The following is a 57,671-nucleotide window of genomic DNA, read 5'->3' as shown; positions in this document are numbered from 1 at the left end:
GGGGTCCCACTGGACCCGCGCGGGCGAACACTTCAGCTCCCGCCGCCAGGCGGCCCGGTCGGCGTGCACTCCGGGGGCGTACCCCGACAGACAGGCGCGCCGCAGCGCCCACTCGAAGCCGGCACGGGTGATCTCGACGGCCAGCACGGTTTCCTGGCCGTCCTTGGTGCCCCAGCCGCAGCGGTACATCATCCACAGGAACGACGGCTTGATCCACGTCATCCTGTCCCGCTTCCACTCCGCGGGGAAGCGTCCCTCGCGGGCGGCCGGAACGCCGAGGGCCGGGGAGTACGCCTGGTAGACGGTGACCGTGGACTCCGTGTATGCCGCGCGGATCCCGTGTCGCGGTTCTTCCATGGCGTACAGCGTGGGGTGGGCGGGCTCGGGGAGCCACTGAATTTCGCACCGCCCCAGGTCGGTTGAGAGCCCTACGCCGCGTACTGGGCGCGTACGTCTCCGTTCGTCATCGGTGGCCGTGCACGATGCCCGGCCGCCGCGCGGTGGCGTCGGGGGCGGCCGGCCCGGTTCTCCGGGGTGCGTCGGACGCCGTCATCTCGGTGTCCGTGGGAGTGGTCAGGGGCGCTCGGCGCGCAGGCCCGTGATCAGGGTGTCCATCAGGTAGGCGTAGCTGCGTGTGATGTCGCGGGGGAGGCCGAAGCCGCCCGCGCTCTCCAGCGTCACAAAGCCGTGCAGCGCCGAACGCACCGTACGCGCAGCGTCGATCGCCTCCGCGTCGTGCAGCCCGAAACCGGCGAGGACGTCCAGCAGGATCTGGAGGGACTCGTCGCTGGCCCGGCGGTCCTCCTCGTCGCCGTCGGCGGGGGCGCGGATCGTGGCGGCGTACTGCCCGGGATGCTCCAGCGCCCAGCGGCGATACGTGTCCGCGAAGGCCCGTACCGCCTCCGGCCCTGACTGGCCGACCGCAGCGCGGGCCAGCGTGTTGCCGAACTCCCGCTTGGCCCGGACGGCGATGCCGTGCCGCAGCGCTTCCAGGGACTCGACGTGCTTGTACAACGACGGCGTCCGTACGCCGACCCGCTCGGCCAGCAGGCCCATGGTCAGGCCCGTGAGGCCGACCTCGTCGGCGAGCGCCGCGCCGGCCGTGACGACCGCGGCGGGATCCAGTCCGGCCCTAGGCACGGACGGACTCCAGGAACGACTGCGTCAACGCGACCACCTGCTGAGGGAACTGGACGTGCGGGTAGTGTCCCGCGCCCTCGATCATCTCAAGGCGCCCGAGCCCGGCCGGCAGCGCGGCCACGATCGCCTCGCCCTCCGCCCGCGGCGAGGCCCAGTCCGGGTCCAGCGTGCCCTCGACGACCAGCACCGGGCACCGGACGTTGCCGAGCTGTGCGCCGGCGTCCGTGGGCGCGGACCGGCCCATCATCTGGAGGGCCTTCATCCGGCCCGGCTCACGCATCATCGCCTCGGTCCGGGCGAGACTCTCGTCCCAGTCGTCCGGCCGCTGCCCGGGATACGCGAGCTCCAGGTACTTCCTCCACTGCGCGACACTGCCGAACAGGGCGGTGCCGAGCAGCGCGAACGCCCCGCGGCGGTAGTTCGTCACCTTCAGGTCGCCCAGCGAGACCTGCTGCTTGCGGGTGAAGGGCGCCAGCTCGACCACCGCGGTGATCAGCTCCGGCGCCTTCGCCGCGGCGATCGTGGCGGCGCCGCCCGAGATGGAGTGGCCGACCAGCACGGCCGGGCCGCCGAGGTGGTTCACCAGCGCGATCAGATCGCCCGCGATGTCGGTACGCGAGTACGAGGGCCAGCCCACGCTGGACTCCCCGCAGCCCCGCAGATCCATCGAGGCGACCCGGTATCCGGCCGCCGCGAGCGCGGGGGCGACGAAGCGGTAGGCCTCGCGGCTGTTGCCGATGCCGTGCGCGAGGACGATGAGCGGGCGGTCGGACTCGGACTCGCCAGTCACTTCGCCGGTCACTTTGCCGGTCCCCTCGCCGGTCACTTCGTAGGCGAGGGTGCCGCCTTCGACGGTCAGGTACTGGGTCAGGGGCTCGGTCATGGCGTCTCCCGGTTTCCGGCATCGGCTAATGCTGTTAGCTAAAAGCTAATGCAGTTAGCCGATACCGTCAAGGCCGAATCGACGCTCACCCGGCGCGGTGCCGCCGCCCGGACCGCGATACGCCGGCCGCCCGCCCCGCCACCGTGAGACCGATCCGCGCCGCCGGCCGGAGGAGCCGCGCCCCGCCACCCTGGTCGAACGCACCCGCGTACTCCGCGGCGAACCCCTCGATGCTCCGCGGTGCCAGCCCGGTCAGCTCCCGTACGGTCCCGCTGACCGTCGCGCCCGCCCCCGCCCGGAACAGCTCCGCCATCTCGACGAGATGCTCGATCTGCCAGTCGGGCCTGCCCTGCCGCCGGAGCACGGTCGCGGCGAGCGCGGGAGGCGTGTGGACGTACCGGACCCGTTGCCCGGTCGCGCGCGTGAGGATCGCGGCGAGTTCCGCGTACGGGAACGCGCGCGGCCCGGTGACGTCGTACACCCGCTCGTAGTGGTTCTCGCTGGTCAGGACCTCGGTGGCGACGGCGGCGATGTCCCGGGCGTCGACCATCGCGATCGGCGCGCGGGCCATCGGCGCGGCGAGCAGGCCGAGCCGGGAGACCATCGGGGCCGCCGTTTCGAGGAGGTTCTGCATAAAGAAACCGGGACGCAGGAAGGTGAACGGCACACCGCTCTCCTCGATCCGGTGTTCGGTACGCCAGTGCTGGCGGCCGATCTCCGCCGGGCCGCCGGGCGAGACCGAGGGCGCGATGCCGGACACCTTGACGATGTGGCCGACCTCGGCGCGGACGGCGGCGTCGACGGCGTTGCCCTGGAGTTCGGCCTGCCGGAGGTCCTGGCCCGATACGAGGAACACGCGTTCGGCGCCGCGCATCGCCGCGTCGAGGGAGGCGGTGTCCGTCAGGTCGCCGGTCGCCAGTCCGACTCCCCGGGCGGCGAGTGCGGTGGCCTTCGACGGGTCGCGGACGAGGGCTCGTACCGGCGAACCCGCCGCGACGAGCAGGCGGGCGACCTCGCCGCCGATCTTTCCGGTGGCCCCAATGACGAGAATCATGCGCGGCCGACCTCCTTCGGGGGGTGGGGGGTGAGGGTGGGGGACCGGACCTCGTTCTGGATCTCGCTCCGGACCTCGTTCTGGATCTCGCTCCGGGCCTCGTTACGGACCCCGTTCGGGGACCAGGCCGGGTTCGACGGGGTGAAGCGGAGGCGGGGCGCCGGACGGGGCACGTTGCGGCACACCAGCGACCGGTACAGCTCCGCCACCCCGTCCAGGTCACGGACGTCGGGCATCGCGAACACGATGCGGTCCGGCCGTACGACCGCGAAGTCACCGCCGTACCGGTCGAAGAAGTCGAGTGCGTAGCCGTCGAGGTCCTCGACCACGACGGTGCCGGCCTCACCGGGCATACGGCGGCGGCGCCGGCCGGCACGGCCAAGCCCACCGGAACCACCGGGACGACCGACGGAGAGGTACGTGGCGCCCAGCGACACCCACAGCGCCCGGCTCTCCGCGCCCAGATGGACCTGCGGATCGAGATCGCGGCCGACGATCGCCCAGCCGCTGCCCAGCAGATCGTCGAGGGGCGTCAGTCGCCCCCGCGCCGTACGGACCGTCGGCTGCGGGAACGCGTGCCCGGCACCCGCGCGCCGGCGCGAGCCGTCGAACGCCCCGGACGCGTACCGAAGCCCCGGCTTGAACCGTCCTTCCGTGAAGTACGGCACGTACGCGGCCTTCTTCAGTACGGCGTCCCGCGCCGCGGCGAGGCGCCGGCGCCGCGTCTGGACCAGGGCGCCGGAGAAGCGCGTCAGCCGGGTCATCCGCGTGACGTGCGGACGCCGCTCGGTCTCGTAGCTGTCGAGCAGCGCGGGGTCGGCGCCGTCCGCGACGACGGTCGCGAGCTTCCAGGCGAGATTGTGGGCGTCCCGCAGACCCGAACTCAGCCCCTGCCCCGCGAACGGCGGCATGAGGTGGGCCGCGTCCCCGGCGAGCAGTACCCGGCCCGAGCGCCACCGGGCCGCGGCGCGCGCGTGAAACGTGTACACGACGTGCCGGAGAATCGTGATCCGGTCCGGGTCGACCCACGGGGAGACGAGCCGGCGGGCGTTCTCCAGGCTCGCGAACTCGGTGTGGTCCTCGCCCGGCAGCACCATGAACTCCCACCGGTGGTGCGTGCCCGGCAACGGCAGGGTCACCCCGGGACGGTCCGGGTCCCCGATGAACTGGAACGACGTGACACCGGCCAGCGGTGCCTCCAGCTCGGCGTCGACGACGAGCCACGGCTGCGCGAACGTGGAGCCGGTGAACTCGATGGACCGGAGATTGCGTACGGTGCTGCGTCCGCCGTCGCAGGCGACGACGTACCGCGCGCGGATGGCGGTCTGCCGCCCGTGGTCCCCGGCACGGGCCCACACGGTCACACCGCCGCCGCCACCGCCTCCCTCACCTTCAATGCCCTTTTCGCCCTCCTCGCCCTCGTCGGTGTCGTCCTGAAGGCCCTCCACGCGGACCCCCATCCGTACGCTGACGTGCGGGTATCGCGCGACCCCCTCGCGCAGGACCCGCTCCAGCTCGGGCTGGTAGAAGAACGCGAGCTGCGGAAACCCGTTCCGCCGTCCGCCGGGCCGCATCGTCACCAGCGGGTCGCCCTGCGCCGACAGGAACTCCGTGCTCTGCCCCAGGTCGATCAGCGGGAGCAGCCGGTCCACCAGGCCCGCCGCCTGAAAGACCCGCAGCACCTCGTCGTCGGTGGCGCCCGCGCGCGGCACGGTGAACGGTTCGGCGTCCCGCTCCAGGACGATCGTTCTGATCCCGGCCTGTCCGAGCAGGTTCGCCACCATCGCGCCGACGGGTCCGTACCCGACGATCACCACGTCGGTGGCCTCGGAATCGGCTTCTCTCACCAGCATGGACGGCTCTCCTTCGAGCGTGCTTGCAGGGGTTCGGGGGGAGGGAGGGGGAGGGGACGCGGCCTTTGATTGATGATTTCCTCAACACTGAGGATATCTTCAGTTCACAAAGCGTCAAGATGGTGTGCGGGGGAGAGGGCCCGGAATCGCGCGGGATCCCCGTGCGTTGAGTCCAGTGGGTAAGGGATACGGCGATACGGCCGCGCGGCGATCCGCGATGTCCGAGCCGACCGGCCCGAACGATCGAGCTGACTCACGATGGAGGGTTGTCATGGCTGTGCAGACGCAGAGGGCCGTGCTCGCGGGCGGATGCTTCTGGGGGATGCAGGACCTGATCCGCAAGCTCCCGGGCGTGACGGCGACCCGCGTCGGATACACCGGGGGTGACGTGCCGAACGCGACGTACCGCAACCACGGCACACACGCGGAGGCCATCGAGATCCTCTACGACCCCGAGCAGACCGACTACCGCGCGCTGCTGGAGTTCTTCTTCCAGATCCACGACCCGAGCACCAAGGACCGCCAGGGCAACGACATCGGCCTCAGCTACCGCTCGGCGATCTACTACGTCGACGACGAGCAGAAGCGCGTCGCCGAGGACACGATCGCGGACGTCGACGCGTCCGGCCTGTGGCCCGGCAAGGTCGTCACCGAGGTCGAGCCGGTCGGCCCCTTCTGGGAGGCCGAGCCGGAGCACCAGGACTACCTGGAGCGCTACCCCAACGGCTACACCTGCCACTTCCCCCGCCCGGGCTGGCGCCTCCCGGCCCGCACCCAGAGCTGACGACCAAGGGCGGCCCCACCCGAGCCCGAGAACCGGACCCCGCGGACGACGCCGTCGGCGCGCGGGGCCGGTGAGATCTGCTGTGCTCCGGCCGGTTCAGGCCGGCAGGTCGACGACCTCGCGGTAGTCGTCGTAGGCCTCGCCGTACTGTTTGGCCGCAATGAGGAACATGGAGCGGTCGGTCAGGGCCTGGGCCAGGGCCGCTCGGCCCTCCTGTGCGGTGGTCGCGTCGGTCAGCCGGCGGGCGAGTGACACGCCTTCGTCGAACAGCGGGCGGAGGGGTTTCAGGATGCGGTGGCTGCGGTTCTCGTGGTGAAGCGCCGCACGGATGGTGATTCTTCGGTGCAGCGTCAGCAGGGCGGGCAGGTGCTCTCGGGGTTCGGCCCCGGCGCGCTCCCGTAGAGCGGCGGCCTGTTCTTCGAGGACGGGGCGGGCCTCGAAGTACGTGTGCCTGACGGCGGGTGACCAGTCGAAAAGCGGCATGCCGAAGGCCGGTCCGGGTGAACCAGGACGCGGCGCCGGTTCCGCCGACCGGCCGGAGAGCGCGTACAGAGTGACCCACCACGACAGGATGTTGCTCCAGCTCTTGCGTTCGCCCGTCATGTCCAGCTCCGACAGCCAGGTCAGGGCCTCCTGGCGGGTCCTGCGGGCATCGACGTGACGGCCGGCGGAGTCCAGTATCCCGGCCCGGTGGACCAGTTGCCACGTGAGGATGGCCAACGAGCTCGTTCCCTCCTCGACTTCGGCCCGCTCCGCGGCCACTGCGTCCCCGAGGACATCCAGGGCCGCCTCGTGACGTCCCGCCGCGTCGAGCTCGGCCACCAGTGCGACCACGTCCCAGAAGGACGCGTTCTCCGTACTGTCGGCGCGGGCGGCCTCGACGAACTGCCCGCGGATTTCCGCGGCTTCCCGATGACGGCCGTCCTCCGCGAGCGCGACGGCCAGCGGCCCGTGACCGTATACGGGACTTGGTACGTGCCCCCGCGCGAAGGCCCGCCGTCCGGCGGCCGCCATCTCCTCGCACACGGCGAAGCCCTCGGCCCGGCGGCCGTGGTTGTACAGCTCGCGCTGGTACGCCGACAGCGTGCGGACCAGCAGTTCGGCCGTGTGGGGATCGTCGACGTCCAGACGTCGTGCCGTGGCAGCCGCTTCGGCGTAGCGCGCCAGCCGTGCCTCCGGCAGGCCCCGCAGCTCCGGCGCGTATGCCGACGAGAGCAGCGCCTTGGTCAGCTTCGGCAGATAGACGAGCGGATTCACCTGCGAAAGCACCCGGTATGCCTCGACCTGCCGTCCGACGCTCGGCCGGCCCGATCCGAGCAGCATCGTCCGTGCCCGCAGTACCGCGTCCTGATCGACCTCGTGGGTGTGATCCATGACGGTGATTCTGCGAGCCGGAGAAGGGGCCGGACAAGGCGCCGGAGCTGTGCCGTCCGTCCTACGAAAACGGGCCCTGACCTGTCATGATGAAGATGGTTTCGCCGTACGGCCGCTCGGCCTTCCCACCGCCGCGGACGCCTAGGACGTGGTGGTGGCGGTGGCGCCGGTGTCCGGGGTGTTGGGCTCCGGGTCCTCGGACGGTTCCCGGAGTTGCTCACGTACGTAGCCCCAGACCACCGCGATCAGTGCGGCGACCGGGACCGCGAGCAGGCTTCCGACGATGCCGGCCAGGCTGCCGCCCAGGGTCACCGCCAGCAGGATCACGGCCGCGTGGAGGCCGAGTCCGCGGCTCTGGATCATGGGCTGGAACACGTTGCCCTCGAGCTGCTGCACCACCACGATGATGGCCAGCACGATCAGCGCGTCCGTCAGGCCGTTGGAGACCAGCGCGATGAGGACCGCGACAAGACCCGCGAACAGGGCGCCGATGATCGGCACGAACGCGGTGACGAAGGTCAGTACCGCCAGCGGAAGCACCAGGGGCACGTCCAGGATCCACAGGCCCAGGCCGATCAGGACGGCGTCGAGCAGACCGACGGCCGCCTGGGAACGGACGAACGAACCCAGGGTGTTCCAGCCGCGCGCCGCGACGGTCGGGACGTCCTTGGCGAGTCGGCCGGGCAGCTGACGCTCCAGCCACGGCAGGAACCGCGGGCCGTCCTTGAGGAAGAAGAACATCAGGAACAGGCCCAGTACGGCGGTGACCAGACCGTTCACCACGGTGCTCACGCCCGTGAGCAGCGCGCCCGCCAGATTGCCCAGACCGTCCTGCGCGCGGGAGACCGCGGCGTCGAAAGCCTTGTTGATCTGCGCGTCGTCGATGTTCAGTGGCGGCCCGGCGGCCCACTCGCGCAACTCCTGAACGCCCTTGAACACACCGTCGCTCAGCTCCCCGGACTGCGATGCCACCGGCACCGCGATCAGCGCGACCACGCCCATCGCGACCAGGAGGAACAGCACCGTCACGGCCGACGCGGCAAGGGCGGGCCGCCACCCGCGATTCCGCAGGAAACGCGTCGGCGGCCAGGTCAACGTGGTCAGCAACAGGCCGATCACCAGCGGCCAGACGATCGACCACATCCGCCCCAGCAACCACAGAGTCACCGCGAGCATGACGAATACGAGCAGCAACTCCCCGGAGACCCGCGCCGAAGTGCGCAGCGCGGTCCGGGTTCTCGTGGAACTCAACGTGGCAGTCACGCAGGCACCCTATGGGGCTCCCGTCACAGGGGCACCACTGCCGTCAGCTTGTATGCCCGGCTTGTATGCCCGGCTTGTATGCCCGGCTTGTATGTCCTGCTTGTATGTCCGGCTTGTATGTCTGGCCGTGCGGGCTCCGCGGTGATTCCGGCGCGGCCCGCCTCAACGCCGTCCGCACCGGCGGAACTCCGGGCCACCCGGCGGGTCAGTGCGGCAGCGTCGCCGGACTGCCGCCGTTCGCCTCGTAGCCCGCGACCGCCAGTGCACGGTAGACCGCGAACTCCGCGGCCGGGTCCGGGGAAAGCGTCCACGGCAGGGCGCCCACATGACCGTCGATGTGTATGAGTTCGCCCATGGCCTCCGCCCAGCGCTCCGAGCGGACCAGGAAGAAGACCAGCAGATGGCGCACGTGCGCCAGCATCGGGTCGTCGGCGCGCGCCGAGTGCTCCGCGTGCAGCGCGCCGTGGATCGCCCTGGTCACGACCTCGCTCTGGTAGAAGCTGGCGACCAGGTTCACCTCGGGCAGGTGCTCGAAGACCGCGAACAGCGGCATCGCCGCCAGCAGCGAACCCCGCGGCGCCCGCGCCGCGGCCGCCTCCGCGAACGAGTACGCCAGCTCCCGCGACCCGTGCCACTTCTCGCACCAGTAGTGCAGCGCCGCCAGATGCGCGCCCATGTGCGCCGGAGCCCGGTCCAGGATCTTCAGCCAGAGCTGCTCGAACTCCTCCCGCGGATACCCGAGCCCGCGCGCCACCGACAGCTCCACGATGTACGGGATCGGGTCACCGGGAGCGAGCAGCGCCGCCTCGCCGCACGCCGTCTTCGCCTCCTCGATGATGATCCGGAAGTCGTCCGTGCCGGGCGCGGCCGTCCGCCACGCCTGCTGCACCAGGAACTCGGCGTGCACCGCAGCCCCGCCCGCGTCCTTCGGGTGCTCCGCGCGCCACACCCGCAGCCACTGCCCGCCCGGCGTGTCACTGACCCCGCTCGGCCGCTGCTGCAACTCCAGCGACGCCGCGCCCGCGAAGGCCTGCACACGCTGCCACCGCAGCTCACCCTCCGCGGCGGTGCCCGCGAGCAACTGTGCCGCCGCGCGGTAGTCCTGCGTGCGCTGCACCAGGTCCAGCACGTCCAGCAGGTCCTTGTCGGGGCCCGGCATCCGGATGTCCAGCTCCTCCTGGAGCACAAAGCCGTAGTTCGCGGGATCGGCCGCGTCCGGGTGCCCGGGCGGGACCAGCTCGATGCCGCGCCGCCGGCGCAGGGCGAGCGGACCCACGACGAAGCCCAGCATGAGCAGGGCCAACAGGACCCAGAGAATCTCCATGACTCAAGCGAACCAGACCACGCCGACAATTGGCCAACCCGGACCCCGGCCTGTGGAAAACTCCCCGGCCCGGACCCCGGCCCCAGCCCCGACCCCGTCCGCCGACCGCCCGCCGCAAGTCCGTCACTCGTCCCGCGCTCGTCCCGCGCCCGACCCGCCGTCCGACGTCCGCGCCGCGGGCCGACTACCCTCGGGACCCATGAGCGACAGGCACATCAGTCAGCACTTCGAGACCCTCGCGATCCACGCGGGCAACACCGCCGATCCCCTGACCGGCGCGGTCGTCCCGCCGATCTACCAGGTGTCCACCTACAAGCAGGACGGCGTCGGCGGCCTGCGCGGCGGTTACGAGTACAGCCGCAGCGCCAACCCGACCCGGACCGCCCTGGAGGAGAACCTCGCGGCGCTCGAGGGCGGTCGCCGGGGTCTGGCCTTCGCGTCCGGACTGGCGGCCGAGGACTGCCTGTTGCGTACGCTGCTCAGCCCCGGTGACCACGTGGTCATCCCGAACGACGCCTACGGCGGCACGTTCCGGCTGTTCGCCAAGGTCGTCGCCCGCTGGGGTGTGGAGTGGTCCGTCGCCGACACCAGCGACCCCGCGGCCGTCCGCGCCGCGATCACGCCCAAGACCAAGGCCGTCTGGGTGGAGACCCCCTCCAACCCGCTGCTCGGCATCACCGACATCGCCGCCGTCGCCCAGATCGCCCGGGACGCCGGCGCCCGGCTCGTCGTCGACAACACCTTCGCCACGCCCTACCTCCAGCAGCCGCTGGCCCTCGGCGCCGACGTCGTGGTGCACTCCCTGACCAAGTACATGGGCGGCCACTCCGACGTTGTCGGCGGTGCCCTGGTCGTCGGCGACGAGACGCTCGGCGAGGAACTGGCCTACCACCAGAACGCCATGGGTGCCGTTGCCGGCCCCTTCGACTCCTGGCTGGTGCTGCGCGGCGCCAAGACGCTGTCCGTCCGTATGGACCGGCACAGCGAGAACGCCACGAAGATCGCCGACATGCTGACCCGGCACCCGCGCGTGACGCGCGTGCTGTACCCGGGGCTGCCCGACCACCCCGGCCACGAGGTCGCCGCCAAGCAGATGCGGGCCTTCGGCGGCATGGTCTCCTTCCAGGTGGAGGGCGGCGAGGAGGCGGCGGTCGAGGTCTGCAACCGCGCCAAGATCTTCACGCTGGGCGAGTCCCTCGGCGGTGTCGAGTCGCTGATCGAGCACCCGGGCCGGATGACCCACGCGTCCGTGGCCGGCTCCGCCCTTGAGGTCCCCGGCGACCTGGTGCGTCTGTCCGTGGGCATCGAGAACGTCGACGACCTCCTGGAAGACCTCCAGCAGGCGATCGGCTAGTACGGCTGGTACGGCTGGTACGGCTGGTACGGCTGGTACGGCGCCGCGCGGGTAGGTCCGTCTCCCGCGCGGGCCCGGGTCACCATCCCGTGAGCGGTGGAGTCGTCACCGACGGCGGCTCCACCCACGGGCGCGCGGTCAGCGCCCAGACGGCGAACGCGACCGTCGCGGCCAGCATCAGCAGCCACAGCAGACGCAGCGCGATCCTGCGGCGCCGCAGCAGACGGCTGCCCCGGCGCACGGCCTCCGCGCACAGCTCCGGCGGCACGGACGGCGGCGTCCGCTCCATGATCCGCCGAGCCGCGGCCTCCCGCTCCCCCCGGCTCATCGCCCACCCCTGCCGTCACACGGGCGATGCCCCGACACGCGCGCGATGCCGTCGAGAAGACGTCGGCTCACCCCGCACCCCCGAAACCCGCCCGGCCCCACCCCACCCGACCTCATGATGTCGCCGCCTTCGCCGCGGTCACCGCGGGGGCGGGGCCCCTCGGTGGGTGGACCAGCGTTGCCGTCGCGCGGTCGCAGATGGCGCGTACCCGTTCCGGAGGCAGGCCGAGCAGCGCGGCGGCCTGTTCCTCGGCGACCCCCTCGTAGAGCCGCAGTACGAGGATCAGGCGTTCCTGCGGATTGAGGCCGGCCAGGGGGCTGCCCGGGTGCGGGCGGGCCCGGCCGAGCGCGCCGTACTGATGCCACGCCGCGCGGGCGAAGCGGTTGGCGAGGTGCTGGCGGGCACAGTTGTACGGGTCCTCGCCGCGCAGCCGGTCCCAGCACGCGTACGTGTGGGCCAGGGCGAGCGTGAGGAGGTGCCGCGCGCGCGGGTTGTCGCCCGGCCGCTCCGCCGTGAGCAGCGTGGCGGTGTGCAGCAGCCGGCCGGCCGCGCCCGCGACGAACGCCGCGAACTCCCGGTCCCGGCGCGTGCCTTGGGACGTACGCCGTTCTCGCACCGTGCCTCCCGCCTGAGGCCGATCTGACGGACGGATCCCGACCCTGTCGTACGCGGCCCTGTCGTACACGGCGACCGTGTCGTACGACGACCGCAGACCGTCTACGCCACAACCCGCCCCCGGGAGCCTGCTTCTGGACGGCCCCGTCTCACCGACCGGCCGCCGCGCCGCGATTCCGTACGAGAGGCCGGCCACGCCCCTCGGGTCTCATATGAGGCCAGCCACGCCCCACCGGTCAAGAGCCGCGCAGCGCCCGCTGGAGGCAGCCGTCGTCAGGAGCCGTTCGACGGCTCCGCCACCGGTACGCCCTGGGCCGCCATCCGCGTGGACAGCGCGCTGTTGAAGCGGGTGAGGAGCGTGCAGAACTGCTCGCGCTCCTCCGGCGCCCAGTCGTGTGTCAGCTCGGCCATCAGCTGACGCCTCGACGAGCGGACCTCCTCCAGGCGGGACAGTCCGCGCGGGGACAGCTGGAGCACCACCGCGCGGCCGTCCTCGGGGTGCGAGGTGCGCTTGACCAGGCCGGTGTCGACGAGCGGGGCCACCTGCCGGGTGACCGTCGAGGAGTCGATGCCCATGCTCGACGCGAGCGCCTTGACGCCCATCGGGCCTTCCTTGTCGAGCCGGTTGAGCAGCAGGTACGCGGCGCGGTCCATGGAGTTGCGCACCTGTCCCACGCCGCCGAGCCGCGTCTGTTCGGCGCGGCGCGCGAACACCGCCACCTCGTGCTGCAACGTGTCGAGAAGACCGGTGTCACCGACGGTCGTCATGTCCATCGACATTTCAGGTGTTGTGGGCATGGCCGGGGGCTCACTTCATGCTGGGTGCCAGGTTGGGGGACAGGGTACGCGGATGAAAGGCAGGTCGTACCGGCGCTGCGTAAACCTGTCTCGGTGCTTGGTCACAACCGCGCGCGACGCCTGTGAACTGCGAGACTTGAACGATGAACCACCGCAGGAGCACCCCTCCGCCGCCGGTCACGCTCGACGACGTGTGCGGTGCGCAGAAGATGCTGACGGGGGTCGCGCGGGTGACCGCCATGGAGGGCAGCCGCTATCTGACCCAGCTGGTCGGCGCGCCGGTGCAGCTCAAGTGCGAGAACCTCCAGCGGACGGGTTCGTTCAAGCTGCGCGGGGCGTATGTACGGATCGCCGGGCTGCTGCCCGAGGAGCGGGCGGCCGGTGTGGTGGCGGCGAGCGCCGGCAACCACGCGCAGGGTGTGGCCCTCGCGTCCGCGCTGCTCGGGGTGCGCGCCACGGTGTTCATGCCCAAGGGCGCCCCGCTGCCGAAGATCAGCGCGACCCGGGACTACGGCGCCGAGGTGCGCCTGCACGGTCATGTGGTCGACGAGACGCTGGCCGCCGCGCAGGAGTACGCGGACACGACGGGCGCGGTGTTCATCCACCCCTTCGACCACCCCGACATCATCGCGGGGCAGGGCACGGTCGGCCTGGAGATCCTGGAGCAGTGCCCCGAGGTGCGCACGATCGTCGTCGGGATCGGCGGCGGCGGACTCGCGGCCGGTGTCGCCGTCGCCGTGAAGGCGCTGCGCCCGGACGTGCGGATCATCGGTGTGCAGGCGGAGGGCGCGGCGTCGTATCCGCCCTCGCTGGCGGCGGGGCGCCCGGTGGCGATCGACAACCCGGCGACGATGGCCGACGGCATCAAGGTCGGGCGGCCCGGGGACGTGCCGTTCGGGATCGTCGGCGAGCTGGTGGACGAGGTCCGTACGGTCACCGAGGACGAGCTGTCGGCCGCGCTGCTGCTCTGCCTGGAGCGGGCGAAGCTGGTGGTGGAGCCGGCCGGGGCGAGCCCGGTTGCCGCGCTGCTGAGCGGTGCGCGGGGTGTCGAGGGGCCGGTCGTCGCGGTGCTGTCGGGCGGGAACGTCGATCCGGTGCTGATGCAGCGCGTCCTGCGCCACGGTATGACCGCGCAGGGCCGCTACCTGGCCGTACGGCTCCGGCTCACGGATCGTCCCGGTGCCCTCGCGACGCTTCTGGGGGTGTTGTCAGTGGCGGACGCTAACGTCCTCGACGTGAGTCACGTACGGACCGATCCCCGGCTCGGGCTCACGGAGGTGGAGGTCGAGCTGCACCTGGAGACGAAGGGTCCGGCGCACTGCGCCGAGGTCGGCCACGCCCTGCGCGACGCGGGGTACACGGTCGTCGACTGAGACCTTCTGGGAGAGGAAATCCCAGGTCAGGGCCGGTTTGTCACCCACTCCAGCGAATCCGGATTAAATCCGTTGTGAGACGCGATACATCGCGTTATGGTGTGCCGCGTGGCACCGATCTCGCCGTACCCCAGGCGGACCAGAACAGCAAAACCTACGCTTCTCGAATCATTCCTGACCCAGTGGAGACTGATATGCCAGGCGCCATCTACGCCGAAGGCCTGGTCAAGACCTTCGGCGACGTAAGGGCACTGGACGGCGTCGACCTCGATGTCCCGGAGGGCACCGTACTGGGCCTGCTCGGGCCGAACGGAGCGGGCAAGACAACCGCCGTCCGCTGTCTCACCACCCTGCTGCGCCCCGACAGCGGCCGCGCCGTCGTCGCCGGCCTCGACGTGCTCAAGCAGCCCAACGAAGTACGGCGTTCCATCGGCCTGTCCGGCCAGTTCGCCGCGGTCGACGAATACCTGACCGGCCGCGAGAACCTTCAGATGGTCGGCCAGCTTTACCAGATGAAGGCCAAGGCCGCCAAGGTCCGCGCCGCCGAGCTGCTCGAACAGTTCAATCTCGCGGACGCGGCGGACCGGACCGCCAAGACCTACTCCGGCGGTATGCGCCGCCGGCTCGACCTGGCGGCGGCGCTTGTGGTCCGCCCGCCGGTCATGTTCATGGACGAACCGACGACCGGCCTCGACCCCCGCAACCGCCAGCAGCTGTGGGAGGTCATCAGAGACCTGGTCTCGGGCGGTACGACCCTGCTGCTGACCACGCAGTATCTGGAGGAGGCCGACCACCTCGCCCACGACATCGCCGTCGTCGACCACGGCAAGGTGATCGCCCGGGGCACCTCCGACCAGCTCAAGGCGCGCACCGGCGGTGAGCGCGTCGAGGTCGTGGTGCACCAGCCGGAGGACATCACCCCCGCCTCCGAGGTGCTGCGTGGCCTCGGCAAGGGCGAGACCACGATCGAGCAGCACACCCGCAAGCTCACGGTGCCCGTCACCGGTGGCGCCAAGCTCCTCGCCGAGATCATCCGTGAACTCGACGGCCGGGGCATCGAGATCGACGACATCGGTCTGCGCCGTCCCACCCTCGACGACGTCTTCCTCTCCCTGACCGGCCATGTCGCCGAGGCGAAGGACGCGGAGAACGGCGGAGCGGACACAACACCCGACCAGGACAGCCCCAAGGGCCGCAAGCCGAGAAAGGAGACCACGAAGTGAGCGCCGTGAACGACTCCCTGGTCATCGCCCGCCGGAACCTGATCCGGATGGGCCGCATTCCCGAGATGATCATCTTTGGGCTGTTCCAGCCGATCATGTTCGTGGTGCTGTTCACCTATGTGTTCGGTGGTTCGATCCAGGTCGGCTCGTCCCTCTCCACGCAGGCGTACCGCGAGTTCCTGATGGCCGGCATCTTCGCCCAGACGGTCACCTTCGCGACCGCGGGCGCCGGTGCGGGCATCGCCGACGACATGCACAAGGGCCTGATCGACCGCTTCCGCTCGCTGCCCATGACCCGCGGCGCGGTGCTCACCGGCCGTACCGTCGCCGACCTGGTGCAGACGGCGCTCACCCTGGTCGTCCTGGCGGGTGTCTCCCTGCTCATCGGCTGGCGCACCCATGAGAACCTCGGCAAGGTGCTGGCCGGCTTCGGTCTGCTGCTCCTGCTCGGTTACGCGTTCTCGTGGATCGGCGCGCTCATCGGTCTCTCGGTGCGGACACCGGAGGCGGCCACGTCGGGCGGTCTGATCTGGCTGTTCCCGCTGACGTTCATCTCGAACGCGTTTGTGGACGCCAACCAGATGCCGGACTTCCTCCGGCACATCGCCGAGTGGAATCCGTTCAGCGCCACGGTCCAGGCCTGCCGCGAGCTGTTCGGCAACCTTCCGCCGGGCTTCGAGACGCCCGACGCCTGGCCGATGCAGCACCCGGTCTGGGCCTCCCTGATCTGGTCCGTCCTGATCATCGCCGTCTTCAGAACACTCGCGGTCCGGAAGTACCGCCGGGCGGAGTGACGGACTGCCCCACGGGGAAGTCAAGTGCTCGCGTTCAGACATGGAGACTGCACGTGTGTGCAGGAGGCACAGATTCCACCGGCTGAACACGAGTGACGGGCCTACGTTCACGACCAGGCATCCAAACGCCCGCACGCATCGAAGTGGGCAGACCTGGAAGGAAACTGAATGAGGCTCAAGCGAGCGATGGTCGGGGCGGCGTTCACCAGTCTGGTCGTCGCCGGGGGTGTGGCGGCCGCGGTTCCGGCGTCTGCCGCCAGCAACGAATACGTCCGCACGTACAACAACTGGAGCGACTGCAACGCCAACGCGGGCTTCGAGAACTCCTTCATCAACAAGCGCGGTTGGTACTACTGCGCGCAGGGTGCTGGGACGAAGGTCAACCTCTGGGTGCGGGTCGGCTGAGTACGCGCAACGGACAGATATCGGCCCCCGCGACGGATTCGCGGGGGCCGATCTCGTTGTCAGGGTCGCTGCGCCGGCCGTTTCCCTGCCCCTCAACCGGCCGCTGCCGCGCGGGAGTCGGGCGGTGGCGCCGTACTGGCCCGCATGATGACCTCACCGCCGACCCGCAGCACCCGCGAACGGGAGCCGCGCGGCTCGCGCAGCGCGAGAGCGAGCACGTCCTGTCCCATGGCGGTCAGCGGCAGCGCCACCGTGGTGAGCGGGGGAGACAGTTCCCGCACGAGGGGGATGTCGTCGAAGCCCGCCAGCGAGATGTCCTGCGGCACCCGGACACCCGCTTCCCGGAAGGCCGCGAGCGCGCCGACCGCCATCACGTCGGTGACCGCGAAGACGCAGGTGGGCAGGGTGGAGCGGGCCAGCAGTTCACGGGCGGCGGTGTGGCCGCCCTCCCGGGTGAAGGTGCCGCGCACCACCCTGTGCGGCGCGAGCCGGATCCCGGCCTCGGCCAGTCCCTGCCGGAACCCGGCGAGCCGGTCGACGACGGTGGACAACTCGGGCGGCCCGGTGAGGACCGCGAACTCCCGGTGCCCGAGGGCCAGGAGAGACCGGGCGAGGGCGGCGGCGCCCGCCCGGTTCTCCGGCAGTACGGAGTCCACCCGCAGACTGCGGTGCCGGCTGACGACGGCGACCCGGCCGCCCGCGCGGACATACGGTTCCACCTCGGCCGCCAGTGCCCGCTCCCAGTCCCGGTCCTGGAAACCGGAGCCGATCAGCAGGATGGCGCGGGCCCGCTGGGCGCGCAGGGTGGAGACGTAGGCGATCTCCCGGTCCGGTTCGCGGAAGGTGCTGGCGAGCACCACGAGGACGTCCTGCTCGGCGGCCGCCCGCATCACACCGTCGGCGATGGCGGCGAAGTAGGGATCGCCGACGTCGTGGCAGATGAGGCCGACGGTGCTGTTGGAGGCGCTGGCGAGGGCCTGGGCATGGGCGTTGGGGACGTAGCCGAGCAGTTCGGCCGCCGCGCGCACCCGCCGGCGCAGATCCTCCCGGACGCTGGTGGCGCCGTTGAGGGCCCGCGACGCCGTGGCCAGGGAGACACCGGCCCGGCGGGCGACGACGTCGAGCGTCACATGGGCCGGTGTTGCGCGTCGTTTCGCCACTGCACCCCCGAAACTTCGTGACGACCTATTGACCGTGCGTAACGGCAGTCACTAGCGTGGCGGCATCGTATCAGAAAGCGCTTTCTGAAAGCGATTTCCCGAAGGAGTCGGCCGTGAGCCAGAGTGTTACCAAGGCAGCACCATGGCAAGCCACGGGAGTGACCGCGCGGGAACGGCCGGGCTGGGGCGAGCGCGTCGGCCGGGTGACGGAGCAGACCTGGCGGCCCGTGGTGCTGCTGCTGGTCTGCTTCGGCGCGTGGTGGGTGATCGCCGCGGCCGAACTGGTCGAGCCCTATCTCGTCCCCTCGCCCGGCGCGACGCTGGACGTACTGACCGGGAAGACCGACTACATCGCGCAGCACGCCTGGGTGACCACCTACGAGACGCTCATCGGCTTCCTGATCGCCGTCGCGGTCGGTGTGCTCGCCGCGGTGGTCATGGTCTACTCGCCGACCGTCGAGAAGACCCTCTACCCGATCCTGCTCTTCGCCCAGGTCGTCCCGAAGATCGCCATCGCTCCGCTGTTCGTCGTGTGGCTCGGCTTCGGTATCGCGCCGAAGATCCTCATCGTCGTCCTCATCGCCTTCTTCCCGGTCGTCATCTCGATGGTGACCGGGCTCAAGGCCGTCGACCCCGAGATGCTCCAGTTGTCGTCGACCATGGGCGCGAGCCCGTGGCAGACCTTCGTCAAGATCCGCTTCCCCGCCTCGCTGCCGCATCTCTTCTCCGGTCTCAAGGTCGCTGTCACGCTCGCCGTGACCGGCGCCGTCGTCGGCGAGTTCGTCGGCGCGAACGAGGGACTCGGCTATGTGATCCTCCAGGCCAACGGCAACCTCGACACCCCCATGCTCTTCGCGGGCCTGCTCGTGATGTCACTGATCGGGGTGGTCCTCTTTGTGCTCGTCGAGATCGCGGAGAAGCTCCTGCTCCCCTGGCACGCCGGCCAACGGGCGGCGGGAGTCACGACCAGCTACTGAACGGCGCACCCACCGGCACGATCCCCCCTGACCAGAAGGGCCATGCCATGACCGCGCGCAGAGTTCTGATCGGCCTCGTCCCGCTGCTCCTCGTCGCCACGGCCTGTGGTGACGGCGACTCGGACACAACCACCACCGACTCGGGCCGGGAGATCGACAAGGTCACCCTGACGCTCAACTGGTATCCGTACGGCGAGCACGCGCCGTTCTACTACGGCAAGCAGCAGAAGATATTCGAGAAGCACGGCATCGACCTCGACATCCGGGCCGGCCAGGGCTCCCAGAAGACGGTCCAGGCGACCGGCGCCGGACAGACCGACTTCGGCTGGGCCGACACCCCCGCACTGCTCTCCGGCGTCCACTCCGGCGTCAAGGTGAAGAGCCTCGGCGTCTTCCTCCAGACGACGCCGTCCTCCGTCCAGTTCTTCGAGTCGCAGGGCATCAAGTCGCCCGCCGACCTCAAGGGGAAGACCATCGCGGGCACGGCCGGCGACGCGCTCTCCAAGACCTTCCCGATCTTCCTGAAGCTGAACGACCTTGCGGAGTCGGACGTCAGGGTGCAGAACACCGACCCCGCGGGCAAGATCGCCGCGGTGATCTCCGGCAAGACGGACGGACTGCTCGGCTACGCCAGCGACCAGGGCCCCACCATGCAGAACAAGGCCAACAAGCAGGTCGGTTATCTGCGCTTCTCCGAGAACGGGCTCAACTTCTACTCCAACGGGCTCATCGCCGGCCGGCAGGTCCTGTCCGGGAAGAAGGACCTCGCGCAGCGCATGGTGAAGGCGGTCAGCGAGTCCTTCGCCGCCGCCGAGAAGGCTCCCGGTCCCGCGGTCGCCGCGATGGAGGGCGCCTCGGAGCAACTCCCGCCCGAGGAGGTCCTGTCCGAACAGTTCCGGACGACTCTGACCCTGCTGCACACCCCGGCGACGGAGGGCAGCGCTCCCGGCGTCAACACCGACGCCGACTGGCAGAAGACCATCGACGTCTTCGCCGAGGCGGGCCTGATCGAGAACCCGAAGGCCGTGACCGACTACTGGGACGACGCCACCGCGCTGAAGGGATGACGATGGCCAAGGACACAACGGTGCGGGAGCCGGCGGCGCCGGCCGGGGACAGCAGGGAGCGGCCCGCGACGGCGGTCGACATCGAGGACGTAGCCGTACGTTTCCGCAGCAGGAAACGGGATGTCACCGCTCTCACCGATGTCTCCCTCACCGTGGGGACGGGGGAGTTCGTCGCCATCGTGGGCCCGTCGGGCTGCGGCAAGTCCACCCTCCTCAAACTCGTCGCCGGCCTGCTCAGACCATCCGCGGGCGACGTCCGGCTGCACGGGGAACGGGTGGACGGCCCACGGCACGACATCGGATACGCGTTCCAGCGCGCGGCCCTGCTGGAGTGGAGGTCGGCGCGGCGCAACATCCTGCTCCAGGCCGAGATACGCAGGATGCCGGCCGCGGTGGCCCGCAGACGCGCGGACGAACTGATCGCCATGACCGGCCTCGAGGGCTTCGAGGACGCCTACCCGCACGAGCTGTCGGGCGGTATGCAGCAGCGGGTGGCGTTGTGCCGGGCGCTGCTGCACAGACCGCCGGTCCTGCTGATGGACGAGCCGTTCGGCGCGCTCGACGCGCTGACCCGTGAGCAGCTGAACATGGAGCTCAACCGCATCTGGCGGGAGACCGGCACCACCGTGCTGCTGGTCACCCACTCCATCTCGGAGGCGTGTTATCTCGCCGACCGGGTGGTGGTGATGAGCCCCCGGCCCGGCACCATCACCGAGATCGTCGGGATCGGACTGCCCGCCGAGCGCGACTACACCGAGACGATGGGGCGTCCCGAGTTCCGCGAGGCGACCAGCCACATCCGCGGACTGCTCGGCGCCGCCTCCGCCGAGGACTGAGCCCCGTACCTCCCGCGAGGGGGTACGGGGCTCCGCCCTGCCCTGTGGTCAGTACCGGAGGTTCGCCAGGTACGTGTAGCTGTTCTGCGCGGTCGCGAACGGGTCGGCCGGCGCGTCGTGTTCGACGAGCCACTGCCTCACACCGCCGCAGCGTGCCGTGTCGAACATCGCCGCGAAGTCCAGCACCCCGGAGCCGACGTCGGCGAAGTCGCCGTTCGGCGCCATGTCCTTGACGTGCAGCGCGGGGAAGCGGCGCGGGTGACGCACGAACAGGGACCGTGGATCCGCCCCGCCCTTGGCCGCCCAGTAGACGTCCAGCTCGAAGCCGACCAGTTCCGGGTCGGTCTCGTCGAGCAGGATGTCGTACAGGTTCTCCCCGTCGACCACGGCGTGGTCGGTGCCGTGGTTGTGGAACAGCAGCGGACCGAGGCCGGCCTCACGGGCGGCGAGCCCCGCCTTGTTGAACTCCCTTGCCGCTTCCCGGAATCCGGCCGGGGAGTGCATCGAGGCGGGCAGGCTCGGCACCACGATCCAGCGCGCGCCGAGGGTGTGGAGGTCGTCGAGCGCCTGCGGCAGACCGGCGCCCACGACGGTCGGGTAGCCGACGTGTTCGAGGACCGCCTTCAGGCCGGTCTCCCTCAGCATGGCCCGGATCGCGGCCGCGCTGTTGCCGTGCCGTCCGCTGACGCCGACCGTCGCGTACCCCATCGCGGCCAGCCGCGCGAGGGTCCCCTTGAAGTCGGCCGCCAGGGGCGTACGCATCGTGTAGAGGTGCATGCCGATGCCGGAGGGCGGGATCCGCCGTCTGCGGCGGCCGCTCTCGGCGGCGTCCGCCGGCCCGCTCATGACCGTCGCCGCCGCGGCGGCGCCCAGAGCCGTGCCGAAGAACGCGCGTCGTGTCCCTTCCATACTCGCCTCCCTCTCAACCCACGTTGATTCGGACATGGTTGGTGGTGGTGTCGCCCGTGCTGTCCGTGACGGTCAGATGCGCGGTGTACGCACCGGGGCGGGCGTACGTGTGCGTGGCCGTCGCTCCCTCCGGGCCCGTGGGCCGGCTGTTGTCGCCGAAGTCCCAGTGGTACGAGGCGATGGTGCGGCCGGGCGCCGGCACCGCCTTGCCGGTGAGCGCCACGTCGAGCGGTTCCGTCCCGCCGGCCGGGGCCGCCTTCAACGAGACCTTGCCGGCCGGGCGCTTCTCGACGCCGTTGCCGTTGAAGTGCAGCCAGTCGAGCGCGAGCAGGTCGGGCTTCTGGTCCGTCCACTCCGGGTTGGTGAAGACCGCGTACAGCTTCACCGTGCCGCCCGGGTCGCGCAGCGTGGTCGTGGGCGATACGACGTTGCCCCAGTCCCCGCTGTTCGGGACGGTCACCTTGCCCAGCAGCCGGCCCGTCGGCGAACCGGCGCGGAACTCCACGTCCCCGCCGAGCCCGCCCGAGGCCGCGCCGACCGTGACCGACGTGATGCCCTTGAGGCTCACGGGGTCGAAGCTGATCCAGTCGCCGTTCTCGATCTCCGTCAGCCGCTTGCCGCCCGAGGCGTCGGCGCGGTTCGCCACCACCGCCCCGGAGTGCGCGCCGCCGGTGGTGGTCATGTGCTCGGCCTCGCGGTACGTCGTCCGCAGGGTCAGCGAGCTGGAGCCGGTGAGCGCGGGCACACCGGGCGCTCCCCTGTCCTCGTACTGGGCGCTGATCCCGTAGTACAGGTTCTGGCCGGGGCCGTGGCTGTCGCCCGCGTCGGTCACGATCTCGCCCGTGCAGCCGGTGTAGTTGTCCAGCGGGTGCAGATGGCTGTCGTGGCCGAGCTGGGACTGGACGACCACCCGCGAGCAGTCGATCCGCCTGCCGTCCTCCTTGTCCCTGACCTTCACGGTGAAGGGGATCGTGTCGCCGAAGCCGAACATCCCGCCGTTCGGCGGCTGCTGGATCGTCACGACGGGCCGGGTGTTGCCCACGGTGATCTCCTGGACGGCGAGCGCCGTCAGATCCTCCGGCCCGGTGACCGTCAGCCGTGCGGTGAAGCTGCCCTTGGTCCGGTAGACGTGGGTCGGGTTCGCCTCGGTCGAGTCGGTGGTGCCGTTGCCGTCGAAGTCCCAGGCGTACGTCACGGCAGCGCCGCCCGGCAGACCGGAGCCCGCGCTGGAGAAGTCCACCCGCAGTGGTACCGAGCCGGTGTCGGGGGTGGCCGTCACCTTGGCGTCGGGCAGCCGGCCGTCGCCGACGTAGTCGATGCGGTAGATGCCGGAGCCCTCGTTGCTGCCGCCCCGTCCCGTACCGCTGCCGATCCCGAAGTCGATGACGTACAGCGCTCCGTCGGGGCCGAAGTCGGCGTCGAAGGGCTGGTTCCACGTCAGGTCGCCGAAGACGGAGTTGATCGACTGGAGATCACCCGCCCGCGCCGGTGCGAACCGCGGATCGGTGAAGGTCTGGTCCTGCTGCTGGATCGAGAAGGCCTTGAACCACCTGCGGGTCAGCTCGTAGTTCAGCCACTTCCCCTCGAAGTACTCGGGGAACTTGGTGCGGTAGGTGTTCGCCGGGTCGTAGTCGTACACCGGCCCGCTCATCGGACCGCCGCCGCCCGTGCCGAGCTCGGGGAACTCCGCGGACGCCGAGTACGCGTACCAGGACGTGGCGGGCTGGGCCGGCGGCAGCTCGGTCAGACCGGTGTTGTTGGGCGAGTCGTTGACCGGCTTGGCGCAGTCGAACTTCGCGCCCGGCGTCCTGGTGGTGAAGTCGTAGTCGTTGAACGGGGTGTTGTCGCCGATGCAGTACGGCCAGCCGAAGTTGCCCGCCTCGGTGATCCGGGTGAACTCGACCGTGCCCTCGGGACCCCGGTCGGCGACGGCCGCGCGGGCGTCGGGTCCGTAGTCCGCCACCATCAGGGCGCCGCTGCGCGGATCGGTCGTGATCCGGAAGGGGTTGCGCATCCCCATCGCGTAGATCTCGGCCCGTGTCCGGTCGGTGCCGGGGGCGAAGAGGTTGCCCTCGGGGACGGTGTACGTCCCGTCGTCCTGCGGTGTGATGCGCAGGATCTTGCCCCGCAGGTCGTTGGTGTTGCCCGAGGTGCCCTGCGCGTCCCAGGCGCGACGTCCCGCGCCCTCGTCGATCGGGGTGAAACCGTCGGACGCGAAGGGGTCGGTGTTGTCGCCGGTCGCGATGTAGAGGTCGCCGTCCTTGTCGAAGGCGAGGGAGCCGGCCATGTGGGAGTTGGCCCGGCCCTCGTCACGGTAGGTGGGGACGGTCAGCAGCCGTTTCTCGGACGCGGGGTCGATCGTGTTGCCGGTCACCGTGAACCGCGACAGGTTGAGCCGTTTCTCGGTCTTGTCGGAGTTCAGGACGTACAGCCAGTTGTTGCGGCCGAAGTCCGGATCGAGCGCGAGTCCGAGGAGACCGTCGGACTGACTGGTCATCTCGGGGGTGTACTCGAAGTCCAGCACGGTGGTGACCTTCAGCGTCTGCTGGTCGATCACCTTGATCTTGCCGGTGCGCTCGACGAAGAACACCCGGCGGTCGGGCGCGACGGCGAGTTCGAAGGGGTCGGCGAGATCGCTGGTGGCCAGCGGTGTGCGCTGGAAGGCGCCGGTCTTCGTGGCCGTGCAGTCACCGGGCTTGTTGCCCGCGGCCCACTGGATACCGCCGAGCAGATGACTCAGGAAGGCGGGCTCCTCGAACGCGGACGCCGCGTGGCCGCCCGCGGTGAACCAGGAGCGTCCGCCGTCGTAGTTCTGGCACCAGGACCACGGGTGGTCTACGCCCTCGTCGAGTCCGGAGATGCCGTCGCGCACCTTGATCTGGGCGAGCGTGTGCACCTTCCCGGTCGGATTGGCGCGCCAGTTGTACCACTCCTCCGTGCGCTCCCAGAGTTCGGGAAGCCCCTTGGTGGAGGGGTGGGACTGGTCCAGCACCTTGATCCGCCCGGTCTGCACGGCCGGGTGCTGGTCGAAGATCGCGCCGACCAGGCCCTCGTACCAGCCCCAGTCGCGCTCGCTCGCCGAGGCGGCGTGCAGACCGACCCAGCCGCCGCCCCCTCGGACGAAGGTCTGGAGGGCGGTGCGCTGCCCGGCGTCGAGCAGATCGCCCGACGCGGGCGTGGAGTTGGTGTTGTTGAAGACGATCGCCTGGAAGCGGGCGAGGTTGGCATCGGTGAACGCGGCGGCGTCGTCGGTCGCCTCGACCTCGAAGCCGTTCTCGGCGCCGAGCTTCTCGACCGCCTCGACGCCGGCGGGGATGGAGTCGTGGGGGAAGTTCGTGACCTTGGAGAAGACCAGCACACGGTAGGTCGCGGCGTCGGCGCGGGGCGGTAACGCGATCCCGAGGCCGACGACCAGCGCGAGCAGCGCCGTGAAGACGGTCAGCGAGAAGAGGGATCTGTGCCTGGGGCCTGTTGCTGAACTGAGCAGTGCTCTTCGACTGTTCATTGCGCTCCCGGTGATAGACGGACCGTCAGCTCAAGGGCTAGAAAGCGCTTTCTCAGTGCGTGGCACAGCGTATATAGCGCCTCACAGGGGGTCAATGGGTCGGGTGAACCCAAAGTTGTGAGAGCGGAGTGGAGCGGGGCGGTCTCGGTGCCGACGTGTGCGGCGGCGCGACGAAGCCCCCGGCGTCACGGGGGACGCCGGGGGCTTCGTCGAAGGGGACGACTCGCGCGGTCAGCCGTCGTACGGCACGGCCTTCAGGATGCGGACCGTGGCCTTCTTGCCGTTGGGCAGCTCGTAGTCGGCGTCCTCGCCGACCTTGTGGCCCATCACGCCGGAGCCCAGGGGCGACTGCGGCGAGTAGGTCTCGATGTCGGCGCTGGCGTACTCGCGCGAGGCGAGCAGGAAGCTCAGCGTGTCGTCCTCGTCGCCGTCGAAGGCGATCGTGACGACCATGCCGGGGGCCACCGTGCCGTCGGCCGAGGTCGGCGCCTCACCGACCTGGGCGTTCTCAAGGAGCTGGGTCAGCTGGCGCACACGGAGCTCCTGCTTGCCCTGCTCCTCCTTGGCCGCGTGGTACCCGCCGTTCTCGCGCAGGTCCCCCTCCTCGCGCGCAGCCGCGATCTTGGCGGCGATCTCCGTGCGCGCAGGACCAGTAAGGTACTCAAGCTCGTTCCTGAGCTTGTTGTACGCCTCCTGGGTCAGCCAGGTGACGTTCTCGCTGGTCTGGGTCACAGGGTGCTCCTCGTCGGTACTGGGAATACAAAGCATCGCCCTACCCAGAAGAATGTTCCTTCAGGAGTGGGCGAAACCACGAGCCTAACAATTCAGGAGCGGCGGGGGGAGGACATAAGTCACCTATATCCCGTCAACGCAGGTCAGCCCGGAGGTATTGCCCGCAACCCCATGTTCACGGCAGCGCCGGCGGCCGTTCGCGGCCCGACCCTTCGCGGCCCGGTCCTTCGCGGGCGGTCCGGACGGTCCGGGTCAGGCGCCGTGGCAGCCGAGCAGTTCCGCGGTGGTGCCCGGGGCCGTCGTCCGCAGGGTGACGGTCTCCTCGAACCGGCTGCGGTCGCCGTCGAAGCGGAAGTCGGCCCGGCCGACCTCGGCGCCGTCCGCGGCCTGGGAGCGGATCGTGCAGTAGCCGGCGGCGCCCGCGTCCTTCTCGACCTTCAGCCGCACCTGCACCGCGCTGTCCCCGAGATCAAAGCTGATCACTTCTGCACTGATCTTGTTTTTGCCCACGTAGTGATAGGCGAAGAACCCGATCACCAGCAGCAGGACCGCGCCCAGTACGGCGCCGAGGACCTTCAGTGTGCGGTCCGCGCGCTCGTCCGAGGAACGGCCGTAGCGGCCCTCCGGCGGTCGCGTGCTCACCGTACTCATGATCGTCCTCTCGGCCTCGGGCGGGACGGGTCCGAAGGGGCCGCCCCAAGCTGTCCCAAAAGGGGTCCCGAAGCCGGGCTCCGGAATTATTGGCCCTCCGATTCGGTCACTATAGAAGCCGCCCGCACGCCGCCTGATCGCCGCCCCTCGACGACGGACGCGAGCCGGCACCCGACCGACGCACCCGGTCACCCACCGGGCGCCTATCACCAAGGATCGAGTCTTGACTGACCAGCTGCGACTGATGGCCGTGCACGCGCATCCCGACGACGAGTCGAGCAAGGGCGCGGCGACCATGGCGAAGTACGTGTCCGAGGGGGTGGACGTGCTGGTCGTCACCTGCACGGGCGGGGAGCGCGGCTCCATCCTCAATCCGAAGCTTCAGGGCGACGCGTACATCGAGGAGCACATCCACGAGGTGCGGAAGAAGGAGATGGACGAGGCCCGCGAGATCCTGGGCGTCAGGCAGGAGTGGCTCGGCTTCGTCGACTCCGGGCTGCCCGAGGGCGACCCGCTGCCGCCGCTGCCCGACGGCTGCTTCGCCCTGGAGGACGTGGAGCACGCGGCCGGTGAGCTGGTCCGCAAGATCCGGTCCTTCCGGCCGCAGGTCGTCACGACGTACGACGAGAACGGCGGGTATCCGCACCCCGACCACATCATGACCCACAAGATCTCGATGCTGGCCTTCGAGGGCGCCGCGGACACCGAGCGGTTCCCGGAGGCGGAGTACGGGCCCGCGTACCAGCCGCGGAAGCTGTACTACAACCAGGGCTTCAACCGGCCGCGCACCGAGGCGCTGCACCGGGCGATGCTCGACCGGGGGCTGGAGTCGCCGTACGGGGACTGGCTCAAGCGGTGGGAGGGCTCCGGGCACAAGGAGCGCACGCTCACCACGCATGTGCCGTGCGCGGACTTCTACGAGATCCGGGACAAGGCGCTGATCGCGCACGCCACGCAGATCGATCCCGACGGGGGGTGGTTCCGGGTGCCGATGGAGCTCCAGAAGGAGGTCTGGCCGACGGAGGAGTACGAGCTCGCGAAGTCGCTCGTCGAGACGTCCCTCCCCGAGGACGACCTCTTCGCGGGCATCCGCGACAATGCCTGACATGAGCGCAAGCGCAAGCCTGGCAATGACGCATCTCGTCACCTTCGCGAAGGAGGTCGACGAGGACAAGGTGACTCCCGGTGTCCTTGGCTTCATCGTGTTCGCGGTGATGGCTGTGGCGGTGTGGGGGCTGATGAAGTCGATGAACCGGCATATGGGGAAGGTCTCTTTCGAGGAGACCTCCGATGCGGGGGCGCCTGCGGCGGGCGAGGAGCGGGATCGCGTGCGCGAGGGCTGAGCGGGGCCCAGGCGGGGCGGGGGGTGGGTGCGGCGCCGTTGTGGCTTGTCGCGCAGTTCCCCGCGCCCCTGTGGGGGTGGGGGTTGGAAGGTCCGTGCGGCGCCGTTGTGGCTGGTCGCGCAGTTCCCCGCGCCCCTGACCGGCGCTGCCGTGTCGGCCTGGCAAAGGGTTACGGGGCTACCTGTACCGGGACTCCCATTACCTCTCTTGCGTGGCGGTTGGGGACCATGCCCAGGCGCCAGGCCTGCCAGCCGGTTTCCAGGGTGACGCCTCGTTCGAGGAGGAGCTGGTAGGCCTCTGTGTACTCGGTGAGTTTGGGGTCGCGGGCCGGGTGGGAGGAGCGGGCGAGCTGGGAGAGTTCCTCCTGGGCCACCGCCGTGCCGATCTCCACACCGCCCGGCGCGCCGAACGGCAGCAGGGTGCAGCGCAGGAAGCGGGCCCAGTCCTCGCCGCGGCGGTCGCCGTACGACGCGAAGAGCCGGGCCGCCTCGTCGCACAGCTCCAGCGCCTGGGGCGTACGGGTGTTGCCGGCGTCGACGACCGCGAGTTCCAGGCAGGTCCACGCCTCGCCGTGGGCGACCCCGATGCGCTGGAAGTCGGCGCGGGCGTCCACCAGGAGCTGGCGGGCGAAACCGGAGTTGCGCAGCGAGCCGGTCTGCGCGGCGCGCTGGTCGCGGGTCACCCGGGCCGAGTGGTGCCGGGCGCAGGCCAGCCCGTACACGTCCCGCATCCGCGAGAACATCGTCCGCGAGCGCTCCAGGTCACGGACCGCCTGGTCGAGGTTGCCGGTCTCCTCCATGGCCTGCCCGAGGTAGTACAGCGTCCAGGCCTCACCGCGGGCGTCCTCGTTCTCCCGGTGCCTGGCCGCCGCCGCGCGCAGCTCGTCCACCGCCGGTGACGGATCGCCCGCCACCAGCCGGGCCCGCGCCAGCTGGGTCAGCGCCCAGGCCGCGCCCCGGGCGTCGCGGGTACGGCCGTACAGCTCCAGGGCCGAGCGGAGTTCGGTGCCGGCACGGTCCACGTCGCCGAGCCGGACGTACAGCTGGCCCAGCTGGTAGTGCGCCCACGCCTCGCCGTGCACGGACTCGCCCGCGCGGTGCAGGGCAAGGGAACGGTTCAGCAGGTCCAGGGCCTCGGCGAGATGCGCGCGGTCGCGTTCCACGGCGGCCAGCGCGTGCATCGTCCACGCGCGGTCCGTCGCGAGCTGCGGTGGCGACTGGAGGTCGAGCGCCTCGCGCAGCTTGGCCGCCGCCTCGACCAGATTGCCCTGGTGGTGCAGCGTGATGCCGAGCGAGCACAGGGCGCGCGCCGCACCGGCGTCGTGATGCGCCTCCATGTACAGGTCGACGACCGAGGTCAGTGTGGTGCGCGCCTTGTCCAGTTCGCCGAGCTGCCGGGCCGCGATACCGGTCCGCCACTGCACGGACCGGATCAGCAGCCCCTGGTCCACCGCCTGCGCCAGCTCGCTGATCTCCCCGAGCCGGTAGAGGTCGCCGCGCAGCAGGCAGTAGTCGCACAGCGCGCCGAGCAGATTGAGTACGGCCCCCTGGTCGACGCCCTCCGCGTGCCGCAGCGCCGCCGTGATGAAGCTCGACTCGTCGTCCAGCCAGCGCAGCGCCTCGTCCAGCGAGGTGAAGCCGTGCGGCCCGAACCGGTCCGAGCGGGTCGACATGTTGCCGTCGACCAGCCGCAGCACGGAGTCCGCCAGCTCCGCGTAGTTGACGATCAGCCGCTCCTGGGCCGCCGTACGCTCCGCGGGCTCCTCCTCGTCGAGGAGGCGGGCCTGCGCGAAACCGCGGACCAGGTCGTGCAGCCGGTAGCGGTCGCCGCGCACCTGGTCGATGAGGCCCGCGCGGGCCAGCGCGACCAAGTGCCGGGTGGCCTCCGCCTGGTCCGTGGCCAGCAGCGAGGCGGCCGCCGCGGCGCCCAGCGAGGCCCGCCCGGCCAGCGCGAGCCGGCGCAGCAGCCGCCGCGCCGGGTCCGTCTGGTCGGTGTAGCGCAGCCACAGGGCGCGCTCGATCGGGTCGACGGGACCGTATGCCTCCAGGTCCGCGGCGAGCTGCCGGGGCGAGCGCGGTCCCAGCGAGGAGCCCGCGATCAGCAGCGCCAGCGGCAGCCCGCCGCACAGCCGGGTGATCAGATCGCCGGACTCGGCGTCGTAGGGCCCCGATCTGTCCTGCGCCGCCGCGCCGAGCAGTTCCTCGGCGCCGGCCGGCTCCAGCGGGCCCACCGGCAGCTGGAAGACCCGTGCCTGCAACTCGGCGGGCAGTTCGACCGGCTCGCGCGCGGTGACCAGGACCAGGCTGTCGGAGCGCTCGGGGATGAGCGTGCGGATCTGCTCGGGGTCGTGGGCGTCGTCCAGGACGACCGCGACCGGGACGCCCGTCAGATGCTGGTGGTACAGCTCGCTCAGCCGCTTGACCTGCTGGTCGGCCGACGACCGCTCCCGGAAGAGGAGTTGCTCGCGCGGGGCGCCCAGCCGGTTCAGCAGATGCAGCAGCGCGTCCCGCGTCGGCAGCGGTGGCTCCCCGGGGGTGTCGCCGCGCAGATCGACCACACACGCGCCCCGGAACTGGTCCCGCAGATCCTGCGCCGCCCGCACCGCGAGCGTCGTACGGCCGCTGCCGGGCGGCCCGTGCAGCACCACCACCGTCGGCAGCGTCTGCGTACTGGCCCGGCCCGCCTGCACCCACTGCCTGATCCGCGCCATCTCCTGGCGCCGCCCGGCGAACGGGCCGGTGGAGTCCGGGAGCTGCCCGAACGACTGCGCCAGCAGGTTCCGTCCGCGCGCCGCGCCGCTCTTGTCGGCGCCCATCAGCTTCGGCCCCTGCTTCTTGGGCCCCGTGGACGCGGCCAGCACCCGCTGCTGGTCGAGGAACGGCCGGATGCCCCGTACCTCCAGCGCGGTCAGCCACTGGAGCCGCAACTGCTCGGCGCCGCCCGGCTGCCCCGCCGCCCCGGCCCGGTGGTGCGCGGCCGGCAGATGCGCCCCCGCCACCTTCACCACCGTCGCCGCCGCGCCCACGACCCCGACGGTCACCCCCGCGCCGACCGCGGTCGTGGCCCCCGTACCGAGCGCCAGGTCGGCCACCACGGCGGCCACCGCGCCGACCCCCGCCACCAGCAGCGGGGTACCGCCGCCCTGGCGCGCGTACCGCTGCCCGAACGTCAGCCGGCCGGCCTCCGACTCGTCGATCGCCCGCGTGTAGGCCGCGTACTCCTCGCCGGCGCTGCGCGCCATCGCGTCGAGCGCCCCCAGCGCCCGTGTCATCAGCACCTTCCCGTCGGTACGGCCCCCCGAGCGCCGTACCTCCTCCTCCACGGCCCGTGCCAACAGCCGCTCGGCCTCGGCCCGATGACTGTCCCGCATGTCCCGTCCCCCTCCGGCTGCACCGACGTTCTTGGTCAAGTGTGCTGCGCAGGGGCCCTTCGGGGCGAGGGGGCGAACCGGCTGCGAACCGTTGTGGAGGGTCGGTGAATTGACGCCGTCCCCGGTCACAGTGGTTATTGTGAGCGCCGTCAGCCGCGCAGAACGGGGGAGCGATGAGCACACAGTGGGGGCCGCAACCGGGGCCGCAGCAGCCGGGACCGCCACCGGGAATGCCTCCCGTGCCCCCGTCCGGCCCGCCGCCGCACCAGCCGCGCTGGGCCTGGTGGCTGATCGGCATCGTCATCCCCGTCACCGGCATCCTCGTCACGATCCTGGTCGCCAGGCCCGGCGGATCGGACAACGACGGCGACCGCAACGTGGAGTCGGCGCCCACCTCCTCCGCCCGGCCCGGCGGTGGTGCGGACAGCGGTGCGGGCGAGGCGCAGAGCGGTGCCTCGCCCGAGGCGGACGGGCAGCAGTACCGGAAGGTGTTCGGACCCGAGGGCGTGGACGCAGAGGCGTCGATCACCGGGTCGTACATCGAACTGGACTCGGCGAAGCCGCTGGCCATGGGCGCCGGCACCAAGGGCGCGGACATCATCTTCGGGTCCTCCAACGGCGATCCGAACCTCTTTGTGCCCGACTCCGGCTCCACCCTCGCCCCGTGGGCCGACCCGGGCACACCCCCGACGGCCGAGGACTGCGCGCAGAGCGTGCAGCGCAACGGCACCTACACCGCGAACGTGCAGCCGGGCCAGGTCTACTGCCTGCTGACCGGTGAGGGCCGGATCGCCTCCCTCAAGGTCGTCACCGCGCCCGACAGCGGCGGCGGAAAGCTCGATGTCACGGTCTGGGAGACGCCTGGCGCGTGACGTCCGGGGTACTGCGGCAGGATGGACCCCATGGCGAACCGACTGGCCCACGAGACGTCCCCGTACCTCCTCCAGCACGCCGACAACCCGGTCGACTGGTGGCCGTGGTCGGCGGAGGCCTTCGAGGAGGCACGCGAGAGCGGCCGCCCGGTGCTGCTGAGCGTCGGCTACAGCAGCTGCCACTGGTGCCACGTCATGGCGCACGAGTCCTTCGAGGACCAGGAGACCGCCGACTACCTCAACGCCCACTTCGTCAGCGTCAAGGTCGACCGCGAGGAGCGCCCGGACGTCGACGCGGTCTACATGGAGGCCGTGCAGGCCGCCACCGGGCAGGGCGGCTGGCCCATGACGGTGTTCCTGACCCCCGACGGCGAGCCGTTCTACTTCGGTACGTACTTCCCGCCCGCCCCGCGCTCCGGCATGCCCTCCTTCCGGCAGGTCCTTGAGGGTGTGACGCACGCCTGGGAGCAGCGGCGCGACGAGGTGGCGGAGGTCGCGGGCAAGATCACGCGGGACCTGGCCGGGCGCGAGTCGGCGTTCCAGAGCGCCGAGCTGCCGGGCGAGGAGGAGCTGGCGCAGGCGCTGCTCGGGCTGACCCGGGAGTACGACCCGCAGCGCGGCGGGTTCGGCGGGGCGCCGAAGTTCCCGCCGTCCATGGTCGTCGAGTTCCTGCTGCGGCACCACGCGCGCACCGGCGCCGAGGGCGCCCTCCAGATGGCCGTCGACACCTGTGAGCGGATGGCCCGCGGGGGCATCTACGACCAGCTCGGCGGCGGCTTCGCGCGCTACTCGGTGGACCGCGACTGGGTGGTGCCGCACTTCGAGAAGATGCTGTACGACAACGCCCTGCTGTGCCGGGTGTACGCGCACGTGTGGCGGGCCACCGGGTCGGAACTCGCCCGGCGGGTCGCGCTGGAGACGGCCGACTTCATGGTGCGTGAACTGCGCACCGTCGAGGGCGGGTTCGCCTCCGCGCTGGACGCCGACAGCGACGACGGCAGCGGACGGCACGTCGAGGGCGCCTACTACGTGTGGACGCCGGAGCAGCTGGGGGAGGCGCTCGGCGAGGAGGACGCTGCGCTCGCCGTGCAGTACTTCGGGGTGACCGAGGCGGGCACCTTCGAGGAGGGCGCCTCGGTGCTGCAACTGCCCCAGCACGAGGGTGTGTTCGACGGTGAGCGGATCGCCGGGATCCGGGCGCGGCTGCTCGCGGTGCGCGGGGAGCGGCCCGCGCCCGGACGGGACGACAAGGTCGTCGCCGCCTGGAACGGGCTCGCGATCGCCGCGCTCGCGGAGACCGGCGCCTACTTCGACCGCCCCGACCTGGTGGACGCCGCCGTCGCCGCCGCGGACCTCCTGGTACGGCTGCACATGGACGACCAGGCGCGGCTGGCCCGCACCAGCAAGGACGGCAGGGCGGGCGCCAACGCGGGGGTCCTGGAGGACTACGCGGACGTCGCCGAGGGGTTCCTCGCGCTGGCGTCGGTGACCGGCGAGGGCGTCTGGCTGGAGTTCGCCGGGTTCCTCCTCGACCACGTCCTCGCGCGCTTCGTCGACGAGGAGAGCGGCGCGCTCTACGACACGGCCGTCGACGCCGAGCAGCTGATCCGCCGGCCGCAGGACCCGACCGACAACGCGGTGCCGTCGGGGTGGACCGCCGCCGCGGGCGCGCTGCTCGGCTATGCGGCGCAGACCGGCGCCGAACCGCACCGGACCGCCGCCGAGCGGGCGTTGGGCGTGGTCAGGGCGCTGGGGCCACGCGTGCCGCGGTTCATCGGCTGGGGCCTTGCGGTCGCCGAGGCGCGGCTCGACGGCCCGCGCGAGGTCGCGGTGGTCGGTCCGGCGCTGGACGACGAGGCCACGCGGACCCTGCACCGTACGGCGCTGCTCGCGACGGCGCCCGGTGCGGTCGTCGCGTACGGGGTCCCGGAGAGCGGGGAGTTCCCGCTGCTCGCCGACCGTCCGCTGATCGACGGGGCACCGGCCGCCTACGTCTGTCGTAACTTCACCTGCGACGCCCCGACGACGGATCCGGCGCGGCTGCGGGCGGCGCTCGGCGGCTGACCCGGGGCCCGAAAAACCCGTCCCGGACGCCCCCGCAGGGTTCTGACCGGCATATTCATGGGCTGTGGTCCTTGTCATACACGGCGTCGATGAGAGCGTTTTCCCGCCCCCAAATATGCGCACCTGTTCGACTATGTCCCGCTAGCCGCCCGCCGATCCGAAACACGCTATTTATCGGAACAGCTCCCGCGCTTCACACTTCCCCCCTAATCTCTCCACAGTGACGCGCCCGGTGGTGATCCACCGGCGCGACAGGGGGTTGGGGTTTCAAAGATCTGGGGGGATCTTTCTTGCTGACGTCTGTCTTCATCGCTGCCGTTTCTCTGGCCTTGTTCTGGATGGCGGCCTTCACACTCTGGTGGCAGATGCACGCCTGGCGTACGCCGGAAGTGCTCGCGTCCACCCGCTTCGGCAGACCGGACGGCGGCGAACACCTGTCGTTCTCGCTGCTGCTACCGGCACGCCACGAACAGGCCGTGCTGGACCACACCATCCAGCGGCTGCTGGAGTCCTCGCACACGGACTTCGAGATCATCGTCATCGTCGGCCACGACGACCCGGAGACCACCGAGGTGGCCCGGGCGGCCGAGGAACGCGATCCACGGGTGCGCGTGGTCGTCGACACCCACGAGAAGAAGAACAAGCCGAAGGCCATGAACACGGCGCTGCCGTACTGCCGCGGCGATGTCGTCGGGGTCTTCGACGCCGAGGACCAGGTCCATCCGGAGCTGCTCGCCCACGTCGACCACGCGTTCCGCTCCACCGGCGCGGACGTCGTCCAGGGCGGCGTACAGCTGATCAACTTCCACTCCAGCTGGTACAGCCTGCGCAACTGCCTGGAGTACTTCTTCTGGTTCCGCTCCCGGCTGCACCTGCACGCGCAGAAGGGGTTCATCCCGCTCGGCGGCAACACCGTCTTCGTACGGACCGAGGTGCTGCGGGCCGCCGACGGCTGGGACCCGGAGTGCCTCGCCGAGGACTGCGACCTGGGGGTGCGGCTGTCGAGCGTCGGCAAGAAGGTCGTCGTCGCCTACGACTCCGAGATGGTCACCAAGGAGGAGACGCCGGGCTCGCTGATGTCGCTGCTCAAGCAGCGCACCCGCTGGAACCAGGGCTTCCTCCAGGTGTACCGGAAGAAGGACTGGAAGCAACTGCCCACCTTCGGGCAGCGGTTGCTGGCCCGCTACACCCTGATGACGCCGTTCCTCCAGGCCTTCACCGGCATCATCATCCCGCTCAACGTGGCGATCGCCCTCTTTATGGACGTGCCCGTGAGCGTCGCCTTCATCACGTTCCTGCCGGCCGTGACCGCCCTGGTCACCTTTGTCTTCGAGCTCGTCGGGCTGCACGACTTCGGCAAGCAGTACGGCCTGCGTGTGCGGTTCGTCCACTATCTGAAGCTCGTCGTGGGCGGCCCCTTCTACCAGGTGCTCCTCGCCGGTGCCGCGGTCCGCGCCGTCTGGCGCGAGCAACGCGGCCGCAACGACTGGGAGCTCACCTCCCACGTCGGCGCCCACCTCACCGCGGCCGAAGCCATCCGAGAGGACGTTCCTGCGTGACCTCCACCCTTCCCGCGGTGACCCCCAAGGTCCCCGCGCAGCGCCGACCTGTCCACGATGACCGTTCGACCGGTCGAACACTGCCTCCGAAGCGGCTGCGTTCGTCCCGCTCGGACCTCCTCCTGTGCGGTCTCCTCCTGGTGGCGATCATGATCGTCCAGGGCTGGAACATCGCCGACTACCCGACCCTCAGCGACGACGAGGGCACCTATCTCGCGCAGGCCTGGGCCGTCCAGGAGGGCCGCGGCCTCGCCCACTACACGTACTGGTACGACCACCCGCCGCTCGGCTGGATCCAGATAGCCGTCCTCACCTGGATCCCCGCGATGCTCAGCCCCGAGTCGATGACCGTCGGCAGCATGCGCGTGATGATGCTGCTGATCAGCGCCATCAGCGCGGTCCTGCTGTACGTCCTGGCCCGCCGGCTCGCGCTGCCCCGCTGGGCCGCCGGACTCGGCATGGTCCTGTTCGGCCTGTCACCGCTGTCCGTGGTGCTCCAGCGGGAGATCTTCCTCGACAACATCGCGGTCATGTGGGTGCTCCTCGCGTTCTGCCTCGCCGCCTCCCCGAGCCGCCACCTCTGGCACCACTTCGGCGCCGGCATCGCCGCCGCGACGGCCGTGCTCACCAAGGAGACGATGCTCGTCGTCCTGCCCGCGCTGCTGCTCACCATGTGGCGCCACGGCCACCGCGACACCCGCAAGTTCGCCCTGACCGGCGCCATCACCGCCTGCGCCCTGATCGGCTTCTCGTACCCGCTGTTCGCCCTGCTCAAGGGCGAGTTGCTGCCGGGCGACGGACACGTGTCGCTGTGGGACGGCATCCAGTACCAGATGACCCGCCCCGGCTCCGGCTTCATCCTGGAGCAGGGCACCGGCTCCTACGGCGTCCTCCAGTCGTGGCTCTACTACGACCGCGTCCTGATCATCGGCGGCCTGGCCGGCGCCGTACTGCTGCTGCTCACCTGGCGCTGGTCGGTCACCGCCCGCGCACTCGCCGGACCGGCGCTGCTCGTCGCGATCCTCGCCCTGGTCGCCCTGCGCCCCAACGGCTACCTGCCCGCGATGTACGTCATCCAGACGCTGCCGTTCCTCTCGCTGGTGCTGGCCGGCGGCACCGCGTCCGTCACCCACGCCGTCCTGCGCCGATGGCGCGGCACCGCCGAACACCGGTACGTGACGAGCGGCCGCTACGCCCTCGCCGTGGTCCTCGCCCTCGCCGCCGGCGCCTATGTCGTACCGCGCTGGTACGACGGCGACCGCACCGCGATGACCGCCGACGCCAACGCCCCCTACCAGGCCGCGTCCAAGTGGCTGTCCACCGAGGTCGCCGAACCCGAGGACACCCGGGTGCTTGTCGACGACGCCATGTGGCTGGACCTGGTGCACGCCGGGTACGAACCCGGACTCGGCGTCATCTGGTTCTACAAGGCCGACCTCGACCCGGCCGTCACCAAGACCATGCCCAACGGCTGGCGGGACCTGGACTACGTGGTCGCCTCGCCGACCGTCCGGCGCGACGCCGTCGACCTGCCCAACGTGAAGGCCGCCATCGAGCACTCCACCCCGGTGGCCGTGTTCGGCAAGGGCGAGGACCGCATCGAGATCCGGCAGATCACCACCGCCGCGGGAGGCGTCCGATGACCCACGAGTTCACCGTCCCCGAGGGGGAGGTCCGGGCCGCCGAGATCCCCGAACCGGGCGCCGTCACCATCGTCGTCCCCACCTTCAACGAGTCCGCCAACGTACGGCAGTTGCTGCGCCAGATCACCGACTCGGTGCCCGGCCGGCTGCCCTGCGAGGTCGTCTTCGTCGACGACTCCACCGACGACACCCCGGACGTGATCCGCGAGGCCGCCCAGGACTGCCCGTACCCGGTGACCGTGCTGCACCGCGAGGAGCCGGTCGGCGGACTCGGCGGCGCCGTCGTCGAGGGCATCAAGGCGGCCGGCTCGGACTGGGTCGTCGTCATGGACGGCGACTGCCAGCATCCGCCGTCCCTGGTGCCGGAGCTGGTCGCCACCGGCGAGCTGGCGGGCGCCGGCCTCGTCGTCGCCTCCCGCTACATCAAGGGCGGCAGCCGGGCCGGACTGGCCGGCAGCTACCGCGTCGCCGTCTCCCGCGGGGCGACCTGGCTGACCAAGTCCCTCTTCCCGCGCCGCCTGCACGGCATCAGCGACCCGATGAGCGGCTTCTTCGCGATCCGCCGCAGTATGGTCACCGCCGACCTCCTCAAGCCGCTCGGCTACAAGATCCTCCTCGAACTCGCCGTCCGCAGCCGCCCGCGCGGGGTCACCGAGGTGCCGTTCGTCTTCCAGGACCGGTTCGCCGGCGAGTCCAAGTCCAGCGCCCGCGAGGGGCTGCGGTTCCTGCGGCACCTCGCCGGACTGCGCACCGCCTCGCCGGTCGCCCGGATGGTCGTCTTCGGACTGATCGGCGCCACCGGCTTCCTGCCCAACCTGCTGGGCCTGTGGGCGCTGACCGCCGCCGGGATGCACTACCTGCCCGCCGAGATCGTCGCCAACCAGCTCGGCGTCGCCTGGAACTTCCTGCTCATCGAGCGGCTGCTGTTCCGCGACCGCCGCCACTTCCGGCGCCTGTGGGACCGGCTCGGCCGGTTCGCGCTGCTCGCCAACGCCGATCTGCTGCTGCGCATCCCGCTGATCGCCCTGCTGGTCGGCAGGTTCGGGATGGACGCACTGCCCGCCACCGCGCTCGCGCTGGTGACGACGTTCGTCCTGCGCTTCGTCGGGACCGAAGCGCTGGTCTATCTGCCGCGCAGGGGGCTGCGCGGCAGCAGCACCACAGCAAGGGAGAGCCGAGTGAACGACAACAGCGACCGCGGCACCGCGAGGAGAGCCGCGTGACACGGACCAACACCCGCAGAACCACCGCACTCGTGGCCGTGGCAGGGCTCACCGGAGCCCTGCTGCTGACGGCCCCCCAGTCCGCCTCCGCCGCCAACCTGATCACCAACCCCGGCTTCGAGACCGCGGGCACCGGCGACATGCCGTCCTGCTGGTCGAAGTCCGGCTGGGGCGACAACGACTTCACCTACGAGACCACGGCCGACGCCCACACGGGCACCAAGGCCATGAAGGTCACGCTGAGCCGCCGCGTCGACGGCGACCGCAAGGCGCTGATCACGGAGTCCGCGGGCTGCGCGCCGGTCGTGACGGCGGGCAAGCAGTACGACCTCTCCCTCTGGTACAAGACGACGACCCCGGACGCGAACATCACGCTGTTCCGGCACGACACCACGGCCGGCTGGCAGTACTGGACCGACCTCAAGACCCTGGACATGGCGGCCGCCTGGACCCAGGCGGGGGTCCGCACCCCCGAGGTCCCGGCCGGCACCGACCGGATCAGCTGGGGCGTCTCCGTCTACGGCACCGGCTCCGCCACCACCGACGACTACACGATGGAACAGGTCGCCGACCCGGTGCCCGAGCCGGAGTGCACGGGCACGGCCGACGAGTGCGCCAACGGCAAGTGGGAGGTGCTGCCCGCGCAGAACCCGGTGCGGTCCATGCACTCCGTGGTGCTGCACAACGGCAAGGTGCTGCTGATCGCGGGCTCCGGCAACGACGAGTCGCAGTTCGAGGCCGGCACCTTCACCTCCGCCATCTACGACCCGCAGAACGGCAGTTACCGGGTCATCCCGACGCCGGACGACATGTTCTGCTCCGGGCACGTCCAGCTCCAGGACGGCCGGGTGCTCGTGATGAGCGGCAACAAGGGCTATCCGTCCGCGGACGGCACCATCGGCTACCAGGGGTACAAGGACTCGTACATCTTCGACCCCGCCACCGAGACGTACTCCAAGACCAACAACATGAACGACGGGCACTGGTACCCGTCGGCGACCGTCCTCGGCAACGGTGACGTGCTCTCCTTCGGCGGGCTCAAGGAGGACTCCTCCGGCTCGGTCACCGCGGAGCGCTGGTCGGACGCCGAGCAGAAGTGGCTGCCGCTCTGGCAGGTCAACCAGACCTGGTCGTACTGGGGCCTGTACCCGTCGATGATCCTCATGCAGGACGGCCGGCTGTTCTACTCCGGCAGCCATGTCTTCGGCAACAACATCCCCGGCACCGGCTCGGCGATCTACGACTACGACGCCAACACCACCACACAGGTGCCCGGTCTCCAGCAGAAGGACCGGCGCGACCAGTCGGCGAGTGTGCTGCTGCCGCCCGCGCAGGACCAGAAGGTCCTCACCCTCGGCGGCGGCCACAACGAGGTCAACCCCGAGGCGAACCGCCTCACCGACGTGATCGACCTCAAGGAGCCCAACCCGCAGTACGTGGCGGGCCCGCCGATCCCGCAGGGCACCGTCGACCTGGGCAACGGCCCGGTCCCGCAGACCGGCGACCAGGGCAAGATGTACGTCTCCGCGGTCCTGCTCCCGGACGGCAAGGTCCTGGAGACCGGCGGCGCGCTGCACAACCGGGCCAACCCCGTCTTCGAGTCCTCGCTCTACGACCCGGAGACCAACACCTTCGATCCGGTCGCCGCCGACCCCGAGGCCCGCGGCTACCACTCGTCGGCGTTCCTGCTGCCCGACGGCCGGGTCATGTCGACCGGCGACAACCCGGGCAACGGCTCCTGGAACCACAACGTGTCGATCTACACCCCGCCGTACCTCCTCAAGGGCGACCGCCCGGAGATCACCTCGCTGATCGACACCGAGTGGAACTACGGCGACACCCAGCGCATCACGGTGGACCGGCCCATCGCCAAGGCGGAGCTGATCCGTCCGGCGGCGGTGACCCACTCCTCCGACCCGAACCAGCGCTTCGTGGACCTGCCGCTGTCGGTCGACGGCAACAACATCGACCTCAACGTCACGAGCAACCCCAACCTGGCCCCGCCCGGCTGGTACATGCTCTTCGCGGTCGACGCCAACGGTGTGCCGTCGGTGGCCGAGTGGGTGCACCTCCAGGGCCCGCAGGCCCTCGCCGCCAACGAGGCCTCCGCGCACGTCCACGACTTCGCCGACGATCTGTCCGGCAAGGTCACCAAGCCGGGCAAGAAGCGCACCGGGCAGAAGGTCGCCACGACCGTCTCCGGCTGCGACCGCCACTACGGCACGGTCAACGTCTGTGTCCCGACGGCCTTCCCGGCCGACGTGAAGAAGACCACGGCCGCCCGCTGCGACTGGCTGAAGTCCAACGACTACGGCCGGCTGAAGCTCAACGGCAGGGACGACCCCCTGAAGCTGGACCCGAACAGGGACGGCGTCGCCTGCGGAAAGGGTGACGTGAAGAAGCGCTAGCCGGCTCCTCCCGACCGCGCGCACTCGGGGCGTCCGCCACGACCGTCTCCACGGTCCGTGGCGGGCGCCCTACGCGTTCCTGGCGGGGAGGCCGTGCTCCATGACGTTCAGGGCGCGGTCGAGGAGTTCGCCCAGGTCGTCCTCGAAGCCGTGCTCGGCCCAGTAGAGGGTGATCTCCGCGAGGCCGCCGATGAGGGACATCGTGTGGACCCGCACCTCGAAACTGTCGGCCGCGAGGCCGGTGCGTTCGCTGATGGCCGTGGTGACCATCCGGCCGGTGGCGGACATGCTCTCCAGCATCCGCGACCGCACCGCCGGGACCTCGACCATCAGGCGCGAGCGCAGCCGGAGCGCCTCGGGCTCCTCCGTCAGCGCGGCCTCCACGGCCATCCGCACCACATGGCGCAGGGAGTCCGCCCACGGTTCGTCGGCCGGCCGCCGGCGCATCTCCGCCAGCAGGATCGGGTCGAACTCGTCCGTGAGGACGATGTCCTCCTTGGTCGGGAAGTAGCGGAAGACGGTCGACGGCGACACCTCGGCCCGCTCCGCGATCTGCTCGATCGTCGTGGCGTCGTACCCCTGCTCCTCGATCAGCGTGTACGTCGCCGCCCGGATCGCCACCCGGGTCTTGATCTTCTTGCGCTCACGAAGGCCCAGCTGGGGGCGGTCGGCGGAGGAGGTGGTCTGTGCGGCCGTCATGCCCGTCATTGTCGGGCATCGGCCGCGGCGGCTGCCATGGGTACGACGCCCCCGCCCCCCTCGGCGTCCGTCCCGTCCACCGGGGCGCCGGGCAGGAACGCCGCCGCGAGCAGCGCCGCCACCAGGGCCGCGACACCGCACACCAGCAGGGCGACGCCCATGCCGTGCACATAGGCACTGTTCGCGGAGGACACCAGCAGGTCCGAGCCGGACCGCTCGGCGACGATGTGCGCGGCGACCACCGACTCCCGGGCGGTGTCGGCGGCGGGCCCGGTCAGTCCGGTGACGTCGAGCCGGTCGCGGAAGGCGGTGGTGAGCAGGGAGCCGAGCAGGGCGATACCGATCGCGCCGCCGACCTGGCGCAGGGTCATCAGCAGACCGGCGCCGCTGCCCGCCCGGTCCTTGGGCAGCCGGCCGAGCGCGCCGTCCATGGCCGGGACGATCGCGAACCCGAAGCCGACACCGGCGACCGACAGCCACAGCGCGGTGAAGCCGTACCCGGAGCCGACCTCCGTACGGGAGCCGAGGAGCGCGGCGAACGCGAGCACCACCAGACCGGCGCTGACCACAGAGCGGGCCCCGAACCGGGCGACGACCGGCTGCGCGGCCCGTGAGGCGACCAGCAGCCCGCCCATCATGGGCAGCAGCCGCACACCGGTGCCCAGGGCGTCGTTGCCGAGGACGGCCTGGAGGTACACGGGCAGCACGAACAGCAGGCCGGACAGGACGAACGTGACCAGCGTCGCCGTCAGCGCGTTCAGCAGGAAGCCCCGCTGGGCGAGGAGCGACAGGTCCAGCATCGGCCGCGGCTGCCGGCGCTCGCGCAGCACCAGCGCCGTCAGCAGCAGCGCGGACGCGGCGAACAGGCACACGACCAGCGGTTCGCCCCAGCCGATCTCGGGGGCCTCGATGATCGCGTAGATCAGGGTGCCCAGGCCGGTCGCGGTCAGCGCCGTGGAGACGGTGTCGACCCGCGGGGAGGAGGGGTCCCGGGTCTCGGGGAGCAGCAGGACGCAGGCCGTGATGCCGATCGCGACCATCGGGATGTTGATCAGGAAGACCGAGCCCCACCAGAAGTGGTTCAGCAGCCAGCCGCCGATGATCGGGCCGAGCGGCATACCGAGCGCGGAGGCGGCGGAGATGATGCCGACGGCCCGGGTGCGCTCGGTGGGTGTGAACAGCGACGGCAGCACGGACAGCGCCAGCGGCATCACGAGCGCCGCGCCGACGCCCATCACGGCCCGGGCCGCGACGACCGTGCCCACATCGCCGGCCAGCATGCCGATCACGGATCCGGCGAGGAACACGGCGAGCCCGGTGACCAGCATCCGGCGCCGGCCGAACCGGTCGCCGAGGAGTCCCGCGGGGAGCATCAGCGCCGCGAGCGCGACGACGTACGAGTCCGCCATCCACTGCTGGGCGCCGGTGCTCGCGTCGAGGTCCGCGGCCATGGTGGGCAGCGCGACGTTGAGGATCGTCATGTCGAAACCGAGCGTCAGCATGCTGATGACCAGGGCGGCCAGCGCCCACCAGCGGCGGGGGTCGGGGCGTGCCTCATCAGTGACAGTAACCATGAAATGAGAGTAACTCTCAAAAGCTAGATACCGTCAATGGAGTCTCACTGTGAGCCTGTGTGAGGGGGCGGGCATACGAAAGGGCCACGGCTTGCAAGCCGTGGCCCTGAGGGGGAGTGCGGGAGGGGGCGGAGGGGGGCGGTTATCCGTGCTGGTACGCGACCAGCGAGATCCCCACGTAGTGGACGACGAACGCCGCCAGCGTGAGGGAGTGGAACACCTCGTGGAAGCCGAACCAGCGCGGTGACGGGTTCGGCCGCTTGATGCCGTAGATCACGCCGCCCGCGCTGTAGAGCAGACCGCCGACGACGACCAGGACCAGGACGGCGATGCCGCCGGTGCGCAGGAAGTCCGGCAGGAAGAAGACCGCGGCCCAGCCCATCGCGATGTAGCACGGCGTGTAGAGCCAGCGCGGGGCGCCGACCCAGAAGACCCGGAAGGCGATGCCGGCCAGCGCCGCCGCCCAGATGCCCCACAGCAGCCACTGCCCCTTGGCGTCAGGCAGCAGCAGCATGGTCAGCGGGGTGTAGGTGCCCGCGATGATCAGGAAGATGTTCGAGTGGTCCAGCCGGCGCAGCACGCCGTCCATGCGCGGGCTCCAGGTGCCGCGGTGGTAGACCGCGCTCACGCCGAACAGCAGACAGGCCGTCAGGGCGTAGATCGCGCAGGCGACACGGGCGCGCGGGGACGGGGCCAGGGCGGTCAGCGCGAAGCCGGCCACGATCACCGCCGGGAACATCCCCAGGTGCAGCCAGCCTCTGAGCTTGGGCTTGATGGGGTGCGGCAGGGAGAGCGCGGCGGACACGCGATCGGCGACCGTCGAGTCCCGGGGAGCGCTGGAGGCGGACGCAGTCATGCGCGGCATCGTACCTACGCAACCGTAAGTTACGGATCAGTCTGGCAACGAGAGTGTCCATCATCTCACGGGAGTTGGGGTCCTACCCCCTCAAGAGACGGTCATCCGAACCCAACGTGCACGTAAAGAAACGGAGAGAAACACACAGTTGCGTGGCCTTCCTCACGCCGCTCAGGTGGGCGGCCCTCTGGACAAATGCGCGCTGTCCTCGGATGATCAAATGAGTGCGGTCGGCACCGGATGAGCGCCTGAGGCAGCAGCTGCGAAGCGTCCGGGTCGTGGCCCCCACGGGGCAGACAGTCAAAAATCCCTCATTTAGGAGCAACCGTGGCGCGCGATATCGCGGCTCCCACCGTCATCCCGACCAACCACAAAGAACTGATCTCGTGGGTCAACGAGATCGTGGAACTGACGCAGCCGGACAACGTGGTCTGGTGTGACGGATCAGAGGCCGAGTACGAGCGCCTGTGCGGGGAGCTCGTCGAGAAGGGCACGTTCCGCCGGCTCGACCCGATCAAGCGCCCCAACTCGTACTACGCGGCCTCCGACCCCACCGACGTCGCCCGCGTCGAGGACCGGACCTTCATCTGCTCCGCGAAGGAGGAGGACGCCGGCCCCACCAACCACTGGAAGGCCCCCGCCGAGATGCGGGCCATCTTTACCGGAGAAGGAGACAGTTCCGCGGGGGAGAAGGGCCTGTTCCGCGGCTCGATGCGCGGCCGGACCATGTACGTCGTGCCCTTCTGCATGGGCCCGCTCGGCTCGCCGCTGTCCGCGATCGGCGTCGAGATCACCGACTCGGCGTACGTCGCCGTCTCCATGCGCACCATGACCCGCATGGGGCAGCCGGTCCTCGACGAGCTCGGCTCCGAGGGCTTCTTCGTCAAGGCCGTCCACACGCTCGGCGCCCCCCTCGCCGAGGGCGAGGCGGACGTGCCCTGGCCGTGCAACCAGACCAAGTACATCTCGCACTTCCCCGAGGACCGCGAGATCTGGTCCTACGGCTCCGGCTACGGCGGCAACGCCCTGCTCGGCAAGAAGTGCTACGCCCTGCGCATCGCGTCCGTCATGGCCCGCGACGAGGGCTGGCTCGCCGAGCACATGCTGATCCTCAAGCTCACGCCGCCGCGGGGCGAGTCGAAGTACGTCGCCGCCGCGTTCCCGTCTGCCTGCGGCAAGACCAACCTCGCCATGCTGGAGCCCACGATCTCCGGCTGGACCGTCGAGACGATCGGCGACGACATCGCCTGGATGCGGTTCGGCGAGGACGGCCGGCTGTACGCCATCAACCCCGAGGCCGGCTTCTTCGGCGTCGCGCCCGGCACCGGCGAGCACACCAACGCCAACGCGATGAAGACGCTCTGGGGCAACTCGGTCTTCACCAACGTCGCCCTCACCGACGACAACGACATCTGGTGGGAGGGCATGACGGAGGACACCCCGGCCCACCTCACCGACTGGAAGGGCAACGACTGGACGCCGGAGTCGGGTGTCCCCGCGGCCCACCCCAACGCCCGCTTCACCACCCCCGCCGCCCAGTGCCCGATCATCGCGCCCGAGTGGGAGGACCCCAAGGGCGTGCCGATCTCCGCGATCCTCTTCGGCGGGCGGCGCGCCACCGCCGTACCGCTGGTGACGGAGTCCTTCGACTGGAACCACGGCGTCTTCCTCGGCGCCAACGTGGCCTCCGAGAAGACCGCCGCCGCCGAGGGCAAGGTCGGCGAACTGCGCCGCGACCCGTTCGCGATGCTGCCGTTCTGCGGCTACAACATGGGCGACTACATGGGCCACTGGGTCGACGTGGCCAAGGGCAAGGACGCCTCGAAGCTGCCGAAGATCTACTACGTGAACTGGTTCCGCAAGAACGACGAGGGCAAGTTCGTCTGGCCCGGCTTCGGTGAGAACTCCCGGGTCCTGAAGTGGATCGTGGAGCGGCTGGAAGGCCGGGCCGAGGGTGTCGAGACGCCGATCGGCGTGCTGCCGACGGCGGCGTCCCTGGACACCGACGGTCTTGAACTCGCCGACACGGATCTGGAGTTCCTGCTCACCGTCGACAAGGAGATCTGGCGGGAGGAGGCGGCGCTGGTTCCCGAGCACCTCAACACCTTCGGGGATCACACGCCCAAGGAGCTGTGGGATCAGTACCGGGCGCTGGTCGCGCGACTTGGCTAGCGGCGCCTAGTGGCCCGGGGGTGACTGCGCGTCGGCGGGTGCGGGGCCGTGTCGGCCGAGCGCGCAGTTCCCCGCGCCCCTTCGGGGCCTACTGCTGGCGGTCCTCCAAGTAGCGGGTGTGGGATTCCTGGCGGCGGGCCTCGGTTTCTCTGAGGCCGGCCGCCAGGCTCTCGGACTCCTCCAGGAGGACGGCCAGCTGTCGTTCCAGGTGTTGTTCCGGGGGCTCCTGGCCCGGTGTCATGCGGTGCCACCAGCGGGTGCGGACGAACGCGTCCACGGCCTCCGGGACGTCCTGCCGTACCGCCCGTGACACCGCGTGGACGCCCTCCGGGTCCTGGGCGAGGATCTCGGAGACCCAGCCCGGGTCGAGCAGCGCGTCCAGGATGTCGGTCAGGGCGCGCAGCCGGGTCGCGGTGCCCGGCGGCAGGTCCACGTCCGCCAGATACGTCTGGAGCTTGGCGAAGTCGGCGCGGATCTCGTCCAGTTGGGCCGATGGGTCCGGGAAGTCCGGGAGCGCGGGCCGCTCCGGCGGGGCGATCAGCGCGCCCGCGCCGTACAGACCGAGCACCACGACCGCCCAGTACGGGCCCGCCACCCCGGTGAACGTCAGGACCAGGCCCACCATGCCGCCGGCGCAGCCGGTGATGTTCTTGCGGGACTCCAGGTAGCCGACGAACCTATTGGTAGCCACGGATCTCCTCGAAGGCGCCGTCCAGCGAGCCCTGCTGGGCGTCGAAGAGCCGGCCGCCGGTCAGTTCGGCGATGTGCTCCAGCTCGGAGCGGTCCGAGTCGCCGAAGAGGATGGGGAAGACGGGAGTCTGCCTGCCGGTGGCGTCGAGCCCGGCGTAGAAGCCGTCGAAGTCCGAGGCGTCGGAGCCGGCGGTGTTCTCGCCGTCGGTCATCAGCACGATCGACGTGAACGTGTCCTTGCCCTCGCTCAGATGGTCGTACGCCTTCTCCAGCGACGTGAAGATCGCGGTGTCGCCCTCGGCCCGGAGCGCGTCGGCGTCCTTGCGGACGGCCTCACGCCCGGCGTCCGGGTCGGCGGGGTCCATCACATGGGTCCGGACGCTCTTCACGGCCGAGCCGAACGGCATCAGGGTGACCTCCTCCCGCTCCCGGAAGTCGCCGGTGAGATCGGTCAGCGCGCTCTTCAGCCGGTCGAGCCGGTCGCCCGTCATCGAGCCGGAGGTGTCGAGGACGTAGACCGTCCGGGACGGCCGGCGCAGCTCGTTCTCGTACGAGTCGAGGAGGCCGTCGGCGACGGACTGGCTGCCGGGGAAGGGCAGTTCGCGGCGGCGGGTGGTGTCGAGACCGGCCGCCGGGGTCACCGACGCGACCACTGGACGGCGGTGGGTGGTGTCGGTGATCTGCTTCTGGACGTCCGGGGAGCGCAGCGCCTCGGTGAGCCGGCGGACGTCCTCGCGGGCGGTCGGCGCGGACGAGGCGAGGGACGACAGCGGGTAGTCCGCGGTGATCACGCCGTCGCTCGGGCGGATCACGGTGAGGCCGTCGATGCCCTGGAGTACGGACTCGTAGTTGAGCAGCGCGTCGACGTTGCCGCGCCGGTCGTAGGCGGACGCCAGCCAGCCCGACGAACCCGACGTCAGCTTCTGCCCCTTGAAGAACTCCTTCAGTCGCGGAGTCGCCTCGCGGACGTCCGTATCGGTGAGCGCGGACTGCGCGCCGGAGAGCGCCGAGGCGACCGAGACCAGCGTGGAGAAGCCGGAGTTGGAGCGCGCCGGGTCGGTCATGCCGTACGTGAGCCTCCCGTCCTGAACGGCCTGCTCGACCTGCGCCCAGGTCACGTCGTCGGCCTTCCAGCCCAACTCCCGCGCGGTGGCCGGCTTGACGCCGATCGCGACCGGGCTGGACATGACCGAGGTCTCCGAGACGACCTTCTTCGCCGCGTCGGGGCGCAGCCGCAGATAGTCGTTCGAGGACAGCCAGACCGCGTCGTACGACGTGTCGGCCTCGCCCTCGGCGACCATTTCCACGGCGTCCAGCGTGCCCATGTAGGTCGGCCGGACGGTGATCCCGGTGTCCTCGCGGATCCGGTCCAGGACCGGCGTCATGTCGCTGAGCTCGCTGGACGCGAGGACGCGCAGGGTGCCCGCCTGGTAGGTGTTGGCCGGCGCGGGATCGTCCGAGGCGGACGTGCAGCCCGTGAGCAGCGCGAGCGCCGCGGCGAGCGCCACGGTCATGGGGCGGTGTCTCATCCGAGACCTCCCTCAAGAGCGCCCTGGGAGCGGCTGCGCTCCAGGTAGCTGCTCGCGTTCTGGAGTTCGGAGGTCAGCGACTCGACCGTCGAGGCCATGACCTCGGTGGCCTGCACCTTGTACGTGTCGATCGCGTCGAGCGTGCGGTAGATCTGCTGGAACGCGGCCCGCAGGGTCTCCGCGCCGACCGCCGGGTCCGCCGCGATGCGCTGGATCTCACCGCTCTGCGTGGCGAGCATCTCGGCGTTGGCGCGGATCAGGTCCTCGGTGGTGCCGCGCAACGCGTTGACCTGCTCGACGACCTTCTTCTGGTTGTCGAGCGCGGACGCCAGCATCACGGAGATCCGCAGCGCGGAGACGGTCGTGGTGGCCGCGCGGTCGACGCCCTTGATGAGTTCCTCGTTGTTGCGGCGTACGACGTCCATGGCGAGGTAGCCCTGTGCGCACACCGCCAGTTGCGTGAGCAGGTCCTGGTGCTTCTGGCGGACCGGGAAGAGGACGTCGGCCCGCAGTGAGTCCGCGGACTGCGGGTCGGTCGTGTCGACGCCCGCGATGTGCTGCTCGACGGCGGTGTCCAGGGCCTCGGTCAGGACGACGTACTCCTGGAGCTTGCCCATGGTCTCCCACAGCCGCACCCGCTCGGTCTGCAACGCGGCGCTGTCCCGGCGCAGTTCGTCCTGTCCGCCGCGCAGGGAGCCGACGATCCTGTTGAGCGTGCCCTGCGCGGAGGCGTACTTGGCGACATGGTCGCGCAGCTTGTTCCCGCCGGGCAGCCGCGACAGGAACTTCCGTCCCTTGCCGGCCGGCAGATCCCGCGGATCCAGGTCCTCCACGACCCGCCGCAGTTCGACCAGCGACCCGGCGACCTGCGACTGGGTGTCCCCGCCCTTGCCGGGCAGACTGCGTACGGTCCGTTCCAGCATCCGGTTGGACTGCGCGGCGGCGGTCCGCATCTCGCCGGCGCCGAGCGCGGTGATCTCGCCGACCTTGCCGGCGAACTCGGGGGAGCGGGCGTCCAGGGACGCGAGCCCGGCCACGTAGTCGGCGGCCTTGCGCGCCATGTCCGTACGGACGCCGTCGTCCACCGGGACCAGACCGCCGGCCTTCTCCCGCGGCACCCGCGCCACCGGCTCCGGCGGCGTCAGGGTGAACGTCTCCTCACTGCTCCTGCTGGTGTTCTGGCTGGTGCTGGCCCCGATGGACCCGTCGAACTCGGTCATCTGCTGTCCCCCCTCATCCCCGCGCCCGGCGCGCCATCTCGTGCAGCACCGCGGAGGTGGGCACGGGCGCCTGCCGGACGCCGGTCAGCTTCTGGTTCAGGTAGTCGGTGCGGTCCGCGGTGGCCTGCGTGAACTCGGGTGCGGCGCCCTGCGGACGGAAGCCGTGCCGTACGGCCAGCTCGCGCAACTGCGGTTCGTTGCTCAGGAGTTCGCCGACCGCGCGGCCGTCCTCGGTCAGCGGTACGACGGTGTGGTCGCTGTTGGCGGTGGTGTCCGGGTAGAGCACCACGAGGTCGTCGATGCCCTGGCCGTCCGCGAGCAGCGCGGCGACCTGCGACTCGTACACCCACACCAGCGGGTTGCCGGCGCCGCTGACGAAGTCCCGGAACGCGGCGTCCGAGCTGGACTGCTGGGCGCCCTGCACCTGGACGAGCTTGCGCAGCAGCGGTGCCGTCTTCTCGACGTCGGCGTCGGAGGCGACGACACGGCCGCCGTTGGCCGCGTAGGAGGTGGCGGCGAGGTAGAGCGCGCCGGAGTTGGAGGTCTCGGGGTCGGTCGTCGCCACGTAGAGCGTGCCGGTCAACTCCCCGTACCTGTCGGCCCCCTTGAGCTGCTGCCAGGTCCGGTCGTGCTCTGCGGCGTCGAGGAAGGCGTTCATCTTCAGGGTGCCGCGGTGCTCGTCGACGGTGGCGAGCCCGTTCCCGGCCAGTACTTCGGCGGCGTTGCGGTGGGCGACGACGACGAGGGGCGAGTAGAAGGGGCGCGGCAGTGGCTGCCTTACGTCGAACTTCTTCGCCAGTTCGTCGGCGGGCGCCTGGCTGGACGGGAACGCGAAGTCGTATCCGGCGAGATCCAGTCCCTCCATGGCCCAGGACCCGGAGGTCTCGGCCTGCACGGTGTAGCCCTTGGCGGCGAGGGCGTCCACGACCTTGGGGTCGGCGAAGAACTCCGCCTTCTCCGACCCGATGACTGCGCGCACGGTCTTCGTTGCCGTGCCTGTGTCCCCGGTGTCCCGGCCTGCCAGAACGGCTGCCACCACTCCGCCGATCAGGAGGACCGCGAGGACTATGCCTGTGATTCGTCTCACGCGTGGGAGGGTGCTCCCGGAACCCAACGTTCCCCCTGTCCGGGGGTGAACGCGGGGTGACTTACCGGTCCCGGTACGCCACGCCCGCCCGGGCATCGTCGCCGGGTGCGCCCCGGTGGACGCTGTTCGCGCAGTTCCCCGCGCCCCTGAAAAGGCCGTCCTTCGTCCGCGGCCCCGGTGGGGGTTGCTCGCGCCGTTCCCCGCGCCCCTGAAGAGGCCGTCCTTTGTCCGCGGCTCCGGTGGGGGTTGCTCGCGCAGTTCCCCGCGCCCCTGGCAGGCGGCTTCGCCGCCGTCCTTCAGGGGCGCGGGGAACTGCGCGACCGGCCACGTGTGACGGGTGGTCGCGATTCGGTCAGGTGGTTGCCGGGGTGGCGTGGGCGTCCATGCGTTCGGCCGAGAGGATCGCCGCCGCGGTGTCCGCGCGGGACGCGGCGACCACCAGGGCCCGCCCGGCGAGGGTGTGCGCGCGTTCGTGCAGCGCGTCGAGGTCACCGGCGGCCCCGGACGGCACGACGCGGACCGGCGCGACGCCACCCCGCAGACGCGTCACCTGCGCCGTGAGCCGACCCACCGCGGTGTCCAGGTCGGCGGACAGCCCCGCCGCGCGCAGCTCATCCGTCACGGCGAGCAGCGCGGCGAGATGCCCCGCGAGCTGGATGTCCAGCTCCTCCTCACGGGACCGGTGCGGAAAGTCGGAGGGCGCACCGACCATCGTGCTGTGGACCGACTTGGTGCGGATCGGCTCGTACATGGGATGGCCTCCTGTGCTCAGACAGAAACCATCCTAGCTTGGATCGAGTCTAAAGTTGAGAAGTTCGCGAGACCGGCCCCGCACCGGCGCCGCGCGCCACGTTCACGGCTGGCTGTACCCGTCCAGGAAGTTGCCGATCCGCCCCACCGCGTCCCGCAGATCACCCGCCGACGGCAGGGTCACGACCCGGAAGTGGTCGGGCTCGGGCCAGTTGAAACCGGTGCCGTGCACCACCATGATCTTCTCGCGGCGCAGCAGGTCCAGCACCATCTGCCGGTCGTCCTTGATCTTGAAGACCTTGGGGTCGAGCCGCGGGAAGAGGTACAGCGCCCCCTTGGGCCGCACACAGGTGACACCGGGGATCTGCGTGAGCAGCTCGTAGGCGACGTCCAGCTGCTCCTTGAGCCGCCCGCCGGGCAGCACGAGGTCGTTGATGGTCTGCCGTCCGCTGAGCGCGGCGACCACCCCGTGCTGACCCGGCATGTTCGCGCACAGCCGCATGTTCGCGAGGATCGTGAGGCCCTCGATGTAGGAGTCGGCGTGCGAACGCGGCCCGGAGATCGACATCCACCCGACCCGGTACCCGGCGACGCGATACGCCTTGGACATCCCGTTGAAGGTGAGCGTGAGCAGATCGGGCGCCACGGCGGCGGTCGGCGTGTGGACGGCCCCGTCGTAGAGGATCTTGTCGTAGATCTCGTCGGAGCAGACGAGGAGGTTGTGGCGCCGGGCGATGTCGGTGAGCCCGCGCAGCATCTCCTCGTCGTAGACCGCGCCGGTCGGGTTGTTCGGGTTGATGATGACGATCGCCTTGGTGCGGTCGGTGACCTTGCGCTCGACGTCGGCGAGATCGGGCATCCAGTCGGACTGCTCGTCGCACCGGTAGTGCACGGCCGTACCACCGGACAGGGAGACCGCGGCGGTCCACAGCGGGTAGTCCGGCGCGGGTACGAGGACCTCGTCGCCGTCGTCGAGGAGCCCCTGCATCGCCATGGTGATCAGCTCGGAGACACCGTTGCCGATGAAGACGTGCTCGACGTCCGTCTCGATGCCGAGGGTCTGGTTGTGCATCACGACCGCGCGCCGGGCGGCGAGCAGCCCCTTCGCGTCGCCGTACCCGTGGGCCGTGGACACGTTCCGCAGGATGTCCTCAAGGATCTCCGCGGGGCACTCGAAGCCGAACGCCGCCGGGTTCCCGGTGTTCAGCTTGAGGATCCGATGCCCGGCCGCCTCCAGCCGCATCGCCTCCTCCAGCACCGGCCCCCGGATCTCGTAACAGACGTTGGCGAGCTTCGTCGACTGGATCACCTGCATGTCAAGGAGCTTACGGCCGGGTAACGCCCCTCGGCTCGTGCTTTCCGCCACATGAGACGCGGGGCGCCCCAGGAACGGCCCCTCGGGAACGGCCGCTCAGGAACGGACCGTGCGTATCGCCGCCCGCACAAGATCGACCCTGGCCACCTGGAGGGCGAAGCGGTCGTCGTCGCCGGCCGGGGCGGGCTTGGCGTACCAGGGGAGGGCGCGCCGACGCCATCTGGCCGCGGGAAGGTCCTTGGGGAGGCGGGGGAGGGGCAGTGACCAGTCGCCGAGCCGCAGCTCGCCGTGCCACACACCGGCGGCCAGCTCGTCCACGGACACACGGACGACGAACCCGTCCCCGGTCGCGGACGCCCGGAACACGGCGGTGTCGCCCTCGTTGTTGCCGAGGCTCACCACCAGAGCGCTCTCGGGGTAGGCGGCGAGGGTGCAGCGGCCGGTGAACTCCAGTTCGGCCGGAGCGTCGGCGGCCCAGCGCACACGGTCGTCCAGCTTCAGCTTCGGCGCCACGGTGTGCTTGCGCTCGCCGATGTCGAGGCTGAGATTGCCGTGCGGCCTGGTGGCGTAGAGGGTGACGGCTCGGAGCCGGCCGCCGACCTCCAGGACATGGATCGCGGGCTTCCTGGCGACATCACCGGCCCGCTTGTTGCCGATGCGGACCTCGCGGGTGATGCCCTGCGCGCCGACGGCGAGAAAGAAGTCCCACAGGCCGTCGTCGAGCGGCCCGCCGCCGGCCACGGTGGTGAGGTCGACGGTGGTCTCGAACCCGGCACGGGTGTACTCGTACCGCCCCTCGTCCTCGTCCGCGCCCAGGCCGGGCGACGCGGTGTGGGTGACGGGCAGCCGGAACTCCCGCTCACCGTCGCGCTCGCGCAGGACCAGCTCCGTGCCGACGTCCTCGGTGGCGACGCGGTGCAGGTAGCCGTGGCCCGCGAGGTGCAGGGTGGTGCCGCGCAGCTCGGCCCGGCCGACGTGATGGCGTGTCCCGAGCTGGGCGGTGACGTCGTAGTACTCGTCCGGGATCGCGCGGTCGGGGTCGCGGAGGAAGGGATAACGGGCGAGGGCCCGGCCGCCGTCGACGAGTACGGGCGTGGCCACCGGCGTCCGCGCCAGCTCCGCCTCGAACCGGACGAGTTCGAGGAGTTCGTCGAGCATCTCGTGGCGTACGAGGTACAGGCGGAGCCGGGCCATGGCCGAGAGCCGGTCGTTCAGGCCGTCGTGCCAGAGCGGGGCGATGATCCCGGCGAGTGTGGCGAGCGCCTTCTCCTGGTCCGGCCGCGGCTCCCGGGCCAGATGCGTGAGCAACTGCTGCACCTCGACGGTCAGATGCCGGTGCGCCAGGTGGTCGCGGTCCGGGCCGGGCGGCACGCTCGTCAGCAGGGTGTCGACCACGCGGGGCAGGAACCGCAGCCGGGGCTCCGTGCCGCCGCTGCGCAGGGTGATGTTGCCGTCGTCCTCGCGCCGCACCCAGTACAGGCAGTCGTACGAGGCGAGTACGGAGATGCCCGCGGCCCCGATGAGGGCGGGGCCGACGAAGAGCTGGTCCTCACCGATGGACAGGTCCGCGGGAAACCTGAGGCGCAGCCGCTCCAGCAGCTCCCGGCGGAACAGCTTCATCGGGTTCAGCGTCCAGTACGCGCGCGAGGAGAAGACGTCCGTCCGTGGCTGGTCCTTGCGGAACATCGAGGTGGGCGCACCGCGACCGCCGACGCCGACCATCTTGCCGAGCACCACGTCGGTGCCGTTGGCCTCGGCCATGGCCACCATACGTTCCAGGGCCTCCGGCCCCAGATAGTCGTCGGCGTCCAGGAAGAACACGAACCGGCCCCGGGCGAGGTCGAGTCCGGCGTTGCGCGGCACCGACGGACCACCGGAATTCTCCTGCCGCACCACCCGCAACAGCCCGGCGTACTCGCCCGCCAGCCGCTCCAGCTCCGCCGCGGTCCCGTCGGTCGACCCGTCGTCGACGACGATGAGCTCCAACTCGTCCCGGCCGATGCTCTGTTCGGCCACCGAGGTGAGGCAGCGCGTCAGATAGGGCATCGCGTTGTACGCGGCGACGATCACCGAAACGGCAGGCACAGTCATTCTCTGGTTCTCCAAAGCACAACGGGGGCACGCCCCGTTCGCGGAGGGCCATGAATTCCGTGAAGATACCATGTACTTCCTGTGTGGCCCCGGTGACCAGCGGCGGAAGCGTCTGTCATGGGGATACCCCTACGCCTCCCGAGGCCTTCTTGTCCCCGACGTCCCTCGCGTCAACAATGTGCATGACAAAGCACTGCATCACCACGCACCGAGCGGCCGGAAGATCTCCGGTCGCTTCGTTCGTACGAGGGGACCCCCACATGAAGAAGCCCCTGCTTGCCGTGTTCGCCGCCCTGGTGGTGACCGGCATTGGCGCGGCGCCCGCGGTCGCCGTCACCCCGGACACCGCCCCCGCCACCCGGGCCGCCCAGCCCGTCCAGGCCACCGCCACCGCCACCGCGCCCGCCGTCCAGGCCGTCTCCTTCGCCGGGACCGTCTCGCTCAGCAACTGTTCCGGGTCCGTGGTGCGGATGCCCGACTCCGCCGACGACGACCCCGCGCTCGTGATGAGCAACGGGCACTGCCTGGAGACCGGGTTCCCCGAGCCCGGGGAGGTCGTTGTCGACCAGGCCTCCACCCGGACCTTCGGGCTGCTCAACTCCGCCGGCACCCGGGTCGCCACCCTGCGCGCCAACAAGATCGCCTACTCGACCATGACCGACACCGATGTGTCCGTCTACCAGCTGACGACCACGTACGCGCAGATCCGCGCCTCCTACGGGATCTCCGCCCTCACCCTCAGCGACACCCGCCCCGCCGCCGGCACCGCCATCAGCGTCGTCTCCGGCTACTGGAAGCGGATATACAACTGCTCGATCGACGGGTTCGCCCACCAGCTCAAGGAGGACGGCTGGACCTGGAAGGACTCCGTCCGCTACACCTCCGCCTGCAACACCATCGGCGGCACCTCCGGCTCGCCCGTCGTCAACCAGGCCACCGGACAGGTCGTCGCCGTCAACAACACCGGCAACGAGAGCGGCCAGCGCTGCACGCTCAACAACCCGTGCGAGGTCGACGCGAGCGGGAACGTCACGGTCCGCCAGGGCATCAACTACGCCCAGCAGACCTACAACATCCCCGCCTGCTTCGGCGTCGACAACAAGCTCGATCTCTTCGCCGCCGGCTGCACCCTGCCCAAGCCCTAACCGGCGGCGCCCACCCGGCGGACCGAGCGGCCCGCCAGTACGTCCGTCCGCCTGCCCTCCTCGATGACGAACCGGCCGTCGATCAGCACGTGTTCGACACCCGTCGGCGGCGTGCGCGGCTGCTCGAACGTCGAGCCCGCCGCGACCGTCGCCGGATCGAAGAGGACCAGGTCGGCGCGGTAGCCCTCGCGGACCGTGCCGCGGTCCGGCAGCCGGAGCCGGGCCGCGGGCCGCGAGGTGAGGTGGGCCACGCAGTCCTCCAGGGTCAGCACACCCAACTCCCGTACGTACCGGCCGAGATACTGCGGGAAGGTGCCGTACGCCCGTGGGTGCGGCTTCGCGCCCTGGAGGATGCCGTCCGAGCCGCCGGTGTGCACCCGGTGGCGCATGATCGCGCGGACGTTCTCCTCGTGGCCGACGTGCTGGAGGATCGTCGGGCCAAGACGGTCCTCCACCAGGAGGCGGTGGGCCGTGGTCCACGGGGACTCCCCGCGGCGCGCCGCCGAGTCGGCGATCGTGCTGCCGACGTACTCCGCCAGCTCCGGGCTCGTCACGCCGGAGATCTCGATCGTCTCCCACTCCACCGGCACCCCGTGGCAGCCGTCCGCGCCGAGCACCTCCAGGTGGTGCCGGATCCGCGCCGACGTCTCCTCGTCCGTGAGCCGGTGCAGGATCCGCTCAGGACCGCCCTCGCTCGCCCAACTCGGCAGCAGCGCCGCCAGGGTGGTGCTGCCGGGGGTGTACGGATAGGTGTCGAGGGTGATGTCCGCGCCGGACGCGAGTGCCTCGTCGAGGAGGGTGAGCAGCTCCGGTGCGCGGCCCTTGTTCACGCCGAAGTTCATGGTGGCGTGGGCCAGGTGCAGCGGACAGTCCGCCTCCCGCGCCAGCGCCACCATCTCCTCGTACGCCTCCAGCGCGCCCGCCCCGTAACTGCGGTGGTGCGGGCAGTAGTAGCCGCCGTACGACGCCACCACCCGGCACAGTTCGGTCAGTTCGGCGTCCTTGGCGTACATGCCCGGGGTGTACGTCAGCCCCGACGACATACCGACCGCGCCCTGCTCCAGGCCCTCCGCGACCAGTTGCCGCATCCGGTCAAGCTCCGCCGGGGTCGCCTCGCGGTCCTCCCAGCCGACCGCGAGCGCGCGGACCGTGCCCTGCGGGATCAGATAGGCCGCGTTGACGGCTGTTCCCCGGTCCAGCCGGTCCAGGTACTCGCCGACCGAACGCCAGTCGAAGTCGATGTCGTCGCCGTACCCGTTCCAGCCGGTGATCGCGCGGCGGACCTCCGCGAGCGTACGGTCGTCGACCGGCGCGTACGACAGCCCGTCCTGGCCGATGACCTCCAGCGTCACACCCTGCGCGGCCTTCGCGCTGTGGTCGGGGTCCCGCAGCAGCGCCAGGTCGCTGTGCGCGTGCATGTCGATGAAACCGGGGGAGAGAACCAGCCCCTCCGCGTCCAACTCCCTGGTCGCCGTGGGGCGTTGGCAGCCCGCCGACGCCGCCTCCTTGACGATCTGGACGATCCTGCCGTCCTCCACGGCCACATCCGCGCGGTAGGCGGGCGCGCCCGTGCCGTCGACGACGTCCGCGTCCCTGATGACGAGCTCTGCCATGGGGTTCCGGCCTCCTAGAAGAACGTACGGATGTAGTCGACGACCG

At 70.6% G+C, this 57,671-nt stretch carries 48 protein-coding genes (2 of these 48 cut by a window edge); 19 read left to right on the top strand and 29 right to left on the bottom strand.

Going from position 1 to position 57,671, the window contains the following annotated elements:
• From ACIQAC_RS12255 to ACIQAC_RS12235, 5 genes are all read right to left on the bottom strand, one after another.
• A protein-coding gene (locus ACIQAC_RS12255; protein WP_402189621.1) for a DUF4291 domain-containing protein crosses the window boundary here: on the bottom strand, positions 1-357 show its 5' portion. It extends 237 nt beyond the left edge of the window; the window shows 357 of its 594 coding nt (coding positions 1-357); it begins with the start codon at positions 355-357; the stop codon falls past the left edge of the window.
• A 216-nt stretch (positions 358-573) separates the two neighbouring features.
• Positions 574-1,140 carry a TetR/AcrR family transcriptional regulator gene (locus tag ACIQAC_RS12250; protein ID WP_402189620.1) on the bottom strand — a complete coding sequence of 189 codons (567 nt, stop codon included), beginning with the start codon at positions 1,138-1,140 and terminating at the stop codon, positions 574-576.
• Positions 1,133-2,011 (bottom strand): alpha/beta fold hydrolase, encoded by an 879-nt coding sequence (locus tag ACIQAC_RS12245; RefSeq protein WP_402190672.1) that lies wholly within the window; start codon positions 2,009-2,011, stop codon positions 1,133-1,135. Before ACIQAC_RS12245 ends, ACIQAC_RS12250 begins: the two co-directional genes overlap by 8 nt.
• Before the next feature lie 97 nt (positions 2,012-2,108).
• A complete protein-coding gene (locus ACIQAC_RS12240) occupies positions 2,109-3,077 on the bottom strand; it encodes an SDR family oxidoreductase (protein ID WP_402189617.1) in 969 nt (322 codons plus the stop codon).
• Complete coding sequence (locus tag ACIQAC_RS12235; RefSeq protein ID WP_402189615.1) at positions 3,074-4,930, bottom strand: bifunctional 3-(3-hydroxy-phenyl)propionate/3-hydroxycinnamic acid hydroxylase; 1,857 nt, start codon at positions 4,928-4,930, stop codon at positions 3,074-3,076. Before ACIQAC_RS12235 ends, ACIQAC_RS12240 begins: the two co-directional genes overlap by 4 nt.
• 271 nt (positions 4,931-5,201) lie before the next feature.
• Here ACIQAC_RS12235 and msrA point away from each other — a divergent pair, with 271 nt between their 5' ends.
• Positions 5,202-5,714 carry a peptide-methionine (S)-S-oxide reductase MsrA gene (msrA, locus tag ACIQAC_RS12230; RefSeq protein WP_402189613.1) on the top strand — a complete coding sequence of 171 codons (513 nt, stop codon included), beginning with the start codon at positions 5,202-5,204 and terminating at the stop codon, positions 5,712-5,714.
• A 96-nt stretch (positions 5,715-5,810) separates the two neighbouring features.
• Here the strand turns inward: msrA and ACIQAC_RS12225 are convergent, their stop codons facing one another.
• The 3 genes from ACIQAC_RS12225 to ACIQAC_RS12215 form a co-directional block, all read right to left on the bottom strand.
• Complete coding sequence (locus tag ACIQAC_RS12225; protein WP_402189612.1) at positions 5,811-7,088, bottom strand: hypothetical protein; 1,278 nt, start codon at positions 7,086-7,088, stop codon at positions 5,811-5,813.
• 141 nt (positions 7,089-7,229) lie between these two features.
• Complete coding sequence (locus tag ACIQAC_RS12220) at positions 7,230-8,351, bottom strand: AI-2E family transporter (RefSeq protein ID WP_402189609.1); 1,122 nt, start codon at positions 8,349-8,351, stop codon at positions 7,230-7,232.
• Positions 8,352-8,556: 205 nt separating this feature from the next.
• Entirely contained in the window at positions 8,557-9,675 is a 1,119-nt protein-coding gene (locus ACIQAC_RS12215; protein WP_402189607.1) for a hypothetical protein, read from the bottom strand.
• Positions 9,676-9,874: 199 nt separating this feature from the next.
• On the opposite strand from ACIQAC_RS12215, the gene ACIQAC_RS12210 reads away from it, so the two are divergent.
• The gene (locus tag ACIQAC_RS12210; protein WP_402189606.1) at positions 9,875-11,029 is read left to right on the top strand and encodes a cystathionine gamma-synthase; all 1,155 of its coding nucleotides are present in this window, start codon (positions 9,875-9,877) and stop codon (positions 11,027-11,029) included.
• Positions 11,030-11,108: 79 nt separating this feature from the next.
• Here the strand turns inward: ACIQAC_RS12210 and ACIQAC_RS12205 are convergent, their stop codons facing one another.
• The 3 genes from ACIQAC_RS12205 to ACIQAC_RS12195 all read right to left on the bottom strand — a co-directional run bounded on the left by ACIQAC_RS12205 (position 11,109) and on the right by ACIQAC_RS12195 (position 12,752).
• Positions 11,109-11,357 (bottom strand): hypothetical protein, encoded by a 249-nt coding sequence (locus ACIQAC_RS12205; RefSeq protein ID WP_402189605.1) that lies wholly within the window; start codon positions 11,355-11,357, stop codon positions 11,109-11,111.
• 112 nt (positions 11,358-11,469) lie between these two features.
• A complete protein-coding gene (locus ACIQAC_RS12200) occupies positions 11,470-11,973 on the bottom strand; it encodes a sigma factor-like helix-turn-helix DNA-binding protein (RefSeq protein ID WP_402189603.1) in 504 nt (167 codons plus the stop codon).
• 272 nt (positions 11,974-12,245) lie between these two features.
• Positions 12,246-12,752, bottom strand: a complete 507-nt coding sequence (locus ACIQAC_RS12195; RefSeq protein ID WP_402190670.1) for a MarR family winged helix-turn-helix transcriptional regulator — start codon at positions 12,750-12,752, stop codon at positions 12,246-12,248.
• Between the two features lie 161 nt (positions 12,753-12,913).
• Between ACIQAC_RS12195 and ilvA the strand changes: the two genes are divergently transcribed.
• From ilvA to ACIQAC_RS12175, 4 genes are all read left to right on the top strand, one after another.
• Positions 12,914-14,143, top strand: a complete 1,230-nt coding sequence (gene ilvA / locus ACIQAC_RS12190) for a threonine ammonia-lyase (RefSeq protein WP_402189600.1) — start codon at positions 12,914-12,916, stop codon at positions 14,141-14,143.
• A gap of 194 nt (positions 14,144-14,337) precedes the next feature.
• Positions 14,338-15,366, top strand: a complete 1,029-nt coding sequence (locus tag ACIQAC_RS12185) for an ATP-binding cassette domain-containing protein (RefSeq protein WP_402189597.1) — start codon at positions 14,338-14,340, stop codon at positions 15,364-15,366.
• A 47-nt stretch (positions 15,367-15,413) separates the two neighbouring features.
• Positions 15,414-16,160 carry an ABC transporter permease gene (locus tag ACIQAC_RS12180; protein WP_402190667.1) on the top strand — a complete coding sequence of 249 codons (747 nt, stop codon included), beginning with the start codon at positions 15,414-15,416 and terminating at the stop codon, positions 16,158-16,160.
• Between the two features lie 168 nt (positions 16,161-16,328).
• Positions 16,329-16,565: a hypothetical protein gene (locus ACIQAC_RS12175; RefSeq protein WP_402189595.1), complete on the top strand. Its 237-nt coding sequence runs from the start codon at positions 16,329-16,331 to the stop codon at positions 16,563-16,565.
• A 92-nt stretch (positions 16,566-16,657) separates the two neighbouring features.
• Here ACIQAC_RS12175 and ACIQAC_RS12170 read toward each other — a convergent pair whose 3' ends face one another.
• Positions 16,658-17,695 (bottom strand): LacI family DNA-binding transcriptional regulator, encoded by a 1,038-nt coding sequence (locus ACIQAC_RS12170; protein ID WP_402189592.1) that lies wholly within the window; start codon positions 17,693-17,695, stop codon positions 16,658-16,660.
• A 188-nt stretch (positions 17,696-17,883) separates the two neighbouring features.
• On the opposite strand from ACIQAC_RS12170, the gene ACIQAC_RS12165 reads away from it, so the two are divergent.
• The 3 genes from ACIQAC_RS12165 to ACIQAC_RS12155 are packed head-to-tail and all read left to right on the top strand — an operon-like array spanning position 17,884 to position 20,605.
• Positions 17,884-18,702 (top strand): ABC transporter permease, encoded by an 819-nt coding sequence (locus tag ACIQAC_RS12165; protein WP_402190665.1) that lies wholly within the window; start codon positions 17,884-17,886, stop codon positions 18,700-18,702.
• A gap of 47 nt (positions 18,703-18,749) precedes the next feature.
• Positions 18,750-19,769: an ABC transporter substrate-binding protein gene (locus tag ACIQAC_RS12160; RefSeq protein WP_402189589.1), complete on the top strand. Its 1,020-nt coding sequence runs from the start codon at positions 18,750-18,752 to the stop codon at positions 19,767-19,769.
• On the top strand, positions 19,766-20,605 hold the full coding sequence (locus ACIQAC_RS12155) for an ABC transporter ATP-binding protein (RefSeq protein WP_402189587.1): 840 nt from the start codon (positions 19,766-19,768) through the stop codon (positions 20,603-20,605). Before ACIQAC_RS12160 ends, ACIQAC_RS12155 begins: the two co-directional genes overlap by 4 nt.
• Before the next feature lie 48 nt (positions 20,606-20,653).
• On the opposite strand, the gene ACIQAC_RS12150 is transcribed toward ACIQAC_RS12155, so the two are convergent.
• The 4 genes from ACIQAC_RS12150 to ACIQAC_RS12135 all read right to left on the bottom strand — a co-directional run bounded on the left by ACIQAC_RS12150 (position 20,654) and on the right by ACIQAC_RS12135 (position 26,402).
• Complete coding sequence (locus ACIQAC_RS12150) at positions 20,654-21,514, bottom strand: sugar phosphate isomerase/epimerase family protein (RefSeq protein WP_402189586.1); 861 nt, start codon at positions 21,512-21,514, stop codon at positions 20,654-20,656.
• A gap of 13 nt (positions 21,515-21,527) precedes the next feature.
• Positions 21,528-25,019 (bottom strand): ThuA domain-containing protein, encoded by a 3,492-nt coding sequence (locus ACIQAC_RS12145; protein WP_402189583.1) that lies wholly within the window; start codon positions 25,017-25,019, stop codon positions 21,528-21,530.
• 231 nt (positions 25,020-25,250) lie between these two features.
• Positions 25,251-25,751 (bottom strand): transcription elongation factor GreA, encoded by a 501-nt coding sequence (greA, locus tag ACIQAC_RS12140; RefSeq protein WP_402189581.1) that lies wholly within the window; start codon positions 25,749-25,751, stop codon positions 25,251-25,253.
• Between the two features lie 252 nt (positions 25,752-26,003).
• Complete coding sequence (locus tag ACIQAC_RS12135) at positions 26,004-26,402, bottom strand: DUF4307 domain-containing protein (RefSeq protein ID WP_402189578.1); 399 nt, start codon at positions 26,400-26,402, stop codon at positions 26,004-26,006.
• Between the two features lie 223 nt (positions 26,403-26,625).
• Here ACIQAC_RS12135 and mca point away from each other — a divergent pair, with 223 nt between their 5' ends.
• Positions 26,626-27,507 (top strand): mycothiol conjugate amidase Mca, encoded by an 882-nt coding sequence (mca, locus tag ACIQAC_RS12130; RefSeq protein WP_402189576.1) that lies wholly within the window; start codon positions 26,626-26,628, stop codon positions 27,505-27,507.
• Positions 27,500-27,745 (top strand): hypothetical protein, encoded by a 246-nt coding sequence (locus tag ACIQAC_RS12125; protein ID WP_402189574.1) that lies wholly within the window; start codon positions 27,500-27,502, stop codon positions 27,743-27,745. The genes mca and ACIQAC_RS12125 overlap by 8 nt, the downstream gene beginning before the upstream one ends.
• 169 nt (positions 27,746-27,914) lie before the next feature.
• Here the strand turns inward: ACIQAC_RS12125 and ACIQAC_RS12120 are convergent, their stop codons facing one another.
• On the bottom strand, positions 27,915-31,115 hold the full coding sequence (locus ACIQAC_RS12120) for a tetratricopeptide repeat protein (RefSeq protein ID WP_402189572.1): 3,201 nt from the start codon (positions 31,113-31,115) through the stop codon (positions 27,915-27,917).
• A gap of 239 nt (positions 31,116-31,354) precedes the next feature.
• On the opposite strand from ACIQAC_RS12120, the gene ACIQAC_RS12115 reads away from it, so the two are divergent.
• The 6 genes from ACIQAC_RS12115 (at position 31,355) to ACIQAC_RS12090 (ending at position 40,884) form a co-directional block, all read left to right on the top strand.
• Complete coding sequence (locus ACIQAC_RS12115; protein WP_402189570.1) at positions 31,355-31,987, top strand: hypothetical protein; 633 nt, start codon at positions 31,355-31,357, stop codon at positions 31,985-31,987.
• 30 nt (positions 31,988-32,017) lie between these two features.
• Positions 32,018-34,051 (top strand): thioredoxin domain-containing protein, encoded by a 2,034-nt coding sequence (locus ACIQAC_RS12110; RefSeq protein ID WP_402189568.1) that lies wholly within the window; start codon positions 32,018-32,020, stop codon positions 34,049-34,051.
• Positions 34,052-34,341: 290 nt separating this feature from the next.
• Positions 34,342-35,610 carry a glycosyltransferase gene (locus ACIQAC_RS12105; RefSeq protein WP_402189566.1) on the top strand — a complete coding sequence of 423 codons (1,269 nt, stop codon included), beginning with the start codon at positions 34,342-34,344 and terminating at the stop codon, positions 35,608-35,610.
• Complete coding sequence (locus tag ACIQAC_RS12100) at positions 35,607-37,253, top strand: ArnT family glycosyltransferase (RefSeq protein ID WP_402189563.1); 1,647 nt, start codon at positions 35,607-35,609, stop codon at positions 37,251-37,253. Before ACIQAC_RS12105 ends, ACIQAC_RS12100 begins: the two co-directional genes overlap by 4 nt.
• Complete coding sequence (locus ACIQAC_RS12095) at positions 37,250-38,476, top strand: glycosyltransferase (RefSeq protein WP_402189560.1); 1,227 nt, start codon at positions 37,250-37,252, stop codon at positions 38,474-38,476. The genes ACIQAC_RS12100 and ACIQAC_RS12095 overlap by 4 nt, the downstream gene beginning before the upstream one ends.
• Positions 38,473-40,884: a galactose oxidase-like domain-containing protein gene (locus tag ACIQAC_RS12090; RefSeq protein ID WP_402189558.1), complete on the top strand. Its 2,412-nt coding sequence runs from the start codon at positions 38,473-38,475 to the stop codon at positions 40,882-40,884. The genes ACIQAC_RS12095 and ACIQAC_RS12090 overlap by 4 nt, the downstream gene beginning before the upstream one ends.
• Before the next feature lie 69 nt (positions 40,885-40,953).
• Here ACIQAC_RS12090 and ACIQAC_RS12085 read toward each other — a convergent pair whose 3' ends face one another.
• From ACIQAC_RS12085 to ACIQAC_RS12075, 3 genes are all read right to left on the bottom strand, one after another.
• Entirely contained in the window at positions 40,954-41,583 is a 630-nt protein-coding gene (locus ACIQAC_RS12085) for a TetR/AcrR family transcriptional regulator (protein ID WP_402189555.1), read from the bottom strand.
• A gap of 5 nt (positions 41,584-41,588) precedes the next feature.
• Positions 41,589-43,157 carry an MFS transporter gene (locus ACIQAC_RS12080; protein WP_402189553.1) on the bottom strand — a complete coding sequence of 523 codons (1,569 nt, stop codon included), beginning with the start codon at positions 43,155-43,157 and terminating at the stop codon, positions 41,589-41,591.
• Between the two features lie 142 nt (positions 43,158-43,299).
• Positions 43,300-44,013, bottom strand: a complete 714-nt coding sequence (locus ACIQAC_RS12075) for a hemolysin III family protein (RefSeq protein WP_402189552.1) — start codon at positions 44,011-44,013, stop codon at positions 43,300-43,302.
• A gap of 327 nt (positions 44,014-44,340) precedes the next feature.
• Here ACIQAC_RS12075 and ACIQAC_RS12070 point away from each other — a divergent pair, with 327 nt between their 5' ends.
• Positions 44,341-46,185, top strand: coding sequence for a phosphoenolpyruvate carboxykinase (GTP) (locus ACIQAC_RS12070; protein WP_402189549.1), 1,845 nt, complete (start codon positions 44,341-44,343; stop codon positions 46,183-46,185).
• Between the two features lie 88 nt (positions 46,186-46,273).
• On the opposite strand, the gene ACIQAC_RS12065 is transcribed toward ACIQAC_RS12070, so the two are convergent.
• From ACIQAC_RS12065 to ACIQAC_RS12035, 7 genes are all read right to left on the bottom strand, one after another.
• Positions 46,274-46,876 carry a hypothetical protein gene (locus tag ACIQAC_RS12065; protein ID WP_402189547.1) on the bottom strand — a complete coding sequence of 201 codons (603 nt, stop codon included), beginning with the start codon at positions 46,874-46,876 and terminating at the stop codon, positions 46,274-46,276.
• Positions 46,863-48,404 (bottom strand): substrate-binding domain-containing protein, encoded by a 1,542-nt coding sequence (locus ACIQAC_RS12060; protein ID WP_402189545.1) that lies wholly within the window; start codon positions 48,402-48,404, stop codon positions 46,863-46,865. Before ACIQAC_RS12060 ends, ACIQAC_RS12065 begins: the two co-directional genes overlap by 14 nt.
• The gene (locus ACIQAC_RS12055) at positions 48,401-49,624 is read right to left on the bottom strand and encodes a toxic anion resistance protein (protein WP_402189543.1); all 1,224 of its coding nucleotides are present in this window, start codon (positions 49,622-49,624) and stop codon (positions 48,401-48,403) included. Before ACIQAC_RS12055 ends, ACIQAC_RS12060 begins: the two co-directional genes overlap by 4 nt.
• A 13-nt stretch (positions 49,625-49,637) precedes the next feature.
• Positions 49,638-50,711 carry a hypothetical protein gene (locus tag ACIQAC_RS12050; protein WP_402189540.1) on the bottom strand — a complete coding sequence of 358 codons (1,074 nt, stop codon included), beginning with the start codon at positions 50,709-50,711 and terminating at the stop codon, positions 49,638-49,640.
• Between the two features lie 352 nt (positions 50,712-51,063).
• Positions 51,064-51,462 (bottom strand): hypothetical protein, encoded by a 399-nt coding sequence (locus tag ACIQAC_RS12045; protein WP_402189537.1) that lies wholly within the window; start codon positions 51,460-51,462, stop codon positions 51,064-51,066.
• A 102-nt stretch (positions 51,463-51,564) separates the two neighbouring features.
• The gene (locus ACIQAC_RS12040) at positions 51,565-52,776 is read right to left on the bottom strand and encodes a pyridoxal phosphate-dependent aminotransferase (protein WP_402189536.1); all 1,212 of its coding nucleotides are present in this window, start codon (positions 52,774-52,776) and stop codon (positions 51,565-51,567) included.
• Positions 52,777-52,872: 96 nt separating this feature from the next.
• Complete coding sequence (locus ACIQAC_RS12035; protein ID WP_402189534.1) at positions 52,873-54,867, bottom strand: glycosyltransferase; 1,995 nt, start codon at positions 54,865-54,867, stop codon at positions 52,873-52,875.
• Positions 54,868-55,127: 260 nt separating this feature from the next.
• On the opposite strand from ACIQAC_RS12035, the gene ACIQAC_RS12030 reads away from it, so the two are divergent.
• Positions 55,128-56,012, top strand: coding sequence for a serine protease (locus tag ACIQAC_RS12030; RefSeq protein WP_402189533.1), 885 nt, complete (start codon positions 55,128-55,130; stop codon positions 56,010-56,012).
• Here the strand turns inward: ACIQAC_RS12030 and ACIQAC_RS12025 are convergent.
• A complete protein-coding gene (locus ACIQAC_RS12025; RefSeq protein WP_402189531.1) occupies positions 56,009-57,625 on the bottom strand; it encodes an amidohydrolase family protein in 1,617 nt (538 codons plus the stop codon). The two genes, ACIQAC_RS12030 and ACIQAC_RS12025, sit on opposite strands and share 4 nt — an antisense overlap.
• A gap of 14 nt (positions 57,626-57,639) precedes the next feature.
• Positions 57,640-57,671: the final stretch of an amino acid deaminase gene (locus ACIQAC_RS12020; protein WP_402189529.1), read on the bottom strand. 1,255 nt of this gene lie beyond the right edge of the window; the window shows 32 of its 1,287 coding nt (coding positions 1,256-1,287); its start codon lies beyond the right edge, outside the window; it ends in the stop codon at positions 57,640-57,642.

Source organism: Streptomyces sp. NPDC088387 (assembly GCF_044753385.1).
Taxonomy (GTDB): domain Bacteria; phylum Actinomycetota; class Actinomycetes; order Streptomycetales; family Streptomycetaceae; genus Streptomyces.
This window is presented reverse-complemented; position numbering and strand designations above follow the sequence as displayed.

Bases quoted from the DNA above. Each gene is read 5' to 3' on its own strand.
- ACIQAC_RS12240 (WP_402189617.1), bottom strand. From the start codon at position 3,077: ATGATTCTCGTCATTGGGGCCACCGGAAAGATCGGCGGCGAGGTCGCC.
- ACIQAC_RS12235 (WP_402189615.1), bottom strand. From the start codon at position 4,930: ATGCTGGTGAGAGAAGCCGATTCCGAGGCCACCGACGTGGTGATCGTC.
- msrA (WP_402189613.1), top strand. From the start codon at position 5,202: ATGGCTGTGCAGACGCAGAGGGCCGTGCTCGCGGGCGGATGCTTCTGG.
- ACIQAC_RS12225 (WP_402189612.1), bottom strand. From the start codon at position 7,088: ATGGATCACACCCACGAGGTCGATCAGGACGCGGTACTGCGGGCACGG.
- ACIQAC_RS12215 (WP_402189607.1), bottom strand. From the start codon at position 9,675: ATGGAGATTCTCTGGGTCCTGTTGGCCCTGCTCATGCTGGGCTTCGTC.
- ACIQAC_RS12210 (WP_402189606.1), top strand. From the start codon at position 9,875: ATGAGCGACAGGCACATCAGTCAGCACTTCGAGACCCTCGCGATCCAC.
- ACIQAC_RS12205 (WP_402189605.1), bottom strand. From the start codon at position 11,357: ATGAGCCGGGGGGAGCGGGAGGCCGCGGCTCGGCGGATCATGGAGCGG.
- ACIQAC_RS12195 (WP_402190670.1), bottom strand. From the start codon at position 12,752: ATGTCGATGGACATGACGACCGTCGGTGACACCGGTCTTCTCGACACG.
- ilvA (WP_402189600.1), top strand. From the start codon at position 12,914: ATGAACCACCGCAGGAGCACCCCTCCGCCGCCGGTCACGCTCGACGAC.
- ACIQAC_RS12185 (WP_402189597.1), top strand. From the start codon at position 14,338: ATGCCAGGCGCCATCTACGCCGAAGGCCTGGTCAAGACCTTCGGCGAC.
- ACIQAC_RS12180 (WP_402190667.1), top strand. From the start codon at position 15,414: ATGGGCCGCATTCCCGAGATGATCATCTTTGGGCTGTTCCAGCCGATC.
- ACIQAC_RS12175 (WP_402189595.1), top strand. From the start codon at position 16,329: ATGAGGCTCAAGCGAGCGATGGTCGGGGCGGCGTTCACCAGTCTGGTC.
- ACIQAC_RS12160 (WP_402189589.1), top strand. From the start codon at position 18,750: ATGACCGCGCGCAGAGTTCTGATCGGCCTCGTCCCGCTGCTCCTCGTC.
- ACIQAC_RS12155 (WP_402189587.1), top strand. From the start codon at position 19,766: ATGACGATGGCCAAGGACACAACGGTGCGGGAGCCGGCGGCGCCGGCC.
- ACIQAC_RS12150 (WP_402189586.1), bottom strand. From the start codon at position 21,514: ATGGAAGGGACACGACGCGCGTTCTTCGGCACGGCTCTGGGCGCCGCC.
- ACIQAC_RS12145 (WP_402189583.1), bottom strand. From the start codon at position 25,019: ATGAACAGTCGAAGAGCACTGCTCAGTTCAGCAACAGGCCCCAGGCAC.
- ACIQAC_RS12135 (WP_402189578.1), bottom strand. From the start codon at position 26,402: ATGAGTACGGTGAGCACGCGACCGCCGGAGGGCCGCTACGGCCGTTCC.
- ACIQAC_RS12125 (WP_402189574.1), top strand. From the start codon at position 27,500: ATGCCTGACATGAGCGCAAGCGCAAGCCTGGCAATGACGCATCTCGTC.
- ACIQAC_RS12120 (WP_402189572.1), bottom strand. From the start codon at position 31,115: ATGCGGGACAGTCATCGGGCCGAGGCCGAGCGGCTGTTGGCACGGGCC.
- ACIQAC_RS12110 (WP_402189568.1), top strand. From the start codon at position 32,018: ATGGCGAACCGACTGGCCCACGAGACGTCCCCGTACCTCCTCCAGCAC.
- ACIQAC_RS12095 (WP_402189560.1), top strand. From the start codon at position 37,250: ATGACCCACGAGTTCACCGTCCCCGAGGGGGAGGTCCGGGCCGCCGAG.
- ACIQAC_RS12085 (WP_402189555.1), bottom strand. From the start codon at position 41,583: ATGACGGCCGCACAGACCACCTCCTCCGCCGACCGCCCCCAGCTGGGC.
- ACIQAC_RS12080 (WP_402189553.1), bottom strand. From the start codon at position 43,157: ATGGTTACTGTCACTGATGAGGCACGCCCCGACCCCCGCCGCTGGTGG.
- ACIQAC_RS12075 (WP_402189552.1), bottom strand. From the start codon at position 44,013: ATGACTGCGTCCGCCTCCAGCGCTCCCCGGGACTCGACGGTCGCCGAT.
- ACIQAC_RS12060 (WP_402189545.1), bottom strand. From the start codon at position 48,404: ATGAGACACCGCCCCATGACCGTGGCGCTCGCCGCGGCGCTCGCGCTG.
- ACIQAC_RS12055 (WP_402189543.1), bottom strand. From the start codon at position 49,624: ATGACCGAGTTCGACGGGTCCATCGGGGCCAGCACCAGCCAGAACACC.
- ACIQAC_RS12045 (WP_402189537.1), bottom strand. From the start codon at position 51,462: ATGTACGAGCCGATCCGCACCAAGTCGGTCCACAGCACGATGGTCGGT.
- ACIQAC_RS12040 (WP_402189536.1), bottom strand. From the start codon at position 52,776: ATGCAGGTGATCCAGTCGACGAAGCTCGCCAACGTCTGTTACGAGATC.
- ACIQAC_RS12035 (WP_402189534.1), bottom strand. From the start codon at position 54,867: ATGACTGTGCCTGCCGTTTCGGTGATCGTCGCCGCGTACAACGCGATG.
- ACIQAC_RS12030 (WP_402189533.1), top strand. From the start codon at position 55,128: ATGAAGAAGCCCCTGCTTGCCGTGTTCGCCGCCCTGGTGGTGACCGGC.
- ACIQAC_RS12025 (WP_402189531.1), bottom strand. From the start codon at position 57,625: ATGGCAGAGCTCGTCATCAGGGACGCGGACGTCGTCGACGGCACGGGC.